Raw genomic sequence first — 57403 nt, 5'->3', positions numbered from 1 at the left:
TGCCCGCCGGCGCGGTCGTCAGGGGCGCCGAGGTCCTCGACGTGACCGCCGGACCGCCCGCGTCGGTCACCTTCGTCCGTGACGGGGAGCGGCACACGATCGCGGCAGACGTCGTCGTCGGAGCCGACGGCATCGGGTCGGCCGTACGTCGCCGGCTCTGGCCCGACCACCCGGGTCCGGCCCACACCGGCGTGACGGCCTGGCGCTCGGTGACCGCGGGCCGGTGGCCGCTCGACCTCGTTGGCGCCGTCACGTGGGGCCCGGGCACCGAGTTCGGCACGGTGCCGCTCGTGGACGGGCGGGTGTACTGGTTCGCGGCCGTCGCCGGCGCGCCCGTGGGGCACCGGTTCGCGGACGAGGCCGGTCACCTGCGCGCCCGCTTCGCCGGCTGGCACGCCCCGATCCCCGACCTGCTCGCCGCCACCGAGCCGGGCGCCGTGCTGCGCCACGACCTGCAGCACCTCGCGGTGCCGCTTCCCGGCTACGTCACCGGGGCTGTCGCTCTCCTCGGCGACGCCGCCCACGCCATGACCCCCAACCTCGGGCAGGGCGCGTCGCAGGCGCTGGAGGACGCCGTCGTGCTCGGGCGGGCGCTGGCCCGGTACGAGGGCGACGTCCCCGCCGCGCTCGCCGCGTACGACCGCACCCGGCGGCCGCGGTCGCAGGCGGTGGCTCGGGCCTCCCGCTGGAGCGGCCGGTTCGGGCCCGAGCTGCGCTCGGCGCCGCTCGTGGCGCTGCGCGACCTGCTCGTGCGGGCCACGCCCGCCACCGCCGCACTGTCGTCGCTGGCGCGGTTCGCCCATTGGGAGCCGGAGCTGGTCGAGGACTGACCGAGCGGGCTGCCCTGCCGGCTCGGTGACGCCCGTCGGGAGTCGTCGACGCCGACACGCCGAGCGACCTGGATCTCCCCTCGCGGTGACCAGTCGTGTCGGTCCCGCGACCTAGACTGACGGGCATGGCTGCTGGAGGATCTGACAACTTCACCCACCTCCACGTGCACACCGAGTACTCGATGCTCGACGGTGCCTCCAAGGTCGACGAGCTCCTGGGTGAGGCCGCCCGCATGGGCCAGCCCGCCCTGGCGATCACCGACCACGGCTACCTCTTCGGGGCCTACGACTTCTGGTCCACCGCCCAGAAGCACGGCGTCAAGCCGATCATCGGCCTCGAGGCCTACGTGACGCCGGGCACCTCGCGCTTCGACAAGTCCCGGGTGCGCTGGGGCGAGGAGCACCAGGCCAAGGACGACGTCTCGGCCCGCGGCTCCTACACCCACATGACGCTCCTGGCGAAGAACAACCGGGGGATGAACAACCTCTTCCGGCTGGGCTCCCGGGCCTCCATCGAGGGGCAGATGGGCAAGTGGCCGCGGATGGACCGCGAGCTCATCGAGACCCACGCCGAGGGCCTCATCGCCACCACCGGCTGCCCGTCGGGCGAGGTGCAGACCCGCATCCGCCTGGGCCAGTACGACGAGGCGCTGCGCGCCGCCCGCGAGCTGCAGGACATCTTCGGCCGCGAGAACTACTACGTCGAGCTCATGGACCACGGCCTGGACATCGAGCGCCGCGTGACGGGCGACCTCCTGCGCCTGGCCAAGGACATCGGCGCCCCGCTGCTCGCCACCAACGACTCCCACTACACGCGCCCGGACGACGCCAAGACCCACGAGGTCATGCTCGCGCTCCAGTCGGGCAGCAAGCTCACCGAGCCGAGCTACGACCAGGGCGGCAGCCGCTTCGCCTTCACCGGGGACACCTACTACCTGCGCCCCGCCGCCGAGATGCGGGAGGTCTTCCGCGACCTCCCGGAGGCCTGCGACAACACCCTGCTCGTCGCCGAGCAGTGCGACGTCACCTTCCGCACCACCGCCGACGGCGCGAACTACATGCCGCGCTTCCCCGTGCCCGCGGGGGAGGACGAGCACTCGTGGTTCGTCAAGGAGGTCGAGAAGGGCCTCAACTACCGCTACCCCGACGGCGTGCCCGCCCACGTCGAGAAGCAGGCGCGGTACGAGGTCGAGGTCATCACCCAGATGGGCTTCCCCGGCTACTTCCTCGTCGTCGCCGACTTCATCAACTGGGCCAAGTCCCAGGGCATCCGCGTGGGCCCGGGCCGTGGCTCCGGCGCCGGCTCGATGGTCGCCTACGCGCTGCGCATCACCGACCTCGACCCGCTCGTCCACGGGCTCATCTTCGAGCGGTTCCTCAACCCCGACCGCGTGTCGATGCCCGACTTCGACGTCGACTTCGACGAGCGCCGTCGTGGTGAGGTCATCCGCTACGTCACCGAGAAGTACGGCGACGACCGCGTGGCCCAGGTCGTCACCTACGGCACGATCAAGGCGAAGCAGGCCCTCAAGGACTCCGCGCGCGTCCTCGACTTCCCCTTCCAGATGGGGGAGAAGCTGACCAAGGCGATGCCGCCGTCGGTCATGGGCAAGGACATCACCCTCGCCGGCATCTTCGACCCCCGCGACAAGCGCTACGCCGAGGCCGAGGAGTTCCGCCAGCTGCACGCCGCGGACCCCGACGCCCAGGCCGTCGTCGAGACCGCCCAGGGCCTGGAGGGCATCAAGCGGCAGTGGGGCGTGCACGCCTGCGCCGTCATCATGTCCAGCGAGCCGCTCCAGGACGTCATCCCCGTCATGCTGCGCCCGCAGGACGGCGCGATCATCACGCAGTTCGACTACCCGCAGTGCGAGAACCTCGGCCTGCTCAAGATGGACTTCCTCGGGCTGCGCAACCTCACCGTCATCGACGACGCCCTGGAGAACATCACCCGCAACGGCAAGGAGGCGCCCGACCTCGAGCGCCTGCCGCTGGACGACCCCCTCACCTACGCCATGCTCGGCCGCGGTGACACCCTGGGAGTGTTCCAGCTCGACGGCGCCGGCATGCGCACCCTGCTGCGCCTCATGCGCCCCGACAACTTCGAGGACATCTCCGCCGTCGGCGCCCTCTACCGGCCCGGCCCGATGGGCGCGAACTCCCACACGAACTACGCGCTGCGCAAGACCGGCCAGCAGAAGATCGAGCCGATTCACCCCGAGCTCGAGGAGCCGCTGGCCGACATCCTCGGCACGACCTACGGCCTGATCGTCTACCAGGAGCAGGTCATGGCGATCGCGCAGAAGGTCGCCGGGTACACGCTCGGCCAGGCCGATCTGCTGCGCCGCGCAATGGGCAAGAAGAAGAAGGCCGAGCTGGACAAGCAGTTCGCCAGCTTCGAGGCCGGCATGCTCGAGCGCGGGTACTCCCCGGACGCGGTCAAGACCCTGTGGGACATCCTGCTGCCCTTCTCCGACTACGCCTTCAACAAGGCGCACTCGGCGGCGTACGGGATCATCTCCTACTGGACGGCGTACCTGAAGGCGAACTTCCCCACGGAGTTCATGGCCGCCCTCCTCACCTCCACCCAGGTGAACAAGGACCGCCTCGGCCTGTACCTCGGCGAGGCCCGGCACATGGGCATCAGCGTGCTCTCGCCGGACGTCAACACCTCGGTGGGCTCCTTCGCCGCCGTCGGGGAGGAGATCCGCTTCGGCCTGGCCGCGGTGCGCAACGTCGGCGCGAACGTCGTCGAGGCGATCATCTCCACCCGCGAGGAGAAGGGGGAGTTCACCTCCTTCACCGACTTCCTCGACAAGGTGCCCGCGGTCGTGTGCAACAAGCGCACCATCGAGTCGCTCATCAAGGCCGGGGCCTTCGACTCCCTGGGCCACACCCGCCGTTCCCTCCTCGCCCGCCACGAGGAGGCCATCGACATGGTCATCGACGTCAAGCGCAACGAGGCGGTCGGCCAGTTCGACCTCTTCGCCGGCCTCGGCGGCGACGGCGGTGCGGGCGGCGGCTTCACCATCGACATCCCCGACCTGCCCGAGTGGGACAAGCCGGAGAAGCTCACCTTCGAGCGGCAGATGCTCGGGCTGTACGTCTCGGACCACCCGCTCTTCGGGCTCGAGCACGTGTTGCAGCGGGCGGCGGACGTGTCCATCGCGACGCTCCTCACCGACGAGACCCGCTCCGACGGCTCCACGGTCACCATTGCTGGCCTCGTCACCTCCCTGCAGCGGAAGATGACGAAGAACGGCAACCCGTGGGCGATCGCGACGGTCGAGGACCTCGAGGGTGCCATCGAGGTGCTCTTCTTCCCGCAGACCTACTCGACGGTCTCGACGATGCTCGCCGAGGACTCGATCATCACGGTCAAGGGTCGCCTCAACCGGCGCGACGACATCCCGACGATCTACGCCTCGGAGATCACCCTCCCGGACGTCTCCCAGGCCACCGACGGGCCGGTCCAGCTCACGCTCGCCGCCAACCGGTGCACGGCCCCGCTCGTCGAGCGGCTCAAGGGCATCCTCACCGACCACCCGGGCAGCTCGGAGGTGCGGCTGCGGCTCACCAGCCCGGGGCGGTCGACGACGATGCGGCTGGAGGACTCCTTCCGCGTCGAGCCCTCGACGGCGCTCTTCGGGGACCTCAAGACCCTCCTCGGCCCCGGCTGCCTCGTCTAACGCACCCGCAACCCTCGCCCGCCCACAGTCGATCTACCGCCGACAGCACAGTTGTCGCCGACAGCCGACTTTTCCGACAGTGCACGCCCGCGAGCTCAGCGGTCGGAGTGGGACGTTGCCCCGCCCAGTCCGGTGAGCCGGACGCCGTCGACGAGCTCGACCAGCTCGGCAAGCCGGTGCGCCCGCGCGGACTCGGCGAGTGTGAACGGCTGCCCGGGCCGCGTCAGCACGACGGCGCCGCGCCAGCCGGCGTGGACCTTCAGCCGCGTGGCGTCTCCCGACAGGTGGGAGGTGGGGTCACCGGGCCCGCCGTCGACCACCTCGGCACCGAGCAGGTCGGCGAGGGCATCGGGCAGCTCATGCGGTGCCTCGGCGACGCGGATGGCCGTGCACAGCGCCTGGGTCGGGCTGTCGGTGAGGGCCAGCGCCGTCGTCGGCCACACCTGGACGGCCCGGCCACCACCGTCCTCGACGGCCTCGGTGAGGTCCCGCGCAGTGACCTCCTCGGGCACGTCGACGACGAACTCGTCGACCACGCCGTCGGTCCCGGGCTGGACCTGCACGCCGAGGATGTTGCCGTCGAGCATCCGCAGCTGCCGCGCGATCGCCTCGAGGGTGCCGGGGGTGTCCCGGACGGTGGTCCGCAGCCGCCACAGCGAGCCTGCGGCGTCGAGACGGCGCCGCTCCCGCAGGATCGGCCCGTGCAGCCAGCGCCGCAGCAGGCGGGCGACCGAGGGCTCGGCCACCCAGATCGCCAGGGTGGTGGCCGTGACCGTGAGGACGAGCACCTTGGCGAGCAGCGACAGGCCGCTCGCGACGACGGCCGCGTGCACCGCCAGCTCCAGCGGGAGCATGACGAGCACGTTCGCGGCAGTCAGGCGGGCGCGGGGCGGTGCGGGCAGCCGGCCGCACACCTCGCAGGCCAGCGCATCGGTCGGGTTCTCGTGTCCCATGCGACCAGCCTGGCCCCGCTGCGTTCCAGGCAGGTTTCACCCGGGAAACGAGCGTGTGACACCCGTCGCCAGGTCGTGGACGGCGCGCGCGACGCCGACCGGGTCGGTGAGGCACCCCAGGTGGCCCAGGGGCAGCGTCCGCACGGGCCAGCCCAGCTCCTCGGTGAGCTCCCGCTCGGGCGCGTAGGTGTCACCGAAGGCGAGGTAGGCGCCCCGGACGGTGTCGGTCCACCGCTCGGGGACGGTGACGGACCCGGCGAGGTAGGCCGACGGCACCCGCGGCGTGGCCGCGTGGACCTCGGCCCGCGTCCGAGCGTCGGGGAAGAGCGCCCGGACGTCCTCCTCCGGCCACCACTCGGTCCAGCGGGGGAGCCGGCCGTCGCGGGCGAGCGGGGCGAGCGCCTCACGCAGGGGCGCCGGGGCGACCGGGTGCTGCCCTCCGGCGGGCGGCGGCAGCACGGCGTCCATGAGGACGGCCCGCGTGACGCCGGCCGACCGCGTCAGCGAGGGGACGTACAGTCCCGCGTTCGAGTGGGCGACGACGACGTCCGACGGCCGGTGGCCAAGCGCGGCGACGTAGGCGGCAAGGACCCGTGCCGGGTCCTCGGCACCGCCCACGCCGACGACGGTGGCCGGGGAGCCGAGGCGCTCCAGCCCCTCGGCCAGCGGCCGCAGGACGGAGGCGGGCAGGAAGACGCTTCCGAGGAGCGCATCCGCACCACCGACCCGTCGTCGAGGGGGTCAGTCCCGGCGGCCGAGCAGCCGCCAGGCGGCGGGCAGCAGGCCCGCTGCAGCGGCGGCCTTGAGGACGTCACCGACGAGGAAGGGCGCCACACCCAGCACGAGGGCCTCACCCAGGCCCACGCCCAGGCTGACCATGAGCCACGGCACGCCACCCGCGTAGACCGCCAGGGTGGCGAGCGCGGCTGCCCCGGCCATCGACAGCGGGCTGCGGTCGGCGCGGCGGCGGGCCAGCGCACCGACGATCCCGGCGGCCAGCACGTAGCCGATGACGTAGCCGAAGGAGGCCGTGTGCCAGCCGGCCGTCTGCTCGGCGAACCACGGCACCCCGGCCACGCCGGCGCCGAGGAACAGCAGCATGCTGAGCACGCCGCGCACCGGCCCGAGCGAGGCTCCCACGAGGAGGACGGCGAAGGTGCCGAGCGACAGCGGCACCGGCGTGAAGGGCAGCGGCACGACCGCCTGGGACAGCACGCCGGTGAGGACCGCGCCGCCGGTGACGAGCGACGCGTCGCGGACGAGTCCGGCGGGCAGCGAGTCGGCGAGGACGGCAGCGGGGGTGGTCGTGGTCATGACATACCTCTCGTGGGGAACACCGGCCACGCTAACCAGTGGCGGGCCGGCTGCGGGCTGCGGACCCGCACAGATTCGGGACGGTCCGTCTGTAGCGGTCAGCCGACGACGGCGGTGAGCACCCCACCGGGCGTGCTCACCTCGACCCGGGCCCCCGGGGCGAGCTGCCGCCCGCGGCGGGTCTCGACGACGCCGTCGACGCTCACCTCGCCCTCGGCGATGAGCTCGCGGGCGTGCGCGCCCGACTCGGCCAGCGAGGCGAGCTTGAGGAACTGCCCCAGCCGGATCTCGCCGTCGACCGGCACGACGTTCTGCGCATCCATGGCACAGATCATGCCCTGTCGTGGGCTGGACGGCCCCCGTCGCGCGCCACGGCGCGGCATACGATCGGACACATGCTCAGGCGAATCGACCTCCGCGACACCGACCTCGCTCCCGCCGCCCTCGTCGACGTGCTCCCGCGCGCGACGCTCGACGTCGAGGCCGCCATGGCCCAGGTGCTCCCGATCCTCCAGGACGTCCGCGCCCGCGGCGGCGCCGCCCTGCGCGACCTCGCCGAGCGCTTCGACGGCGTGCGCCCCGAGCACCTGCGGGTGCCGGCCGAGGCGCTCGCCACCGCGCTGGAGGAGCTGGACCCGCAGGTGCGCGAGGCGCTGGAGATCTCCATCGCCCACAACCGCGCCGGTCACACCGCCCAGCTGCCCACCGAGCGCGACACCGAGATCCTGCCCGGCGGCCACGTCCGCCAGCGGTGGGTGCCGGTGAGCCGCGTGGGGCTCTACGTGCCCGGCGGCCTCGCCGTCTACCCCTCGTCCGTCGTCATGAACGTCGTCGCCGCGCAGGTCGCGGGCGTGCCCTCGCTCGCGGTCGCCAGCCCGCCCCAGCAGGCCTTCGGCGGCCTGCCGCACCCGACGATCCTCGCCGCGTGCGCGCTGCTCGGCGTCGAGGAGGTCTACGCCGTCGGTGGTGCGCAGGCTGTGGGCATGCTCGCCTACGGGGCCGCCGGCGAGGAGGGGACGGCGGACGCCGCGCAGCTGTGCGCGCCCGTCGACGTCGTCACCGGGCCGGGCAACATCTTCGTCGCCGCCGCCAAGCGCGCCGTCATGGGCCGGGTGGGCATCGACGCCGAGGCCGGCACCACCGAGATCGCCGTCCTCGCCGACGGCGGTGCGGACCCGCGTTTCGTCGCCGCGGACCTCATCTCCCAGGCCGAGCACGACCCCGCCGCCGCCTCCGTCCTCGTCACCGACAGCCCCGAGCTGGCCGACGCCGTCGACGCGGAGATCGAGCGACAGGCCGCCGCCACCACTCACGCCGAGCGGGTGCGCACCGCACTGTCCGGGCCGCAGTCGGGCACCGTGCTCGTCACGGACCTGGAGCAGGGGATCGCCGTGTGCGACGCCTACGGCGCCGAGCACCTGGAGATCCAGACGGCGAACGCGGCCGCCGTCGCCGAGCGGATCCGCAACGCGGGCGCGATCTTCGTCGGGCCCTACTCCCCGGTGCCGCTGGGGGACTACCTCGCCGGGTCCAACCACGTGCTACCCACCGGCGGGACCGCTCGCTTCGCCTCCGGTCTCAGCGTCATGGCCTTCCTCAAGCCCGTCCAGGTCATCGAGTACGACGACGCCGCGCTGCGGAAGGTCGCCGGCCCGCTGCGGGCGCTCGCGGTCTCCGAGGACCTGCCGGCCCACGCCGACGCCGTCGACGTCCGCCTGGGCTGAGACGCGGTCCCGGCGGCGCTAACTGTGCTGTCGGCGGTAACTGTGCTGTCGGCGCTAACTGTGCTGTCGGCGGTAACTGTGCTGTCGGCGGTAACTGTGCTGTCGGCGGTAAGTGTGCTGTCGGCGGTAACTGTGCTGTCGGCGGTTGTGCGCGCTCGGTGAAGGTTCGGGCGAGGGGCGGTGGCGCGCTTGCGCGGGGTGTGGGGCGGCGCGCACGCTGGAGCCTTGTCTTCCGGAGAGGAATCCCCCATGCGAACCAAGGTTGCCGTGGCGACCGCTGCCCTCCTGCTGGCCGTGACGGCCTGCGGCGGGGCCGACGACGACGCCGACTCGACCGCGGAGACGACCTCTCCGGCGGCCGAGGAGAGCCAGGAGGCGCCCACGCCTCCCGTCCCGGACCTCGAGGGCCTGCCCGACGTCGTCGCGGAGGTCAACGGCGTGGAGGTCACGCTGGAGGAGTTCACCCAGGTCTACGAGGGCCAGCTCCAGCAGGCCTTCATGCAGTCGCAGATGACGGGCGAGGAGGTGGACCAGGAGGCCCTCAAGCAGAGCACCGCCGAGGGCCTGGTCGACACCGAGCTGCTCCTCGCCGAGGCCGAGGCCCGCTCGATCGCGCCCAGCGCCGAGGAGGTCGACGCCGCCGCCGAGGAGGTGGCCGCCGCCAGTGGGCTCGGCTCCGCCGACGAGCTCTTCACCGCCCTCGAGGAGCAGGGCCTGGGCCGCGAGGAGGCGCTCGCGCAGCTCGAGGAGCAGACCGCCCTCGAGCAGCTCTTCGCCGCCGAGGCCGGGGACTTCACCCCCTCCGAGGAGGACGCCCGCCAGCTCTACGACGACGCCGTCGCCCAGGGCGGTGGCGAGGGCGAGCTGCCGGAGTTCGAGGAGGTCCGCCCCCAGCTGGAGGCGCAGCTCGCGCAGCAGCACGAGGGCGAGGCCGTCCAGGCCCTCCTCGAGGAGCTGCGCGCCGGCGCGGACATCACCTACCACCTGTGAGGCGTCAGCCCACCACGGCGGAGTAGAGCGACGCGAAGCGCTCGGCACGCTCGGCGTAGTAGCCGGCGCGCCCGGCCACCGGCTCCACGGTGGCCGCCGTGGTGGGCGCCGCCCGCTCCACCCCGGGCGCGACCGTCTCCAGCGCGAGCAGCGCGGTGCCGTGGAGCGTGGAGCGTTTGATCGTCACCGGGGTCACCGGCACCCCGGCGACGTCGGCGAGGAGCTGGAGCAGGTGCGGCAGTGACTGGCTCATCCGGCCGCTGGCGAGGATCTGCTCGGGGCGCGGGGCCACCCGGGTGAGCTCGTCGACCACGCGGCCGTAGCTCAGCGCCACGCCCTCGAGCATGCCGCGGGCGATCGACTCCGGGGTGGTGGCGGCCGAGAGACCGGCGAGCACGGCGCGCGCGTCGGCCGCCCACCCGGTGCTGCGCTCGCCGGTGAGGAAGGGCAGCGCCATCGGCGTGGCGGGGTCGGGATCGGCGGCGAGCACGTCGTCGAGGGGGACCTCCAGCCGCAGCGTGGCCTCCAGCCAGGCTGCGCCGCGCCCGACGTCGTTGAGGGCCCCGCCGAGCAGGGCGTGCTCCGCGTCCACCCGGTAGGCCCACAGCCCCGAGGGCAGCTCGGGCACCTCCGCGGGCACCCGCACCCGCACGGCGCCGCTCGTCGCGAAGGACGCGACGACCGTCCGGGGGTCGCTCGCCCCCGTCCCGAGGTTGGCGGCCAGACCGTCGGTGACGACGGGGAACCACGCGGCCCCGGCGAGGGCCGGCCAGCGCGTGGTGACGCCGGTGAGCGGCTGGTCGGGGTGGTGGATCGGGGAGAGGCTCGCGGCCGCGATACCGGCGACGGCGAGCATGCCCTCGTCCCACGTGCCGCGCAGCCGGTCGAGCAGGCCGGTCCACGCCGCCGTCGACGTGCCGACGGCGGTGGTCCCGGTGAGGCGCAGGACGATGAGCTCGCCCAGCGAGAGCCACCGCGCCACCTGCTCGAAGGTCTGCGGCTCGGTCTCCCGCAGCCAGCGCAGGCGGGCGGGCAGGTAGCTCGAGTGGAGCCGGGTCCCGGTCCGCTGCTGCACCTCGGCCTCGTCCAGCTCGGCGCGCAGCGCCGCGACCTGCGGCCCGCAGCGGGAGTCGGCGTAGGTGTAGCAGGGGGTGAGCGGCTCACCGGCGGCGTCGACGCCCACGAGCGAGGAGGCGAAGGTGTCGAGCGCGACGCCGGTGATCCTCCCGGCCAGCTCCGGGCGGGCGACCGCGTCGAGGACCTGCTCCACCTCGGCCACCACCTGGAGCGGGTCGATGACCGACGTGCCGTCGGTCGCGGTGGTGAAGGCGTGGCGCACCTTGTGCCGCAGCCCCGCGACCGGGAGGCCGCGGGCGTCGTAGACGCCGCCGCGGCTACCCGTCGAGCCGATGTCGACGGCCAGGACGAGCGGGTCGAGGGCGTCGCTGAGGTCGACGGTGAACTCGGGCATGACTTCCTCCGGTGGGGCGCGTCCTGGGATCGTACGGTCCGGCGCCGCTCAGCGCTGGGCCAGGACGAAGGGGTGCACGGCTGCCGCGCCGGCCTGCCGCAGCAGCCGGGCGGCGACCGTGAGGGTCCACCCGGAGTCGGTGTAGTCGTCGACGAGGAGCACCGAGCGGCCGGGCAGACCCGTGAGTGCCGCCTCGCCCAGCTCGAGCCGCAGCCGCTGGTGGACGCCCGCCAGCCGCGTGGCGGAGTTGACGTCGTGCCGCCCGGGCGGGCGGTTCGGGTCGGGGGAGACCGCTCCGACGAGCGGCACCTGGGCGAGGTGGGCGACGCCGCGCGCGAGGTGGTCGAGCAGCCGGGGCCGGGTGGCCGAGGAGACGACGATGACGCCCTCGACCTGCCCGCCCGCCTCGCGGACCGCGGCCAGCTGGTCGGTGAGGACGCGCTCGACGGCGCCGCGCAGCCCCACCGGCAGCTCGCCGTCGTGCCCGCCCCGGGCCTCCCGGCCCGCGGGCCGGTCCGGTGCGGGCTCGAGCATCTCGCGCAGCGCGGCGGACCAGCCCAGGCCGTCGAGCCGGGCGACCGCCCGGCCGGGTGCCGCCTGCTCCTCGGCCGGGATGCGTCCCTGGAGCGGGACTCCGACGGCCGACATGCCCGTGGGCCACTGCCGCCGGGCGGCGACGTCCACGCCCGGCCGGTCGAGGACGGCGCGGGCCTGCTCCAGACGCTGCTCGTCGACGGTCGCGTCGAGGGACAGGCCCCCGCACAGGTCGCAGCGCCCGCAGCGCCAGCCGGGCTCGAGCTCGGGGTCGGAGAGCTGGGCGCGGAGGTAGGCCATCCGGCACTGCCCGGCGCCCAGGCCGACGTAGTCGACCATGGCCTGCTGCTCCCGCTCGCGGGCGGCGTCCACCCGCGCGTAGCGCTCGGCGTCGTACTCCCAGGGGCGGCCGGTGGAGCGCCACCCGCCGCCCACCCGCTCGACCGCGCCGTCGACGTCGAGCACCTTGAGCATCGTCTCGAGGCGGGTGCGGCGGAGGTCGACGAGGGGCTCGAGGCGCACCGTGGACAGCGGCTCGTCACCGAGCGCGGCGAGCACCTCCCGCACCGAGTGCTCCGGCGGGAAGGCGAGGGAGCCGAAGTAGGCCCAGATGTCGCGGTCCTCCGGGCCGGGCAGGAGGACGACGTCGGCGCGGTCGACGCCGCGTCCCGCGCGGCCCACCTGTTGGTAGTAGGCGATGGGGGAGGAGGGCGCCCCGAGGTGGACGACGAAGGCGAGGTCGGGCTTGTCGAAGCCCATGCCGAGCGCGGAGGTCGCGACGAGCGCGCGGAGGCGGTTGGCGCGCAAGTCCTCCTCGAGCTGCTCGCGCCGGGCCGGCTCGGTGCGCCCGGTGTAGGAGTCCACCTCCAGCCCCGCGGCGCGCAGCTGTTCGGCGACCTGCTCGGCCTGCGCGACGGTGAGCGTGTAGACGATCCCCGAGCCCTCCCAGGCGGCCATCCGCTCGGCGAGCCAGGCCACCCGCTGCGCCTGGTCCGGGAGGCGCAGCACGCCCAGCCGCAGCGACTCCCGGTCGAGCGAGCCGCGCAGCACGAGGACGTCGCCGTCCTCGCCGGTGCCGAGCTGCTCGGCGACGTCGGCGCTCACCCGGTCGTTGGCGGTGGCGGTGGTCGCGAGCACCGGGACCCCGGCCGGGAGGTCCTCCAGCAGCGTGCGGATGCGGCGGTAGTCGGGGCGGAAGTCGTGGCCCCAGTCCGAGATGCAGTGCGCCTCGTCGACGACGACGAGACCGGCGCTGGCGGCGAGCTGCGGCAGCACCTCGCTGCGGAAGCCGGGGTTGTTGAGCCGCTCCGGGGAGCACAGGACGACGTCCACCTCACCGGCAGCGATGGCGGCGTGCACGGCGTCCCACTCGGTGACGTTCGCCGAGTTGACCGTGACCGCGCGGATGCCGGCGCGGGCGGCGGCGGCGATCTGGTCGCGCATGAGCGCGAGGAGGGGGGAGACGATGACGGTGGGCCCCGCGGGCGGACGCCCCTCGACACCGGCACGGAGGAGCGCGGTGGCGACGAAGTACACCGCCGACTTCCCCCAGCCGGTGCGCTGCACCACCAGGGCGCGCCGCCGGTGGACGACGAGCGCCTCGATCGCCCGCCACTGGTCGGCCCGCAGCCGGGCGTCCGGCCGGCCCACGAGCTCCTGGAGCGCGGCCTGCGCCCGCGCCTCTGTCGTCATCCCTGTGTCCATGTCGCCTCCTGCCCCTACGCTCCCACGGCCCACCGACCTCCCGTCTCGGGGCGAGAAGTCGGGCGATCCGGAGGAATCCGGCTCTTGTCGCTCGCGCGGGCAGGGCGCCGCGCCGGTGAGGTGTGTCACAGCACCGGCCAATTCGACAACCGGCCCACTGGGGCGCGAACGGCGCCACTGTGCGGAGTTCGCTCCTCCCTTGGCATGAATTACGCAACGCCACCGGGACAAAATTGGGTCAAGGGCTTGTAGGTAAGGCTTACCTAACAGTTAGATTGGCCCCACAGGCCGGCCCGGCGCCACCGGTCCCAGCCCACGAGTGAAGGACACCCATGAGCATCGCTTCCCCTCTTCGCCGCCCGGTGCGCGTCACCGGCGCAGCCGTCGTCGCCGTCCTGGCGCTCGCCGCCTGCGGGCAGGCCGACGCGACCGACACCGACGCAGGTGCCGAGGCCACCGCCACCGCCACGTCCGTCGAGGTCGAGGACAACAACGGCACGCAGACGATCACCACGCCGCCGCGGTCGGTCGTCGCGACCGACAACCGCACCTTCGAGACCCTCGCCGCGTGGGACGTCGAGCTGAGCGCCGCCGCCGTGGCCCTCATGCCCGACACCATCCCCTACGCGCAGGACGAGTCGATCATCGACCTCGGCAACCACCGCGAGCCCGACCTCGAGGCCGTCGTCGCCGCCGAGCCGGACCTCATCATCAACGGCCAGCGCTTCGCCGACTACCACGACGACTTCGTCTCCCTCGCGCCCGAGGCCGTCGTCCTCGAGCTCGACCCGCGCGACGGCGAGCTCTTCACCGACGAGCTCAAGCGCCAGACCACGGTGCTGGGCGAGATCTTCGGCAAGCAGGCCGAGGCCGAGGAGCTCAACGCCGACCTCGACGCCGCGATCGAGCGGGCCCGCGAGGCCTACGACTCCGCCGACACCGTCATGGCCGTCATCACCTCCGGCGGCGAGATCGGCTACTCCGCGCCGGGCACCGGCCGCACCCTCGGCCCGGTCTTCGACGTCCTCGACCTCACCCCGGCGCTCGAGGTCCCCGACGCCAGCGAGGACCACCAGGGCGACGACATCTCCGTCGAGGCCATCGCCGACTCCAACCCGGACTGGATCCTCGTCATGGACCGTGACGCGGCCGTCGCCGCGGACGAGCCGGAGTACGCCCCGGCCGCCGAGGTCCTCGAGGGCTCCGAGGCGCTCACCGGCGTCACCGCCGTGCAGGAGGACCAGCTCGTCTACATGCCCGCGGACACCTACACCAACGAGGGCATCCAGACCTACACCGAGTTCTTCAACACCCTGGCCGACGCCTTCGAGGCCGCACGCTGACACCGCCCGGTGGGGCCGGCGCGAGCCGGCCCCACCGTCGCACTTCTTCGAGGATGACGATGACAACCACCGACGCCGGGCCCCGGGCACGCTCCGCGGGCCGGCTCTTCGACTGGCGGCTCCTGGTCGGGGCCGCCGTCGTCGGCGTCCTCCTCCTCGCCTCCCTCTTCACCGGCGTCTACGACGTCGTCGGTGCCGAGGACGGCGGGGAGATGTTCGCCATCACCCGCGTCCCGCGGACCATCGCGCTCGTCCTCGCGGGCGCCGCGATGGCGATGTCGGGGCTGGTCATGCAGCTCCTCACGCAGAACCGCTTCGTCGAGCCGACGACGACGGGCACCACCGAGTGGGCCGGTCTCGGTCTCCTCGCGGTCACCATCCTCGTGCCCGGGGCGAGCATCGCGGCCCGGATGGGCGGAGCCATCGTCGCCTCCTTCGTCGGCACGATGCTCTTCTTCCTCTTCCTCAGCCGCGTCTCGCTGCGCTCCTCGCTCATCGTGCCGATCGTCGGGATCATGCTCGGCGCCGTCGTCGGCTCGGTGTCGACCTTCATCGCCCTGCAGACCGACATGCTCCAGAGCCTGGGCGTGTGGTTCGCCGGCAGCTTCACCTCGGTCCTCCGCGGCCAGTACGAGCCGCTGTGGATCGTCGCCGTCGTCGTGGTCGTCGTGTTCATCGCCGCCGACCGCTTCACCGTCGCTGGCCTGGGCAAGGAGATCGCGACCAACGTCGGCCTCGACTACAACAAGGTCGTCCTCCTCGGCACCGGCCTCATCGCCGTCGCCACCGGGGTGGTGACCGTCGTCGTCGGCAACCTGCCCTTCCTCGGGCTCATCGTCCCCAACATCGTCTCGCTCGTCCGCGGCGACGACCTGCGCAGCAACCTGCCGTGGGTCTGCCTGCTCGGCATCGGCATCGTCGCCGCCTGCGACCTCGTCGGCCGGACGATCATCATGCCCTTCGAGGTGCCCGTGTCCCTCATCCTCGGCGTCCTGGGCGCCGCCGTCTTCGTCCTGCTCATCCTCCGGCAGCGTCGTCGTGGTTAGCCTCCTGCCCGCGGCGCCGCGGACCACGACCCCCGCGCGGACCACGCCCCCGCTGCCGGCCGCCGCGCCGCGCCGCCGCGCCTCCGGGCCGCTGCCCACCGCCCGTGCCCGACGGCGGTACGCGGCCGTCGTCGTCACGCTCGCCGTCCTCGCGCTCACCCTCGCGGCCGGGCTGGTCATGTGGGACAACCCCATGCCCTTCGGCTCGGACGGCTTCTGGCGGATCGTCCAGCTGCGGCTGAAGAACGTCCTCGTCATGGCGATCGTCGCGTTCTGCCAGGCGATCGCCACCGTGAGCTTCCAGACGGTGACGAACAACCGGATCATCACGCCCTCGATCATGGGCTTCGAGTCCCTGTACGTCGCGGTGCAGACGGCGGCCGTCTACTTCCTCGGCGCCGCCGGCATCGTCGCGCTCACCGGGGTGCCGCAGTTCGTCCTCCAGGTGGTCCTCATGGTGGGGCTGGCTGTCGCGCTGTACGGCTGGCTGCTGTCGGGCAAGTACGGGAACCTCCACGTGATGCTCCTCATCGGGATCGTCATCGGCGGCGGGCTGGGCTCGGTCTCGACCTTCATGCAGCGGCTGCTCACCCCCAGCGAGTTCGACGTCCTCACCGCCCGCCTGTTCGGCTCGGTGACCAAGGCCGACGCCTCCTACCTGCCCGTCGCCGTCCCGCTCGTCCTCGTCGCCGGCGGCCTCCTCTGGGCGCGCGCCCGGCGGCTCAACGTGCTGGCCCTGGGCAAGGGCGCGACGACGTCGCTGGGCCTGAGCCACCGCGCCGAGCTCGTCAAGGTGCTGCTCCTCGTCGCCGTCCTCATGGCCGTCTCCACCGCCCTCGTCGGGCCGATGACCTTCTTCGGCTTCCTCGTCGCGACCCTCGCCTACCAGTTCGCCGACACCCACGACCACCGCCACGTCTTCCCGGTGGCCGTGCTCGTCGGCTTCGTCGTCCTGGCCGGCGCGTACTTCGTCATGAACCACGTCTTCTACGCCCAGGGCGTCGTCTCGATCATCATCGAGCTCGTCGGCGGCACCGTCTTCCTCGTCGTCATCCTGCGAAAGGGACGCCTGTGATCACCCTGAGCGACGTCCGCAAGGACTACAGCAGCGAGGTCGTCATCGGCCCCGTCGACCTCACGATCCCCGCCGGCGGCATCACCGCCCTCATCGGCCCCAACGGGGCGGGCAAGTCGACGCTCCTCACGATGATCGGGCGCCTGCTCGGCCTGGACGCCGGCACGATCGAGATCGCCGGCTACGACGTGACGAGCACGGCCTCCAAGGACCTCGCCAAGATCGTCTCGGTGCTGCGCCAGGAGAACCACTTCATCACCCGGCTCACCGTCCGCCAGCTCGTCGCCTTCGGCCGCTTCCCCTACTCCAAGGGCCGACTCACCGCGCTCGACGAGGAGCTCGTCAGCGAGGCCATCGACTTCCTCGAGCTCGGGGACCTCGAGGACCGCTACCTCGACCAGCTCTCCGGCGGACAGCGCCAGCGCGCCTACGTCGCCATGGTGCTGTGCCAGGACACCGAGTTCGTCCTCCTCGACGAGCCGCTCAACAACCTCGACATGCGCCACTCCGTGCAGATGATGAAGCACCTGCGCCGGGCCGCCGCCGAGCTGGGCCGCACGATCGTCGTCGTCCTCCACGACATCAACTTCGCCAGCCACTACGCGGACTACATCTGCGCGGTCAAGGACGGCAAGGTCGCCGAGTTCGGCACCTGCGAGTCGATCATGACCGAGCCGGTCCTCACCCGGGTCTTCGACACCCCCGTCCAGGTCATCGACGGGCCCAACGGGGCGCTGGCCGTCTACTACTGAGGACCTGGACGCGGCCCCCGGGCGCGCCGCCGGCGGTCATAGACTGGCGAACGTGCCTGAGACCTCCCTCCCGGTGCGGCCGGACCTCGCCGGCCTCCAGCCCTACGGCGCACCGCAGCTCGACGTGCCCGTCCTCCTCAACGTCAACGAGAACCCGCACCCGCCGTCGGCGGCCGTCGTCGCCGACCTCGCCGCCGCCGTCGCGGAGGCCGGGAGCGGCCTCAACCGCTACCCGGACCGGGACTTCCTCGGCCTGCGCGCGGACCTGGCCGAGTACCTCGCCGTCGAGTCCGGGGCCACCGGCCTGCGCGCCGAGCACCTGTGGGCCGCCAACGGCTCCAACGAGGTCATGCTCCACCTCCTCCAGGCCTTCGGCGGGCCGGGGCGCACGGCGCTGTCCTTCGCGCCGACCTACTCGATGTACCCCGAGTACGCGCGCGACACGATGACGGCGTGGGTCGCCGGACGCCGCGAGGAGGACTTCACCCTCGACCCCGCCCACGCCGTCGCCCAGCTGACCGAGCACCGGCCCGCCGTCGTCCTCCTCGCCAGCCCGAACAACCCGACCGGGACCGCGCTGCCGCTCGCGACGATCGAGGCGGTCGCCGAGGCGGCGCGCACCACCGGACCCGCGGGCCCCGACGGCGCACCGACGGCGAGCGTCGTCGTCGTCGACGAGGCCTACGCGGAGTTCCGCCGCGAGGGCACCCCGAGCGCGCTCAGCCTGCTCGACCGCTACCCGCACCTGGCCGTCAGTCGGACGATGTCCAAGGCCTTCGGGCTGGCCGGCGCGCGCGTGGGCTACCTCGCCGCCGCGCCGGAGCTCGTCGACGTGCTCCGCGTCGTGCGCCTGCCCTACCACCTGTCGGCCGTCACCCAGGCGGTCGCGCGGGCGGCGCTGCGCCACCGCGGGGAGCTCATGGCGCAGGTCGCCGAGCTGCGTGCCGAGCGGGACCGCACCGTCACCTGGCTGCGCGAGCAGGGCTTCACGGTCGCGGACTCGGACGCCAACTTCGTCCTCTTCGGCCACCTCGAGGACCGTGAGAGGGTGTGGCAGGGGCTGCTGGACCGGGGAGTTCTCATCCGGGTCGTCGGTCCGCCAGGATGGCTGCGGGTATCGATCGGTACCGCTGCGGAGATGGCCGCCTTCCGGGCGGCCCTACAGGAGGTGCTCGGGCTGTGACTGGGACGCGAACCGCGCGACTGGAGCGCACGACGTCGGAGTCGAGCGTCGTCGTCGAGCTCGACCTGGACGGCCACGGCCGCACCGACATCTCGACGACGGTGCCCTTCTACGACCACATGCTCACCGCGCTGGGCAAGCACTCGCTCATCGACCTCACCGTCCGGGCGACCGGTGACACCCACATCGACGCGCACCACACCGTCGAGGACGTCGCCATCACGCTGGGCGACGCGCTCAAGGTGGCGCTGGGGGACAAGCGCGGCATCGCCCGCTTCGGTGACGCGCTCGTGCCGCTGGACGAGGCCCTGGCCCAGGCCGTGGTCGACGTGTCCGGCCGGCCCTACCTCGTCCACAGCGGCGAGCCCGCGGGACAGGAGTACCACCTCATCGGCGGCCACTTCACCGGCTCCCTGACCCGGCACGTCTTCGAGTCGATCACCCACCACGCGGCCATCGCCATGCACGTGCGCGTGCTCGGGGGCCGCGACCCGCACCACATCGTCGAGGCCCAGTTCAAGGCCGTGGCGCGCGCCCTGCGCTTCGCCGTCGCGCCCGACCCGCGTGTCGAGGGGATCCCCTCGACCAAGGGGGCGCTGTGAGCGAGATCCCGTCGGTCGCCGTCGTCCTCACGCCCGTCGCCTCGGCGTCGGCGCTCGCGGGCCTGTGCGCGATGCAGGACGTCGACGTCCACGTCGTCCCCTCCCGCTCCGGCGCGGTCGCGGTCGTCGAGCTCGAGCCTGCCCCGGAGGCGCCGCCCGCGGACGACTGGGACATCAGCGAGCTCCTCGGCGCCCCCGGTGACGAGGTTCCCGCCGCGGCCGACGAGGTGGCCCGCACCCTGTCGCGGCTCACCAAGGCCGGGGTCGTGCTCATCACCTCCTCCCTCGCCCAGGACGCCGGCTTCGAGCGCGGCCTGTCCGGCCAGCTCACCGCCCGGCGCTACGCCGGCGGGGAGCGCGGGGAGGACGTCGCCGTCGGGCTCGTGCTCGCCGGCGCGGACGACGTCGTCGAGGACCTGGTCCTGGGCCGCGTCCGCGTGGCCGACGTCCCGGGTCACGCGCGCTCCGGGGACCTGCCGCGCTGGAAGGCGGCGCGGATGTTCGCCAAGGGCCTGCGCAAGCCGCGCCCCTGACCGGTCGCCCCGGCCGCGGTGATGTTCGCATCACTGCGCCCGAGGTGCCCGGGGGAGCGCGTAGACTCTTCCGGTGACCAGCCAGCCGAACGTCGTCGTCCTCGACCACGGCTCGGGCAACGTCCGCTCCGCCGTCCGGGCGCTCGAGCGGGCCGGCGCCCAGGTCGAGCTCACCTCCGACCCCGACGTCGTCGCCGACGCCGACGGCCTCGTCGTCCCCGGTGTCGGGGCCTTCGCCGCCGTCATGCGTCAGCTGCGCGAGGTCGGCGGCCCCCGCATGATCGAGCGCCGCCTCGCCGGCGGACGGCCCGTCCTGGGCATCTGCGTAGGCATGCAGGTGATGTTCGCGGCCGGCAAGGAGCACGGGGAGCACGCCTCCGGCCTGGACCAGTGGCCCGGCACCGTCGACCGCCTCGAGGCCCCGATCGTCCCGCACATGGGCTGGTCCCCGGTCAAGGCCCCCGAGGGCAGCACCCTGTTCCAGGGCCTGGAGGACGAGCGCTTCTACTTCGTCCACTCCTACGCCGTGCAGGAGGACCCGACGAGCGACTTCGAGTCCGGCTCCCCGCTGGAGCGGCCGCTCGTCACCTGGGCCGAGCACGGCACCCCCTTCGTCGCCGCCGTCGAGAACGGCGCGCTGTCGGCCACCCAGTTCCATCCCGAGAAGTCCGGCGAGGCCGGCGTCCAGCTGCTCCGCAACTGGCTGAGCACCCTGCGCTGACGCACCCGCGCGTCGCGCCGACCGAGGAGAATGTGCATGTCCCCCCGCCTTGAGCTGCTCCCTGCCGTCGACGTCGTCGACGGCCAGGCCGTCCGCCTCGTCCAGGGCGAGGCCGGCTCCGAGACCTCCTACGGCGACCCGGGGGAGGCGGCCCGCACCTGGGCCGAGCAGGGCGCGGAGTGGATCCACCTCGTCGACCTCGACGCCGCCTTCGGGCGCGGCTCCAACGCCGAGCTGCTCGCCGGGCTCGTCTCCGACCTCGACGTCGCCGTCGAGCTCTCCGGCGGCATCCGCGACGACGAGAGCCTCGCCCGGGCCCTGGACACCGGCGCCCGCCGCGTCAACCTCGGCACCGCCGCGCTCGAGAACCCCGAGTGGACCTCCAAGGTCATCGCCCGCCACGGCGACCGCATCGCCGTCGGCCTCGACGTGCGCGGCACGACCCTCGCCGCGCGCGGCTGGACCCGCGAGGGCGGGGACCTGTGGGACGTGCTCGCGCGCCTGGACGCCGACGGCTGCGCCCGCTACGTCGTCACCGACGTCAAGAAGGACGGCATGCTCAGCGGCCCGAACCTCGAGCTACTGCGTGAGGTGTGCGAGCGCACCGAGGCGCCGGTCGTGGCCTCCGGCGGCGTCTCCTCCCTCGAGGACATCGCGGCGCTGCGCACCCTCGTGGACGCCGGCGTCGAGGGCGCGATCGTCGGCAAGGCCCTGTACGCGGGCGCCTTCACGCTGCCCGAGGCCCTGGACGTCGCGGGGCGTCCGTGAGCCCGCTGCCTCCCGAGATGATGCCCGGCGGGAAGACGGACTCCGCCGGCCAGCCCTGGTCTGGCCGCACCCTCAAGCCCAACCCCTTCTCCGGTGACGACGGCACCGCCCCGGCCGAGCTCGTCGCGGCGCTCGCGGTCGAGGACGAGGCCGAGCGCGCCGTCGCCGTCGCCGACGTCCTGCGCACGGCGCGGGTCATCGTGCCCGTCGTCGCGCACGCTCACCCCGGCGTCACCGAGGACGGCACGGTGGCCGCCCACACGAAGCACGGCTCGGGCGACGCCCAGGCCGACGCCTGCGCCTCGGCGGCCATGGTCTCCGTGCGCACCCCCGACGGCCGGGCCGCCCTGCCCGTCTTCAGCTCCGTCGAGCGGATGCAGGCCTGGGACCCCACCGCCCGCCCCGTCCCCGTCGAGGGCGTGCGTGCCGCGCTCGCCTCGGTCTCCGACGCCGACTCCATGCTCGTGCTCGACGCCGCCGGCCCGGTGACCGTGCTCCTCGGCCGTCCCGCCGTCTGGGCGATCGTCCACAACGAGCGCTGGCTGCCCTCGTGGCAGGACCCCGAGCTCACCCAGGTCGCGGTGAACGCGCTGCGCGGGATCACCGAGCTCACCGCCGTCCGCCTCGAGCGGGGGGAGCGCAGCGAGCTGCGGGCCCTCCTCGCCCTGGCCCCGGGCCTGAGCCGCGAGCAGATGATGGATGCCGTCACCCGGGCCCAGGAGGCACTGAGCGCCGACCTCGTCTTCACCGACCGGGTCGACTCCCTCGAGCTCTACCCGATGGCCGTCACCGGCTGACCGCTCAGCCGTCCGCCGCGTCCCGGCACGAGGTGATCGGCTCGAAGGCCTCCTCGGACAGGAGGTCGTGCAGGGTGCTCACCGGGACGAGGTAGCTGTTGCCCCACGCGTCCATCGCGTAGACGACACCGACGACCTGACCGTCGCTGTTGAGCACCGCGCTGCCCGAGGAGCCGTGGTCCACCCGCGCCGTCGACCGGCCCACCATGCCGAGGTCCGAGCCGAGCGTGTCGAGCTCGTAGCCGAGGAGGGAACCGGCCGCCGTCGTCAGCTTCCCGCCGCGGGGGTAGCCGACGACGGTGATCTCCTCACCGACGGCGGCATCCACCTCCGCCAGACCGGGGACGGCGGTGAGCGGCTCCGCGGTGCGCACGAGCGCGAGGTCGGCGACGTCGGCGACGCCGGCGGAGACCGCGTCGATCTCCCGCCCGTCGTAGGTGGTGACCTGGAGGCGGTCGGCGTCGGCGACGACGTGCCGGTTGGTGATGACGGTGCGCTCGTCGAGGGCGAAGCCCGAGCCGGTGGTCAGCTCCCCGCAGCCGACGTTGCGGATCCGCACCGCCATCCGCTCGGCCGCGTCCACGCCGTTGGCGGACAGCGCGCCGGGGTCGGCGAGGTGGGGCGCCTCGACGTCGGGGACGAAGTCGGTAGGCAGCGGGCCGGGCATCGTCGGCACCGCCCCGCAGCCGGCGAGGACGGCGAGGGTGGCGGCGGCGAGCGCGACGCGGCGGGCGGGCCTCACTGGTCCTCCAACCTCTCCTGCAGGCCGGCGTGCGCCTCGTCCGCCTGCGCGCACACGCCGTCGACCTGCTCGCGCAGCGCGGCGACGTCGACCTCGGGCTCGTCCGGCTGGTCGGGGGAGGCCGACGGCGACGGCGAGGGGGTGGGGCGCGCCGCGGCCTCCAGGTGGGCGATGAGGTTCTCCTGGCCGGTGATGCACTGGTCCATCGCCCCGGCGACGGCGGCGGCACTCGCCGAGAGCTGGGCCTGGTACTCGAGCACCTGTCGCTGCACCTCGCGGTCGTCACCGGACTGGGCGACGGCGTCGGCGAGCTCGTGGATCTGGCCCTGCGCCGCCTCGAGCTGGCTCTCCACCAGGGCGAGCGTGCTGCGGGACTCCTCGAGCTCCGCGCGAACCTGCCCGAGCTCGCCACCCAGCTCGCGCGCGGTGTCCTCCAGGGACTCGGCCCGCTCCTGCCACGAGCGGGCGACGACGAGGAGGTAGCCCGCGGCGGCCAGCGCCAGGACGAGTGCGGCGGCGAGGGCAACGACGCCCCAGCGCCGCCGCCGTCCGTGATGCTGCCCACCGCCGCCCGTCGCCCGGCCTGCGGTGACCGGGAACTCGCCGGGTACGCTCGGGGAGGGGGCGGTCTCGGGGCCCTCGTCCCTGTGCGTCCGGCTGCTCATACGTGATAGTCTCTCAGACTGACCGACCGGGACGGACGTTCCGGTGTGCAAGCGGAGATTCTCCCACCTCGTCTCGACCGTCTCGCAAGAGCGACAGAGTCCGGGTCAGGTCGCTGAGGAGCCAGCTCCTCGGTACGGGTGACACCGTGCAGCGACCCCTGTGAGGCCTCCGTGCGCACCTGCGGACGGAGGCCTTCTTCGTGCGCAGACAGCGACGAGCAGGAGGAGCAGCACATCAGCGAGCCCCGTATCAACGACCGCATCCGTGTGCCGGAGGTCCGTCTTGTCGGACCCGGCGGCGAGCAGGTGGGCGTTGTCCGTGTGGAGGACGCCCTGCGTCTGGCCCAGGAGGCCGATCTCGACCTCGTGGAGGTCGCCCCCGATGCGCGCCCGCCCGTGGCCAAGCTCATGGACTACGGCAAGTTCAAGTACGAGTCGGCCCAGAAGGCGCGCGACGCCCGTCGCAACCAGGTCAACACCGCGCTCAAGGAGATCCGGTTCCGCCTCAAGATCGACCCGCACGACTACGCGACCAAGAAGGGTCACGTCGTGCGGTTCCTCGAGGGCGGCGACAAGGTCAAGGTCATGATCATGTTCCGCGGCCGCGAGCAGTCGCGCCCGGAGATGGGGATGCGGCTGCTGCAGCGTCTCGCGGAGGAGGTCAGCGACCTCGGCTCCGTGGAGAGCGCACCGCGTCTTGACGGCCGAAACATGACGATGGTCATCGGCCCGCACAAGAAGAAGCAGGGCGGCAGGAGTGATCAGCGCCGCGCCCGCGACAAGCGGGAGGCCGACCGCGCCGCTCAGGAGCAGACCACCACGGAGGACACCGCCCAGGTGCCCGACGAGGAGCAGCAGGAGGCGTAGCAGCCGCTACGCAACGCCAGGAGCCGGCGGTCAGCCGGCAGACACGGTCGTGCGCCCGCGCACGGCCCGAATGAGGAAGACGATGCCGAAGAACAAGACGCACTCCGGTGCCAAGAAGCGTTTCCGCACCACCGGTAGCGGCAAGCTCATGCGCGAGCAGGCGAACCGCCGGCACCTCTTCGAGGGCAAGCCGTCGAAGCGGACCCGCCGTCTGGCCATGGACAAGGCGGTCTCGCCGGCGGACGCCCCCAAGATCAAGAAGCTGCTCGGCAAGTAAGCCGCCCTACCTAAGGAGAACGACGTGGCACGCGTCAAGCGGGCGGTCAACGCCCACAAGAAGCGCCGGACTACCCTCGAGCGCGCCAGCGGTTACCGCGGCCAGCGCTCGCGTCTGTACCGCAAGGCCAAGGAGCAGGTCACTCACTCCCTGACCTACAACTACCGCGACCGGAAGGCCCGCAAGGGTGACTTCCGCCGCCTGTGGATCCAGCGCATCAACGCTGCGGTCCGCGCGGAGGGCATGACCTACAACCGCTTCATCCAGGGCCTCAAGGCCGCGGGTGTCGAGGTCGACCGTCGCATGCTCGCCGAGCTCGCGGTGAACGACGCACCGGCATTCGCCAAGCTCGTCGAGGTGGCCAAGGCCAACCTGCCCGAGGACGTCAACGCGCCCGCCGCCTGACGTTCCTCATGACCGAACGCCCGGACCTGCTGACCAACCCCCGATCCGATCGGGTGCGGATGGTCAAGCGGCTGTCCGGGCGTTCGGCGCGTCTGCGCCACGGCCAGTTCCTCGTCGAGGGGCCGCAGGGCGTGCGCGAGGCGGTGCTCCACGCGCCCGACCGCGTGCGTGACCTCTACCTCTCGACCGACGCCGCCGAGCGCTACCCGGAGATCCTCGCCGCCGCCCGGTCCGCGGTGCGGCACACCCACCTGGCGACGGCGGAGGTGCTCGCCGCGATGAGCGGGGACGCCCAGGGCGTGCTCGCCGTCGTCCACGCCGAGCCAGCCGTCCTGCCGGCCGCGGCCCCGCGCCTGGTCGCCGTGCTGCCGTGGGCGGCCGACCCGGGCAACCTCGGCACGATCGTGCGCGCCGCCGACGCCGCGGGGGCCGACGCCGTCGTGCTCGGTCCGGGCAGCGTGGAACCGCACAACCCGAAGGTCGTGCGCTCGACCGCCGGCTCCCTGTTCCACCTGCCCGTCGTGCTGGTGGAGGACCTGGCCGGGACGGTCGCCTCGCTGCGGGAGCAGGGGGTGCAGGTCCTCGCCGCCGCCGCCGACGGCGAGTGGGACCTCGACCAGCTCGCCGACCACGCCCTCCTCGCCACCCTCCCTCCCCGCGCCGACAGTACAGTTACCGCCGACAGCACACTTACCGCCGACAGCACAGTTAGCGCCGACAGCACAGTTACCGCCGACAGCACAGTTATCGCCGTGCCCGACCTGCGCCGGCCGACGGCGTGGCTCTTCGGCAACGAGGCCCACGGCCTGCGCGACGAGGAACGGGACCTGGCCGACGCCGTCGTCGCTGTCCCGATCCACGGCCTGGCCGAGTCCCTCAACGTCGCCACTGCGGCGACCCTCTGCCTCTACGCCTCGGCCCGCGCCCAGCGCCGCTGAGGCGCCCCGGCCCGGCGCCCGTGGGACGATGCCGAGATGCGCCTCTTCGCCGCGCTGCGCCCTCCGGCCGAGGTCCTCGACCACCTCGAGCAGGCGCTGCACACCGTCTCACCGCCCTGGCTCGGCGCCGGTCCGCCGCCGCTGCGGTGGGTCGCGCCGGAGCAGCGGCACGTGACGCTCGCCTTCTACGGCGAGGTTCCCGACGGCGCGCTGGAGGATCTCGCGGGTACGCTCACCGCCGTCGCTGGTGAGTACGACCCGCTCCGGCTGCAGCTCGCCGGCGCCGGAATCTTCTCCCGCGCGACCCTGTGGGTCGGGGTCCGTGCCCTCGACGACGAGGCGGCGCTCGTCCGCCTCATGGCCGACTGCGGTGCCGCGGCCGAGGGCGTCTCCCATCACGAGCCGCGCGACCGCAACCGGGCCCACCTCACCGTCGCCCGGCTCAGTGCTCGCCAGCACCGCGAGGACGCGGACCGGCGACGGCGGTCCCGGCGCGGTGAGCCCCCGCGGGCGCCGTCGGTCGACCTTCCCGCGCTCGCCCACGCGCTGTCCGTCTACCGCGGGCCCGAGTGGGAGGCCGGGGAGATCGAGCTCGTCCGGTCCCAGCTCGGTGCGGGCCGGGGTGGTGGTCCTCAGCACGAGGTCGTCGCCACGCTCCGGCTCGGGCGGTAACTGTGCTCTCGGCGGCAACTGTGCTGTCGGCGGTAACTGTGCTCTCGGCGGTAACTGTGCTGTCGGCGGTAACTGTGCTGTCGGCGGTAAGTGTGCTGTCGGCGGGAAGTGGGCGTGTGGGAGGATTGGGCCATGCGCGGTGGTCGTCGATTTAGTGGGCCCGTTCGGGTCCTGCGCTGACACGCGCGCGCAGCCCGAGCGGGCAGCACGACTACAGTCCTGTGCTGGATGCCGACAGGCACGACGACGCTCGGAAGGTTCGCATGACCACCCCACCCCTGTCCCCGCTCGACGCCGACGGCGTCGCAGCAGCCGTCGAGGAGGCGCTGGCCGCCGTCGCGGCGGCGAGCACGCTGGAGGAGCTCAAGGCCGCGCGCCTGGCCCACACCGGTGACCACGCCGCGCTCACCCTCGCCAACCGCGAGATCGGCCGGCTGGAGCCGAAGGACAAGGCCACCGCCGGCAAGCTCCTCGGCCAGGCCCGCGGCCGCCTGCAGAAGGCGATCGCCGCCCGGCAGGCCGAGCTCGAGGTCGTGGAGGAGGAGCGCCGGCTGCGCGAGGAGCGCGTCGACGTCACCCTTCCGGTCGAGCGGCGCCCGCGAGGGGCCCGCCACCCGCTGGAGATCCTCCATGAGGAGATCGGCGACTTCTTCACCGCCATGGGCTGGGACATCGCCGAGGGCCCCGAGGTCGAGCACGAGTGGCTGAACTTCGACGCCCTCAACCACGGCCCGGACCACCCCGCGCGGCAGATGGCCGACACCTTCTACGTCCAGGGCACGTCCGAGCAGGACACCCCCGGTCTCGTGCTGCGCACCCACACCTCCCCGGTGCAGGCGCGCACCATGCTCAGCCGCGAGCTGCCCATCTACATCGCCTGCCCGGGCAAGACCTTCCGCAACGACGCCCTGGACGCCACCCACACCCCGGTCTTCCACCAGGTCGAGGGTCTGGCCGTGGACAAGGGCCTGACGATGGCCCACCTCAAGGGCACGCTGGACCACTTCGCCCGCGCGATGTTCGGCCCCGAGGCCCGCACCCGCCTACGCCCGAGCTTCTTCCCCTTCACGGAGCCCAGCGCCGAGATGGACCTGTGGTTCCCGCAGAAGAAGGGCGGCCCCGGCTGGATCGAGTGGGGCGGCTGCGGGATGGTCAACCCCCAGGTGCTCATCGCCGCCGGCATCGACCCGGACGTCTACACCGGCTTCGCCTTCGGCCTGGGGACCGAGCGCACGCTCATGTTCCGTCACGGCATCGCTGACATGCACGACATCGTCGAGGGCGACGTCCGTTTCTCCCTCCAGTTCGGCACCACCGGAAAGGGGCACTGACATGCCGTACGTCCCGCTGACCTGGCTCGCCGACCACGTCGCCGTGCCCGAGGGCACCACCGCCGCCGACCTCGCCGCCGATCTCGTGCGCGTGGGGCTGGAGGAGGAGGAGATCATCCCGCCCGCCGTCACCGGCCCGCTGGTCGTCGGCCGCGTGCTCTCGATCGAGACCGAGGAGCACAAGAACGGCAAGGCGATCAACTACTGCCGCGTCGACGTCGGCCCCGAGCACAACGACGCCCCCGGCGAGGGGAAGGAGCCCGCGGACGTCCCCTCCCGGGGCATCGTCTGCGGCGCCCACAACTTCACCGTCGGAGACGACGTCGTCGTCGCGCTGCCCGGCACCACGCTGCCCGGCGACTTCCACATCGCCGCCCGCAAGACCTACGGGCACACCTCCGACGGCATGATCTGCTCCGCGCGCGAGCTCGGCCTCGGTGAGGACCACGACGGCATCATCGTGCTGGGCCAGTTCCTCCCCGACGTCCCGACGCCGGAGCCCGGCACCGACGCGATCGCGCTCCTCGGCCTGGGCGCGGAGATTCTCGAGATCAACGTGACCCCCGACCGCGGCTACTGCTTCGCCATGCGCGGCGTCGCCCGCGAGTACTCCCACGCGACCGGGGCGGCCTTCACCGACCCCGGCCTGCCAGAGAACCTGCCCGCCGGCCCGCCACCGGCCGCCACCGAGGACGGCTTCGCCGTCGAGGTCGACGACGCCGCGCCCCTGAGCGGGACCGTCGGCTGCGACCGCTTCGTCACCCGCATCGTCCGCGGCATCGACCCGTCGGCGCCCTCGCCGTCGTGGCTCACCGAGCGTCTCGTCCAGGCGGGCATGCGCCCGATCTCGCTGGCCGTCGACGTGACGAACTACGTCATGCTCGACCTCGGCCAGCCGCTGCACGCCTACGACCTCGCCACCGTGAGCGCGCCGATCGTCGTGCGCCGCGCCGCCGCGGGGGAGGAGCTCACCACCCTCGACGACGTGCGCCGCACCCTGCACCCCGAGGACCTCCTCATCACCGACTCGCCCGACGGCGCCCGCGGCAGCCGGGTCCTCGGCCTCGCCGGCGTCATGGGCGGGGCGGAGACCGAGGTGGGCACGAGCACCACCGACGTCCTCATCGAGGCCGCGCACTTCCACCCCGTCTCCGTCGCCCGCACCGCCCGCCGGCACAAGCTGCCCAGCGAGGCCGCCAAGCGCTTCGAGCGCGGCGTCGACCCGCAGCTGCAGGCCGTGGCCGCCCAGCGCGCCGTCGACCTCCTCGTCGAGTACGGCGGCGGCACGGCGGACCCGGCGGTCAGCGACCTCGACACCACCTCGCGTCCCGCGCCCGTGCGGATGCGGCTGGACGAGCCGCGCCGCCTCACCGGCGTCGACTACCCGGCCGAGCAGGTCGTCGAGCTCCTCACCCGGATCGGTGCGAGCGTCAGCGAGCCCGACGCCGACGGCGTCCTCACCGTGACCCCGCCGAGCTGGCGGCCCGACCTCGTGGGCCCGGCCCACCTCGTCGAGGAGGTCGCCCGCCTCGCGGGCTACGACGCGATCCCCTCGCTGCTGCCCGCCGCCCCGGCCGGCCGCGGTCTCACCCCGGGCCAGCGGCACCGCCGCGACGTCGCCCGCGCCCTGGCCGACTACGGGCTCGTCGAGGTGCTGTCCTACCCGTTCATCGGGGACAGCCACGACCGCCAGCAGCTCCCGGCGGACGACGAGCGCCGCCTGACCCTGCGCCTGGCCAACCCGATGGCCGAGGACGCGCCGGCGATGCGCACCACCCTGCTCGACACGCTCCTCGACACCGCGCGCCGCAACGTCAGCCGCGGCCTCGAGGACACCCGCGTCTTCGAGCTCGGGCTCGTCACCCGCCCCGGCGGGGTCGGCGTCGCGTCCTCCCCGGGCGTGGACCGCCGCCCCTCGGAGGAGGAGATCGCGGCCCTGCACGACGCCGTCCCGCACCAGCCGCGGCACGTCGCCGGCGTCCTCACCGGCAAGGTCGTCCCCGACGGCGTGCGCGGCCCGGGCCGCAGCGCCGACTGGGCCGACGCCGTCGACGCCGTCCACGCGGTGGCCGGCGCGGTCGGGGTGAGCGTCGAGCTCGCCGCCGCCGAACGCGCCCCCTGGCACCCCGGCCAGTGCGCCGCGGTGTCCGCCGGTGGGCAGGTTGTCGGTTACGCCGGCCAGCTGCACCCGCGCGTCGTCGCCGCCTTCGACCTGCCCCCGGGTGCGGTCGCCTTCGAGCTCGACCTCGACGCCCTCACCGCGGCCGCCGGTGACCAGCCGGTCCAGCCCACGCCGGTGTCCACCTACCCGCCGGGCAAGGAGGACATCGCGCTCGTCGTCGACGACGCCGTGCCCGCCGCCCAGGTGCTCGACGTCGTCCGCGAGGGCGCCGGAGAGCTCGGTGAGGAGGTGCGCCTCTTCGACGTCTACACTGGCGAGCAGCTCGGTGAGGGGAAGAAGTCGCTGGCCTTCGCGCTGCGGCTGCGCGCCGCGGACCGCACGCTGACGGCGGAGGAGACCGCCGCGGTGCGCGAGCGGATCGTCGCGCTCGCCACCGAGCGGGTCGGGGCGGTGCTCCGTGGCTGAGGTCGCCGCCGCCCAGACGGCGCTCGTCACCGGGGCCTCCCGCGGCATCGGCCGTGAGCTCGCGATCGGCCTGGCCCGCGCGGGCCTGGACGTCGCCCTCCTCGCCCGCGACGAGCGGCTGCTGGAGTCGACGGCGGAGGAGGTTCGGGCGGCCGGGCGCCGCGCCGTCGTCCTCGCCGTCGACGTCACCGACGCCGCCGCCGTCCAGGAGGCGGTGCGCCGTGCGGGGGAGGAGCTCGGGTCGGTCGACCTGCTCGTCAACAACGCCGGGGTCATCGACGCCGAGGTGCCGCTGTGGGAGGCCGACCCGGAGCGGTGGTGGTCGGTCGTCGAGACCAATGTGCGCGGGCCCTTCCTCCTGGCCCACGCCGTCATGCCGGGGATGCTCGCCCGCGGCGGCGGCCGGGTCATCGACGTGAACTCCGGCTCCGGCACCCGCGACTTCGCCGAGGCCACCGCCTACACCGTGTCCAAGACGGCGCTGTTCCGCATCGGCGGGGCGCTGCACGAGGCCGGCTTCGAGCGGGGCCTGCGGGCCTTCGAGCTCGCGCCGGGGGTCGTGCGCACCGACATGACCGGCTCGATGCGCCTGCACGAGGGCCGCACCGAGTGGACCGACCCGGCCGACGTCGTCGCGCTCGTCGTCGCGATCGCCCGCGGAGAGCTGGACGCGCTGTCGGGCTGCTACGTCCGGGCCGGCACGGATACCCCGGAGTCGCTGCGCGAGCTCGTCGCGCGTGGCCTGTCCGGCGACGAGCGCCGCCTGCGCATCGTCTAGCAGCTCCGGGACGAACGTGAGGGGTTCGGGTCCGTGACGGACCCGAACCCCTCACGTTGCGTGTGCTCAGCGCGGCGTCGCGTCACCGTCCGCGGCGTGCCGCCCGTGCGTGCCGTCCTCGTCCGGGTGGGGACGGTCGGCCGCCTCGCGGGTGAGGTCGCGCTCCCCGTGGAGGTCGGGGTCGAGGGCGTCGGCGTCGGCGCGCTCACGCTCGACCTGCTGACGCACCTCCTCGGCGGCCTCGGTGCGCCGGCGTGCCTCCTGCTCGAGGCGGTCCGCCTCGACCCGGGCGCGCTGGGCCTCGGCCTGCTGCTGGAGGGCAGCGGCCTCCCGCTCCCGCGCCGTGATGTCCTGCTCCTCGGCGTGCGCCCGCAGGTCACGGGCGTGCTCACGGTTCTCCCGCTCGCGGCGGGCGCGCTCCTCCTGCTCGCGCTGCTTGCGCTTCTTGGAGGCCGAGAGCACGAGGGCGATGACGACCGCCAGCACGACGACTCCGATGACGATCCAGACCCAGGGTTCCATCTTGCGCTCCTGTTCGTAGAGGGTCCGCCCATCGAACTGGACTCCGGGCCGGTGCGCCTCCCGAGAGCCGGGGTAGGGCATGCCCCACCCCGAGGACGCCGGGTGGCCCCGCTGACCGGCGCGGCCGCGCCGGGAAGGCTGGAGCCATGACCACCACACCCCAGTCCACCGCCCCGGCCCACCCCGGCCGCCCCCTAGGATCGACCGGTGCCCCCGGCCGGCCGCACCGAGAAGAGGCAGAGATGACGGCGAGCTCCAGCCCGCGACGCTCCCTCTACCGCCGCGCCGCCCGCGAGAGCGGCTACCTCCTGCTCTCGCTGCCGATCGCCATCGTCGGCTTCGTCCTCTTCGTCGCGACGGTCTCCGCCGGACCGCCGCTGCTCGTCGCCTTCCTCCTCGGCCTCGTCGTCCTGGCCGCGGGCCTGGCGGGTGCCCAGGCCCTCGGCGACGTCGAGCGGCGCCGGCTCGCCGAGATCGGCTACCCGCTGCCCCCGGTGCGCCGCTTCGTCCGCCCGGACGGGCGCCTCCAGTGGGTGCTGGCCCGTCTCCGGCACGGCCAGGGGTGGCTCGACCTCCTCTTCCAGCTCCTCAACTTCCCCATCGCGCTGCTGAGCTTCGTCGTGACGATCACGTGGTGGGTGACCGGGGTCGGCTGCGTCCTCTACCCGCTGTGGGCGTGGGCGCTGCCGGACACCGGGAACGACCTCGCCGACGTCCTCGGCCTCAGCGTCCCCGTGGAGTACACGCTGTACGTCGTCGGTGGGGTGCTCCTGCTGCTCGCCGCCCCGTGGGTCGTGCGCGGCCTGGTCCAGCTGCACCACGCCTGGGCCCGGGTCACCCTCGCCGGCACCAGCCACACCGCCCTCGAGGAGCGGGTCACCGCGCTCACCGAGAGCCGGGCCGCCGTCGTCGGCGCGGAGGCCGAGACGCTGCGCCGCATCGAGCGCGACCTCCACGACGGCCCGCAGCAGCGCCTCGTGCGCCTGTCGATGGACCTCGAGGCCGCCCAGCGCCGCCTCGCCGACGGCGACAGCGAGGCCACCCGCGCCCTGCTCAGTGAGAGCCTCGAGCACGTCCAGGGCAGCCTCGCCGAGCTGCGCACCCTCTCGCGGGGCATCGCGCCGCCGATCCTCGTCGACCGCGGGCTCGCCGCCGCCATCGTCTCCGCCGCCGGGCAGAGCCCCCTGCCCGTCGAGACCGACATAGCCCTCGCCCCCGGCGAGCGGCTCGCCCCGGCCCGTGAGTCCGCCGCCTACTTCGTCGTCACCGAGGCGTTGACCAACGCGGCCAAGCACTCCGCCGCCACCCGCGTCGTCGTGCGGATCGGCACGGACGACGACGGCGTGCTGCGCGTCGTCGTCGCCGACGACGGCGTGGGCGGGGCGCACCCGGGCAAGGGGCACGGGCTGGCCGGGCTGCGCGACCGGCTCGCCGGCGTCGACGGCGAGCTTCACGTCGAGAGCGAGGACGGACGCGGGACCGTCGTGAGCGCGGTGATCCCGTAGCATCCGGCGCGTGCGTGTCGTGCTGGCCGAGGACTCGGTCCTGCTGCGTGAGGGCCTCGTCCGGCTCCTGGAGGAGGCGGGCTGCGAGGTCGTCGCGGCGGTCGGCGACGGCGAGGAGCTGGTCCGGGCGGCGCGCGAGCACCGCCCGGACGTCGCCGTCGTCGACGTGCGGATGCCGCCGTCGTTCACCGACGAGGGGCTGCGTGCGGCGCTCGCGGTCCGCGAGGAGCTGCCCGCCACGGCCGTGCTCGTCCTGTCGCAGTACGTCGAGGAGTCCTACGCCGGGGACCTGCTCGCCACGGGCGGGGGAGTGGGCTACCTCCTCAAGGACCGGGTGTCGGCGCTCGCGGAGCTGTCCGCGGCGCTGGAGCGGCTCGTCGCGGGCGGCACGGTGCTCGACCCGACCGTCGTGTCCCAGCTCTTCGCCGCCCGCCGCGCCCGACCGCTGGACCGGCTCACCCCGCGGGAGCGGGAGGTCCTTGCGCTCATGGCCGAGGGGCGGACCAACCCGGCGATCGCCCGCGAGCTCGTCGTCACGCCCAAGGCCGTGGAGAAGCACGTCTCGGCGATCTTCGACAAGCTCGACCTGCCGCCCTCGACCGACGACCACCGCCGCGTGCTCGCGGTGCTCCAGTGGCTGCGGGCGGAGGTACCTCGGTGAGGTTGTCACGGCTCGCTGGCAGGTGCCCCTAATGACCGCAAGAAAGTTCGGTTGCCGTCCGCACAAGTAGGAGTCTATTGCCGCTCGGCGAAATGGCTGCCCGGTACCAATATGAGGTCGCTCCTTTGAGCGGCGTTCAGATTGAGGAGGTGTGGCATCTCGGAATATATCAACTGAAGGAGCCTAAGGACCCAGCGGAGCGCATCGTCTCGGGCCTCTAAAACATCATTCTGACTTGCCTTTGATTGTTTCCCGTGCACTAAATCTGAGCGCATCCTGTACACGCGTTTCATGGATGTAAGCAGCTTGGCTGAATCATCTTCAGTGGACAGCAACTTGCACGAGGGTAGAACCGTGCGCATCTGCGTTTCCGGCGCGCCGCTGAAAATGCTCTCCCATGCAACCACTGCATCTACCAGGGCGTCGAGAGGATCGGACCTTGAAGCCAAGGCGCTGACGACGCGCCTGCGGCTCACTTCCAACGCGGCGGGTGTCTGAGAGATGAGCTGGTGCCAACGCTCAACGTCCCCGAAATCGGCGCTCGAGGTCGAACGCAACTGGCTCTGCCACTGCGACACGCCTCCCGTGTGAGGCGAATGCTCGCTTGGAGTTAGCGGACTGGCGACATTGAAGGCGGAAGCCGTCCATGCGGGCGGCGGGAAGATCGTGGCCGACAGTACTACAGCTTGCGCCACTGCGTCCCAGCGTTCTTGTAGTGTTGGCTGCGCTCTCTTGTCGGTGCCGTCGAAGGTAAATGCCTCGTCGGGAAGATTGCTTGGATCGCTGCTGTCTGGAAAGAACTTCGCTTGAGTGAAGTCATGTGTGACCCATACGAGACCTAGTTGCCCAAGTGTGGTCGTGAATAGATGGTGGTCAAGTTCGGTGGTCTGTCGGACGTAGCCGTCCCCTACTCTGATCCGATCCGGAGGAGAGGCGGCTCCGCGTCCGCCCTGCGATGCGGTCTCCAGTCGGCTCCCGACCGCACCGACGGCAGCGGGGACCTCCGTCCGTTCGCCACTTGTTAGGTCGAGGAAAGACTCGATGGCGGCCGGCGCATGTTCCCGCATGGCAGCTGCCGTCGGTACTTGACCGTGAATCAATGAATGAGAGACGCATGCCTGAAGTAGGCCTCTGGGGATGCTGGCTTCTTGAAGGCTTCGACCGCTCTGAGGGGTAGTGACGAGGCAGCCGCGCATGCCCCGTTCGCCCGGTGATGCTGCGAGGGCTTCGTAGAGAGGTGTTGCACGTTCTTCTGCCAGTAGCAGTTCGAGCAACGTCACGCTTTCTGGATCACCGGCTATACTCATGCTCCAGACCCCGCGATATGGGTTAGGGTTATTGATTAGTGCGACGATGTCTTCTTCGTACCTATTGATCAGACGTTGAAGATGCTGGGTGATCGCACTTGCTGACGGGTCGATGCCCTTGTCGACAGAATAGAGGTTCCCGCCACAATATTGACGCATGTGACGCAACATCGAGTCCCCGGCATTAGGTGCATAGCAGAAAATGTCCGACCTGCCGCGAAGAAGGTTAGGCTGGTCCGGATCGGGGACCATGCTGCCTCTCAGGAGGTGCTGGAGCACCTCGTGCCTAGCGGGGGACCAGCCTAGAGTCTTCAGCGGTTCGTCCGGGCCTGCGCCTAACGCGAAGCGTACGGCCCGACTGCCATACTCACGGCACACTAGCCCGAGCGCGAATGTCGGAACTTGCTCTCTCATGGAGCCAGTCTTGCGCAGATTTACCGGCCTGTCTCATTAATGACGACGCCCTTCGTATTCCGTTTGTGGCGAATCGTCTGTGTTGGCGCTTCGGTGAGGGGCGCGAGCCGCCGACCGAATGGAACTTGCGGCTCCTCGACGACCAACTGCATGGGGTTGGTTCCGCGAGGTGGTCCTCTACCTGTGGAGCCCGGCCAAAGTCCCTCGCGGACCGCAGGCAGGACGGCGACTGCGGAGGCGCGCGCATTCGGGTCGTCGCCGTTGACAAGTTCGACTTGCCGTCGTTCGCGGACGACCACCGCCGGGTGCTCGCGGTGCTCCAGTGGCTGCGGGCCCGATAAGGCCAGGACGTGACCGCATCGGGGCGTAGCGTCGGCCCATGGTGAGCGACCACGACATCGCGCGGTGGCGGCTGCGCACCCAGTACCTCACGGCCCCGGCGCCCGGTGCCGCGGCAGTGGTCGAGGGGCTGCTCGCCGTCCAGGCGGAGAACCGCCAGCAGGCGGGGTGGGCGGTGGCGTGCCGGACGGTCGACCCCCGGGCTGCCGAGCTCGACAGGCTGCTGGCCGAGGGCGCCGTCGTCCGCACCCACGTCCTGCGGCCGACGTGGCACTTCGTCACCGCGGACGACGTCGGATGGCTCCTCGAGCTCACCGCGCCGCGGGTGCGTCCCGTGGTCCTCCGGCAGCTCACCGAGCTGCACGGCTGGAGCTCCGCCGGGCTCGACCTCGCGGCCACCACGGTGTGCGAGGAGCTGGCGCAGCGCCCCGACCAGGACCGCGGGCAGCTCGCCGCTGCTCTCGCCGAGCGCGGGCTCGTCGCGTCCGGCCAGGTCATGATGCTGCTCCTGGGTCTCCTCGAGCTCGACCGGCTCGTGTGCAGCGGCCGGGAGCGCGACGGCGCCCACACCTACGCCCTCCTCGCCGAGCGGGTGGGGGAGCGACGGCGCCGAGGCCGCGACGAGGCGCTCGCCGAGCTCGCCCGGCGCTACGTCGTCGGCCACGGACCGGCCACCGAGCGCGACCTCGCCTACTGGGCCACCCTCACCCTCACCGACGCGCGCCGCGGTCTCGAGCACGCCCGTGAGCAGCTGGACACCTTCGCGCACGACGGCCGGACGTACTGGCACGCGCCGGGCGAGCCTCCGACCGGGCCGCAGGAGCCCGCCGGCCACCTGCTCCAGCTGGTCGACGAGACCTACCGGGGCTACCAGGACAGCCGCATGGTGCTCGACGTCGCGGGCGTCGTCCCGCGCGGGCGGGAGACGGCGATCGGCATCGCGCTCGTCGACGCCCAGCTCGTCGGCAGCATGCGGCGCACGGTCGGCACCCGCGTCCGCTTCGACGTCGTGCCCTACCGGCCGCTCACGGCGAGCGACGAGGCGGCCCTCGAGGACGCGGCCGCGCGCTACGGCGCGTTCCTCGGCCGGGAGCACGAGCTGCGGGTGCATCGGTAGAACCGGACGAAAGTCCCTCGATCCAGCCCGCCGGGCGGAGCAGGGTGGAGGCATGCGCATCCTCGTCGTCGCCGCATCCAAGCACTCCTCGACCGCCGAGGTCGCCGACGCGATCGGCGCCCAGCTCGAGTCCCTCGGCCACGCCGTGCGGAGGGAACCGCTCGAGAGCGCCGAGATCGGTGACGCCGAGGTCGTGGTCCTCGGCTCCGCCGTCTACATGTCGCGGTGGATGGCCCCGGCCCGCGAGTTCGCCGAGCGCAACGCCGCGGCGCTCGCGGCCGCGCCCACGTGGGTCTTCTCCGTGGGACTGGCCGGTGCCGAGGCCGACGACCCGCTCCGCATCGAGGCGAAGGTGCTCGAGGGCGTCGACCCCGTAGGCGCCACCGTCTTCAACGGCCGCATCGACTCCTCGGTGCTCTCCCTGCGCGAGCGCTCGGTCACCCGCCTCACCAAGGCGCCCGAGGGCGACCTGCGCGACTGGGACGCCATCCGGGCCTGGGCCCGCAGCATCGACGCCGACCTCCGCGAGCACCTGGGCGCCGGCGCCCGCTGAGGCAGGCGCCCGCCCCTCACAGCGTCACCCACCCGCGTGTGCGAACTTCCTAACGCACGGTTCACCGCCCGCGCCGCCTGACGAAACACGGCCTCCCTAGCGTCTGCCCGGTACCGACCGGAACGACGAGGGGGAGCCGCGATGTCCGCACCCACGAAGCCACCCGCTGGCGAGCGGTCAGCGCCGCGCGACACGCCCGCCCGCCCCGCGGCGCCCGCCGCCCGCCGCTCCGGGCGGTGGATCGACCACTGGGACCCCGAGGACCCGACCTTCTGGCGCGACGGCGGACGCCGGGTCGCCTTCCGCAACCTGTGGATCTCGATCCTCGCCGAGTTCCTCGGCTTCGCCGTCTGGGCGCTGTGGTCGATCGTCGTGCCCCAGCTCCCGGCCGCGGGCTTCGCGCTGACCGTCGACCAGCAGTTCTGGCTCGTCGCCGTGCCGAGCCTCGTCGGCGCCACGCTGCGCATCCCCTACACCTTCGCCGTGCCGCTGTTCGGCGGCCGCAACTGGACGGTCGTCTCCGCGCTCCTCCTCCTGCTGCCAACAGTGGCCCTCGCCGTCGTCGTCCAGCGGCCCGACACCGGCTTCGGCGTCCTCCTGGCCGTCGCGGCGCTCGCGGGCCTCGGCGGCGGCAACTTCGCCTCCTCGATGGCCAACATCTCCTTCTTCTTCCCCGAGCGGGAGAAGGGCAAGGCGCTGGGCCTCAACGCGGCGGGCGGGAACCTCGGGACGGCCGCGGTCCAGCTCGCGGTGCCCGTGGTCATCACCGTCGGTGCGGGCGTCTCGCTGGAGCGAGCGGGCCTCATGATGGTGCCCCTCGTCCTCCTCGCCGCGGTCCTCGCCTGGCGCGGCATGGACAACCTCACGACGGCGCGGGCCGACCCCCGGTCCTTCGCAGCGGCCGCGCGCTGCCGGCACACGTGGATCGTCTCCTTCCTCTACATCGGCACCTTCGGCTCGTTCATCGGCTACGCCGGGGCGTTCCCGATGCTCCTGGGCAGCCAGTTCCCCGGGGCAGGCGTCTCCGTCGCCTTCCTCGGCGCGCTCGTCGGCTCGGTGAGCCGTCCGCTCGGCGGCGTGGTCGCCGACCGTGTCGGTGGCACCCGGGTGACGATCGCCGCCTACGTCACGATGGCGGCCGGGGCCGTCGGGGCGATCCAGGCGCTCGAGCGGGACAGCTTCGGGCTCTTCCTCGGCTCCTTCCTCGTCCTGTTCGTCGCCACCGGGATCGGCAACGGCTCGACCTACCGGATGATCCCCGCGATCTTCCGGGCCGCGGCCGACGGCGACGACGCCGCGGCCCGGGCCCGCGCCCAGCGGGCGGCCGCCGGCTGCATCGGCATCGCCGGGGCAGTGGGTGCCTTCGGCGGCTTCCTCATCCCCCGCGGCTTCGCCGCCTCGACCGGCCTTGCCGGCTCGCTCGTACCGGCGCTGTGGACCTTCGTCGCCGTCTACGCCGTCATGGCGCTCGTCGCGTGGTCCGTCTACGGCCGCAGGGGCGCGGCCCTCGCCTCCGCGCGCATCTGAGGGGACGCCCATGACGACGACGACCGCCACGCCGGCCACGCCCACTGCGCCGGCCTCCGCCGCAGCGACCCACTGCCCGTACTGCGCGCTCCAGTGCGCCATGACGCTCACGGCCGAGCCCGGCCGCCCCGTGGACGTCACGCCGCGGCAGTTCCCCACCAACCGGGGCGGACTGTGCCAGAAGGGCTGGACGAGCGCGGCGGTGCTCCGCGCCCCCGACCGCCTGACGACGCCCCTGCTGCGGGGCGCCGACGGCGAGCTCCACCCGGCGAGCTGGGACGAGGCCCTCGACGTCGTCGCCCGCTCGGTGGCGAGCATCCAGGAGACCCACGGCCGCGACGCGGTGGCCGTCTTCGGCGGCGGCGGCCTCACCAACGAGAAGGCCTACACGCTGGGCAAGTTCGCCCGGACCGTGCTGCGCACCGCGAACATCGACTACAACGGCCGGTTCTGCATGGCCTCTGCTGCTGCCGGGGCGAACCGGGCGTTCGGCGTCGACCGCGGGCTGCCCTTCCCGCTCAGCGACCTCGCCGGCGCCGACGCCGTCCTCCTGCTCGGCTCCAACCTCGCCGAGACCATGCCGCCGTCGGTGCAGCACCTCGCCGGTGTGCGCTCGCGCGGCGGGCTCGTCGTCGTCGACCCGCGGCGCGGCGCCACGGCGGCGCTCACGGGTGAGCCGGGAGCCGAGGACGCCGGCGTGCACCTGCAGCCGGTCCCCGGCACGGACCTCGTCGTGCTCCTCGCGCTGCTGCACGTCGTCATCGCCGAGGGGCTCCTCGACATGGAGTTCGTGACGGCGCGCACCACCGGCTTCGGTGACGTGCGGCGCTCCGTGGCCGCGTGGTGGCCCGAGCGGGCGGAGACGGTGTGCGGCGTGCCCGCCGGCCGCCTGCGCCAGGTCGCGCGGCTCCTCGCCGCGGCGTCGCCCGCCCGGGGCGGCGCGGGCGCCTACGTGCTCACCGGCCGCGGCGTCGAGCAGTCGACGCAGGGCACGGCGACCGTGACCGCCGCGATCAACCTGGCCCTCGCGCTCGGCCTCCCCGGGCGCGAGGGGTCGGGCTACGGCGCGATCACCGGCCAGGGCAACGGGCAGGGTGGGCGTGAGCACGGCCAGAAAGCCGACCAGCTCCCCGGCTACCGGAGGATCGACGATCCCGCCGCGCGCGCCCACGTCGCCGCGGTCTGGGGCGTCGACCCCGCCTCGATCCCGGGCCCCGGCCGCCCCGCCGTCGAGCTCCTGCGCTCCCTCGGCGCGCACGAGGCCGGACGGACCTACGCGGAGGACGGCCGCCCGCGGGCGCTGCTCGTCCACGGCTCGAACGTCGTCGTCAGTGCGCCAGACGCGGGCCGGGTGGAGGCGAACCTGCGGGCGCTCGACCTGCTCGTCGTGTGCGACATCGTGCCCTCCGAGACCGCCCTGCTCGCCGACGTCGTCCTGCCGGTCACCCAGTGGGCCGAGGAGGAGGGGACCATGACCTCGCTCGAAGGGCGCGTCATCCGGCGGCGCCAGGTGACGCAGCCGCCGCCGGGGGAGGCGCGCTCTGAGCTGTGGGTCCTCGCCGAGCTCGCCCGCCGCCTCGGCTCCCCCGTCGCGTTCCCCACCGAGCCTGCCGCCGTGTTCGACGAGCTCGCGCGCGCGTCCGCGGGTGGCCCCGCCGACTACTCCGGCCTCAGCCACGCCCGGCTCGACGCGGACGAGGCAGCCGGCGGCCCGGGCCTCTTCTGGCCCGTCCCCGCGACCGACGACGCGCCCTATCCCGGCACGCCGCGCCTCTTCCTCGACCGGTTCCCGACGCCGGACGGGCGCGCGCGCATGGTCGCCGTCGACCACGTCGGCCCGAGCGACGACGTCCGCGCCGATGCCCCGGTGTACCTCGTCACCGGCCGCGTGCTGCAGCACTACCAGTCGGGCGCGCAGACCCGTCGGGTGCCCGAGCTCGACCGTGCGGTGGCCGCGCCGTTCGTCGAGCTGCACCCGGTGCTCGGCGTCCGCCTCGGGATCGCCGACGGGGATCGGGTGCGGCTGACCTCGCGCCGCGGCCACGTCGAGGCCGCGGCCCGCTGGACCGACCGCATCCGCCCCGACACGGTGTTCATGCCCTTCCACTGGGGCGGTGCCGGCAGCGTCAACCGGGTGACGACCGACGCGACCGACCCGGTCTCCGGCATGCCCGAGTTCAAGGTGTGCGCGGTGGACGTGCGCAGCGCGGAGGTGGTCGCATGAGGCGCGTCGTTGTCGTCGGCAACGGCATGGTCGGCTCCCGGTTCGCGAGCGACCTCGTCGCGCGGCTGAGCGACGACGAGGCGGGCGCAGCCGAGATCACCGTGCTCGGCGCCGAGGAGTACGAGCCCTACAACCGAGTCCTGCTCAGCGAGGTCGTCGCCGGGAAGGTCGAGCTCGCGGCGATCGGTCTGCCCGGCGCGGACGACGAGCGCGTGGCGGTGCGCCGCGGCACCGAGGCCATCGCCATCGACCGCTCCTCGCGGCGGGTCATCACCGCCGACGGCGCCTACCCCTACGACGCGGTCGTCCTCGCGACCGGCGCCGCGGCCCGCGTCCCCGACATCCGCGGCATCACCGACAGGGCGGGGGGCTTCCCGCGGGGCGTGCACGCCCTGCGCACGCTCGACGACGCACGCGGGATCGTCGCCGCCGCGGCCAACGCTCGGCACGCCGTCGTCATCGGCGCGGGTGTGCTCGGCCTCGAGGTGGCGTGCGGGCTGGCGCACCGCGGTGTCCCCGTAAGCGTCGTGCACGGCGGGGCGAGCCCGATGGACCGCCAGCTCGACACCGACGCCGGGCGCGTCGTCGAGGCGAGCCTGGCCCGCCTCGGGGTGCGCACGTGGACGAGGGCGCGCACCGAGCGGGTCCGCGTCGACCAGCACGGGCGGGCCTGCGGTGTCGAGGTCCACACGCCCGACGACCCGACGGCCGGGACCCGCGTCGTGGACGTCGGGGCCGACCTCGTCGTGCTCGCGTGCGGCACCGTCCCCGAGACAGGACTGGCGCGGGCCGCGAGGCTGAGGGTCGACCGGGGCGTGGTCGTGGGCGAGGACCTCGCCAGCCCGGACGACCCGCGCGTCTTCGCGATCGGCGACTGCGCACAGCCGCCCGAGGGCGGCACCGGCCTCATCGCGCAGGGGTGGGACCAGTCGCGGCGTCTCGCCGAGGCGCTCGCAGCGGTAGCCCGGCCGGACGAGGGCGCGACCGCGGGCCGCCTTTCCGGTCGCCCCGCGTCGGCGGGCGACGCGGACCGGCCCAGCATGGCGCTGCGGCTGGCGACGAGCGCCGTCGTGCGTCCGCACGACCCGCAACCTGGAGGGGCCGCGGGGAACCCACGCGTCACGGGCACCGACGTCGTCCGCGTCAAGGCGGCCGGCCTGGAGATCGTGACGATGGGGGCGTCGGGCCGGGAACCGGGCCACCGCTCGCTGACGCTGAGCGACCCGGCGTCCGGGCGATACGTCCGGGTCGTGGTCGCCGACGGGTTCCTCGTCGGGGCGACGTGCGTCGGTGCACCGGACGTGGGCGCCGACCTCACCGCGACGTACACCCGCCGCGTCCCCGTCCCGGCGGACCCGGCCCACCTGCTGCTGCGGCCGGTGGCACCCGCCCCGGTCCAGGCGGCGACCCCGACCCACATGCCCGACCGGACCACCGTGTGCCACTGCAACGGCGTGACCAAGGGCGACCTCGTCGCGTGCTGGCACGACGGGGCGCGGAGCGCCGACGAGCTCGCCCGGGGGACCCGCGCCACGACCGGGTGCGGCGGGTGCAGGGACGTGGTCTGCGGCATCGCGGACTGGCTGGCGGCAGCGGACCCGAGCGAGGACGTGATGCCCGGCAGCCCCGCCCTCTCACCGAGCCCGCAACGCTCGTGAAACAGCATTTACCTGCCCGCAACAAGCGCGGAACGGCCGGGAAACCACGGCTCCGTAGCGTCGTGAGTACCGTCCCGGACCCACACCCGAACCGGACGGGGCGAGGCTGACTCGCCCCACCACATGTCAGGAGATCGCCGTGACCGGACCCCAGACCGCTCCCGCCGGGCGCGACACCCGGCACCTCGTCGTCGTCGGCGGCGGCATGGTCGCCCAGCGGCTCGTCGAGGCGGTGCGCGACCGCGACCACGCCGGGACCTGGCGCATCACGGTGTTCGCCGAGGAGCCCCGCGCGCCGTACGACCGCGTCGCGCTCACGAGCTACTTCTCGGCCCGCAACCCCGAGGAACTGACGCTGGGCGACCCGGCGCTGTGGGACGACGAGCTCGTCACGCTTCACCACGACTGCGCCGTCACCGCGATCGACCGGGAGGCGCGCACGGTCACCGACCGCTTCGGCCGCGTCCACGGCTACGACGAGCTCGTGCTCGCCACCGGCTCCTCAGCCGCCAGGCCGCCGGTCCGTGGCACCGACCTGCCCGGCGTCTTCGTCTACCGCACCATCGATGACCTCGCCGCCCTCAGCTCCTGGGTCGAGCGGAAGCGGGTCACCACCAAGGCCGGGTGGGAGCGCCCCGTGCGAGGCGCCGTCATCGGCGGCGGGCTCCTCGGGCTCGAGGCGGCGGGAGCGCTCAAGGCGCTCGGTGCGCAGGCCACGGTGATCCAGTTCGGCACGCACCTCATGGACGCGCAGATCGACCTCGGCGGTGGGCAGGCGCTCAAGCGGCTCATCAACGACATGGGCATCGCCGTCCGCTGCGAGACCGCGACCAGCGCGATGGTGGCCTCCCGGCGCACCGGGGACGTCGGGCGGCTCGACTTCGCCGACGGCGGGCGCCTGGACGTCGACGTCGTCGTCCTCGCCACGGGCGTGCGGCCGCGTGACGAGCTCGTCCGCGCCAGCGGCCTGCCGGTGGGGGAGCGGGGCGGCGCCGTCGTCGACCTCGCGTGCCGGACCGAGGACGAGCACGTGTGGGCGGTCGGGGAGGTCGCGTGCATCGAGGGCCGGTGCATCGGTCTCGTCGCCCCCGGCTACGCCATGGCGGAGGTCGTCGCCGACCGCCTTCTTGGCGGGGAGGCGACGTTCCCCGGCGCCGACACCGCGACGAAGCTCAAGCTGCAGGGGGTCGACGTCGCGAGCTTCGGTGACGTCTTCGCGCGCACCGAGGGGGCGATGGAGCTCGTCCACGCCGACCCCGTCGCCGGCATCTACAAGAAGCTCGTCCTGTCCGACGACGCGCGCACCCTGCTCGGGGGCGTGTTCGTCGGCGACGCGAGCGCCTACGCGACGCTGCGCCCCATGCTCGGCGCGGAGCTGCCCGGTGACCCGGGCCTGTTCCTCCTGCCGCAGGGTGCCGGGACCGCCCCGGCACTCGAGCTGCCCGACGACGCGACCGTCTGCTCGTGCAACAACGTCAGCGCCGGCACGATCCGCGGCGCCGTCACCGAGCACGGCTGCACCGACGTCGCGGGCGTCAAGGCGTGCACGAGGGCCGGCACCTCCTGCGGCTCCTGCCTCCCGCTCGTCAAGAAGATCACGACGACGGAGCTCGAGCGGGCCGGCATCGAGGTCTCCACCGCGCTGTGCGAGCACTTCGAGCTCTCCCGCGCCCAGCTCTTCGACGCCGTCCGGGTCGCCGACCTCCACACCTTCAGCGAGATCATCGGGCGCTTCGGCGACGGCGGACGCGGCTGCGACATCTGCAAGCCCGTCGTCGCCTCGATCCTCGCCTCGCTCGGCAACGGCCACATCCTCGACGGCGAGCAGGCGGCGCTGCAGGACACCAACGACCACGTGCTGGCGAACATCCAGAAGGACGGCACCTACTCGGTCGTCCCGCGGATCCCCGGCGGGGAGATCACCCCGGACGGGCTGCTCGTCATCGGCCAGGTGGCCAAGGACTTCGGCTTGTACACGAAGATCACCGGCGGTCAGCGGATCGACATGTTCGGCGCTCGTATCGAGCAGCTCCCCGAGATCTGGCGCCGGCTGGTCGACCACGGCTTCGAGTCCGGCCACGCCTACGGCAAGTCGCTGCGCACGGTGAAGTCCTGCGTCGGGTCCACGTGGTGCCGCTTCGGCGTCCAGGACTCCGTGGGCATGGCGGTCGAGCTCGAGCTGCGCTACCGCGGCCTGCGCTCGCCGCACAAGCTCAAGCTCGGGGTGTCGGGCTGCGCGCGCGAGTGCGCCGAGGCACGCGGCAAGGACGTCGGCGTCATCGCGACCGACAAGGGCTGGAACGTGTACGTCGGCGGCAACGGCGGCTTCACCCCGCGGCACGCGCAGCTCCTCGCGGAGGACCTCACCTCCGAGGAGCTCCTTCGGACTATCGACCGGTTCCTCATGTACTACATCCGCACCGCCGACCGCCTGCAGCGCACCGCCGCCTGGGTCGCGGACTACGAGGGCGGCCTCGAGGCCATCCGCGAGGTGATCGTCGAGGACTCCCTCGGGATCGGCGCCGACCTCGACGCCGCCATGGCCCGGCACGTCGACGCCTACGAGGACGAGTGGAAGGCGGTGCTCGAGGACCCCGACAAGCTGCGCCGCTTCGGCTCGTTCGTCAACGCGCCCTCCGAGCCCGACCCCGACCTCGCCTACGTCGTCGAACGCGGCCAGATCCGCCCGGCGACGCCCGCCGACACCGCCACCGTCATCGCCGGCCCGACCCTGGAGGTACACAGATGAGCGCCCTGTCCCACGCCCAGCCCCTCGTCGACACCGCCTGGGAGCGGGTGTGCCGGCTCGAGGACCTGCTCGTCGAGCGCGGCGCAGCCGCCCTCGTCGGCGGCACGCAGGTCGCCCTGTTCCGGCTGCCCGACGACACGGTCCACGCGGTCCAGCAGCGCGACCCCTACTGCGGCGCCAACGTCATGTCCCGCGGGATCGTCGGGACGCGCGGCGGGGTCCCGACCGTCGCGAGCCCCATGTACAAGCAGGTGTTCGAGCTGTCCACCGGCCGCTGCCTCGACCCGGCCGGGCGCACACCGCTCGACGGCGACGGCGACCTGGTGACGTGGCCCGTCCTCGTGCGCGACGGCGTCGTCCACGTCGCGGCTCCCGAGCCGCCCGCGCGGGAGGTGGCGCGATGACGACGCTCCTCGGCATCGAGCTGGCGGGCCGGACGGTGCTCGTCGCCGGCGGTGGGCCTGTCGCCGCGCGGCGGGTGCGCGCCATGCTCGAGGACGGCGCGCTCGTCCGCCTCGTCGCGCCCCGGGTGTGCGCCGAGCTGGCGCAGCTCCTCCTCGACGACGGCGTCACCTGGCTCGCCCGCGAGGTCGCCGAGACCGACCTCGACGACGCGTGGCTGGTCCTGGCGGCCTCCGACGACGCGGCCGTCAACGAGGCGCTCGCCGGGTGGGCGGCGTCCCGCCGCACGTGGTGCGTCACCGCCACGCCCGGCGGCACGGCCCGCACCGCCGCGACCACGCGGACCGGCGATGTCATCGTCGGGGTCGTCACCGACTCGCGGTCGCCGGCGGGGGACGCGCCGGGCGCCGACCCGCGCCGTGTCGTGCACGACACCGTCGCCGAGCTGCTCCGCGGCGGCGGCATCGACGGACGACGACGGCGTCACCCCGGTCCCGGCTCCGTCGTCCTCGTCGGGGGAGGCCCGGGCGCCGTCGACCTGCTCACCGTGCGTGGCCGGCGAGCCCTCGCCGAGGCCGACGTCGTCGTCGTCGACCGCCTCGGCCCGGTCGAGGTGCTCGACGAGCTCGCCCCCGACGTCGAGGTCGTCTACGTCGGCAAGACGCCCGGGCACCACCCGGTCCCGCAGGAGGAGATCAACGCGATCCTCGTCGCCCAGGCGCGGCGCGGGCGGCGGGTCGTGCGGCTCAAGGGTGGGGACTCCTTCGTCTTCGGGCGCGGCGGGGAGGAGGTCGCCGCGTGCCAAGCGGCCGGGATCCCCGTCGAGGTCGTCCCCGGGGTCTCGAGCGCGCTCAGCGTGCCGGCGCTCGCCGGCATCCCGCTCACCCATCGCGGCACGGCCACCGCCTTCCACGTCGTCAGCGGCCACGACGGGCTCGACGAGGGTGCCCTCGTCTCCGTGCGAGACCGGGCGACGACGCTCGTCATCCTCATGGGTGTGGCCCAGCTGCCTCGTCTCACCGCCCAGCTCCAGGGCGCCGGCGCCGACCCCGACCTGCCGGTCGCCGTCGTCGAGAACGGCTCGACGCCGCGGCAGCGGGTCACCCGGACCGTGCTGCGCGACCTCGCGCGGCGCGCCGCCGAGGTCGGGGTCCGGTCACCGGCCGTCATCGTCGTCGGGGAGGTTGCCGCCGAGCAGCGGCTGTCACGGGAGGCCGAGCAGCGGCTGTCCCGGGAGCTGATCGCGTGAGCGTCGCGCCGCCCGCGCCCCTCGCCGCGGAGCACGCGCTGCGGCAGGTCATGGCCGGCTGCACCGTCCTCGTCACGGCCGACCGGCGCAAGGAGGAGCTGGCGGCCGCGCTCGCCCGCCGCGGCGCCGAGGTCCGGCACGCCCCGGCCCTGAGCATGATTCCCCACGTCGACGACGACCGGCTCCTCGCCGCCACGCGGGAGCTCATCGCCCGCCCGCCCGACACCGTGGTCGTGACGACGGGGATCGGCTTCCGGGCCTGGGTCGAGGCCGCGGACGCCCACGGGATCGCGGATGCGTTGGTCCAGGTCCTGGCGGGGGCACGGATTGTCGCCCGCGGTCCCAAGGCCAGGGGAGCGATCCAGGCGGCCGGCCTCACGGCGGACTGGGTGGCGGAGTCGGAGAGCTCTGCCGAGATCGCCGACCTTCTCCTCGGGGAGGGCGTACGGGGCCTGCGGATCGCGGTCCAGCACCACGGGGCCGGCGCCGACGGGCTCGACGCCGCGCTGACCGAGGCCGGGGCCGAGGTCGCCGCCCTCGTCGTGTACCGCTGGGGCCCTCCGCCGGACCCCGATGCGCTGCACACCTCGGTGCTGTCCGCGGCGGCCGGCGAGATCGACGCCGTCGTCTTCACGTCCGCGCCCGGCGCCGAGGCGTGGCTCAGCGCCGCCGAGGCCCACGGTGTCGGTGACGCGGTCCTCGCCCGCTTCCGCGACGGCGCGATGGTCGCTGCAGCAGTCGGTCCGGTGACCGCGCGGCCGCTGGAGCGGCGCGGCGTCACGCCGCTGCAGCCCGACCGGGGACGCCTCGGCGCCCTCGTCCGCAGCCTCGTCGCCCACTACGAGCACGCCGAGACCGTGGCGCTCGCGACCGTCGCGGGGCCGCTACAGATCCGCTCGCGCGTCGCCGTGCTCGACGGCGTCGTCCTCCCGCTCTCGCCGAGCTCTCTCGAGGTGCTCCGGCTCCTCGCCTCGCGGCACGGTGAGGTCGTCACTCGCGACGAGCTGCTCGCTGCTCTGCCCGGGGAGTCCAGCGACCCCCACGCCGCGGAGGTCGCCGTCGCCCGCCTGCGGGAGGCGGCCGGACGGCGCGACCTCGTGCGGACCGTCGTCAAGCGCGGCTACCGACTGGAGCTCACATGACCACCCACATCGCGGCCGCGCCTGCACCCGAGCGCTCACGGCCGGGAAGCGCCCCCGTGCTCATCGGGTGCTCGCACGGCACCAACGACCCCACCGGCCGGCAGGTCGTCCGCAGCATCCTCGACGACGTCCGCGCGGCGCGTCCCGGGTTGGACGTGCGGGAGGCCTTCGTGGACGTGCAGCAGCCCGAGGTGGCGGACGTCGTGACCTCGGTGGTGACGTCGGACAGGGGCTCGGGGGGTGCGGTGGTCGTGCCGCTGCTGCTCTCGGGCGGGTACCACGTCGAGGTGGACATCGCCGCGGCGGTCGCGGACCGTGACGGACCTGCCAGCCGGGCGGTGGCCACCCCGGCGCTTGGGCCTGACCATCGCCTCGTCGACCTCCTCGCGCACCGACTCGAGGAGGCCGGGGTGCGACCGCACGACGCCGTTGTGGTCGCCGCCGCCGGGTCGAGCCGCAGCGGCGCCGCCCGCGACGTCGAGAAGGTCGCCGCCGGGCTCCGCAAGCGGCACCCGGGGCCGGTCACTGTGGGTTACGGCGCCAAGGCACAACCCTCGGTGCCCGACGCCGTCACCGCAGCGCGTGCCGCCCTCGCCGGCGCGGCGCGCCCGGAGCAGCGGGACGGGGACGCGGCCGCGCCCCGGGTCGTGGTCGCCGCGTACCTGCTCGCGCCGGGGTACTTCTACGACCGTGTGCTGGAGGCCGGCGCCAACGTCGTCACGGCACCCCTGGGCGCGGACCCCCGGCTCACCTCAATCGTGCTCGACCGCTACGACGCCGCAGCCGCCGCCCTCGCTGCGGGAAAGTGAGCGCACCGCGTCGGCTACTCAAGTTGTCGGGCAACTGAGCGATCCAGTACAACGCGGGCCGTTGCCGGCCGCTACTGCGCGCACCGAACGCATGGGTGCCGTGATCGCCGTGCCGACCGCGTGCCCGCTTGTTCGAGGCCAACACGAGCGTTCGGACAGCTGCGCTGACCGATCGCTGGACGAGTTTCAAGGGACCGTCCCACGAGCACGAGCACGAGCACGAGCACGAGCACGAGCACGAGCACGAGCACGAGCACGAGCACGAGCACGAGCACGAGCACGAGCACGAGCGTGGGCTGGGGCAGGTCTTTAGCGGGCGTGGCCGTTGAGGCTTCCTCAACGGCCGGCGCGGTCGCTCCTGCGGCAGTCTCTGCCAAAGAGACGCGCGTCGAGGTCTCAGAACTTCGCGGCCCTTTGTAAAGTAAGCCAAACCGGACAACCATCGAACCCTCTCCGACGCCGCAGGCGCGTCCGCTGCAACGCATCGGATCAGCGCGAATGGCGAACCGGAACTGCGACAGGAAGCAGGGCCGCGGCTATGAGCGTGTGGACGTCGAGATCGGCTTCACCGAGGTCCACACTGACGACCACAGAGTAGGGCAGATCTTTGCCATACAACTCCCGTGCGTCTTCCCACCAGCCGAGCACGGGATAGACGGCAAGGAGTCGGCTGCCGGCGATGTCGGCGGCAGGCACAGATGTGTGGTCGTGCTGAAGCGTGCCGCGAGAACGCACGTCAGCTGGGATCCTCCACGGATAGGAGCCGGATCCAGGAGTGATCCCTTGATCGTGAACGACGCGGTTGATGCGAGCGCGAAATCCGTCGGCCGTTTCAGTCGGGCCTTGGAGGTCCCATCGGAGGCGTCCTCCCGCATACGCCCGTCGCGTCAGGTTGTCGGTCGGCTCCGCGAAGTACGAGAGAGTCACGGCGAGTTCGACATCGGATTCGCCGATCGCGTGCAGTTCATCTTCGGGAAATGGGATCTCGATGAAGTCGGCCCGTCGGTCGGGCTTCGTACCTGTGCGCTGACTTGGCTTCAGGGCGCCTTCGTAAATCATGACAGGTCGATTCGACGCACTCGCCATTGCGTGCTCGACCTTCGGAACGCCATACCCGAACGAGCGCAATAGATCGCGCTGATCGGGGAACTGGGCGACGGCGGCGTCGGGCCATCTAGCGGTGTGCACAAGCAAGGCTCGCCACGTCGCGGGCGAGAGGGAAGGGTGCGCTGACGCGATCTGGGCAAGGGCGTTCGATGCAGCCGCCGCAGCAGGACTCGTCTTGTAAGTCCTCCGCAGAAGGTTTCCCGACCCTCCACCGGTTGACCGGAGCGTCAGAATGCTAAGACCTTGGGCATCGGGGTTCTCCAGACCGCCGCCAGGGGCGGTATTGCCAGCCTCCATCACGATGTCTGGCTTGATCGGACTGTTCGCGACGGCGGCTGTGCGGCTATGAGGGGCTCATCCGAATCCAGGGTGTAGTCGAGGTCTGAATCCGCCGACCTCGAGGAGTGATCGGGCGATGTAGTTCGTGAGATTGCGGAAGCCGAGGGCGGACCCGCGTAGGTGCTCGAGGCGTCCGTTCATGGCTTCGGTGGGGCCGTTGGACGTGCCGGGGCGATCGAAGTAGGCCAGGACGTCGGCGGCGCGACGCTTGAGCGTGCGGCCGAGGGTGCGGAGCTCGGTCATGGGCGCCGGGACACCGCCGCTCAGGGAGTCGATCAGGCGGGTCATCAGGTCACGTGCTTTGGCCCGGTCGGGCTCGCGGTAGGCGGAGATCATGCGCTGGTAGACGGCCCAGGTGACCTCTACTTGGACGTGGTCCTCACCGGTGAACAGCGCCTCGATCCGCGTGGTCTGCTTCTGGGTGAGCAGGTCGGCGCCGGTGTGCAGGGTGCGGCGGGCGGCGTAGAGCGGGTCGCCTTTGCGGCCGCGGTGGCCATGGATGTCTTGCTGGACGCGGCGGCGGCACTGGTCCAGAGCGTCCCCGGCCAGGCGGACGACGTGGAAGGGGTCCATGACCGCGACGGCTTCAGGTAGCTCTTCGACGGTCGCCGTCTTGAACCCGGTGAAGCCGTCCATCGCGACGACTTCGACGCCGTCGCGCCAGGCCTGCGGGCGGTCGGCGAGCCAAGTCTTGAACGCCTGCTTGGAGCGGCCCTCAACCATGTCGAGCAGCCGGGAGGGGCCGGTCCCGTCGCGGATGCCGGTGAGGTCGATGATGACGGTGACGTACTTGTCCCCGCGGCGGGTGTGGCGCCACACGTGTTCGTCGACACCGATAGCCCTCACGCCGTCGAACCGGGTCGGGTCCTCGATCAGGACTCGGCGCCCTTCGGCCAGCACCGCGGCGTTGGCGGTGTCCCACGAGACCGCCAACGCCTCGGCGATGCGGGCCACGCTCAGGTGCTGGCACACGATGCCCTCCAGCGCCCACCGCAGAGCCCGGCGCGAGAGCTTGGCTCGCGGCTCGGCCGCCGCACCGGTGTCTTGGCGCCAGACATGTCCGCACCCGGTGCACCGGTAGCGGCGCACGGTGAGCAGCAGCGTCGTGGGCCGCCAACCCAGCGGCTCGTGCGCGAGCTCACGGGTGACGGTGTCACGCGCGACGCCCTCGCAGCCGCAGCGCCGGCACCACTCATCGGGCTCCACGACTCGGCATGCCAGGACCGCGCGATCCGGCTCGAGCCGCTGCCCGATGACTTCGAGGCCGAGCTCGTCCAGGCGTGCGAACGTGGTCAGGTCAGGGCGAGCGAAGGTAGCGTCAGACACGTCGAGGTCTTCCCGATGGGTTGGCGTAGGAACCCCCATCATCGGAAGACCTCGACCCCTACCCGGCCCCCGACACGCCACTTCGCGCTGGGCGCCCGGCCGACACCGCCTCTACACCCTCATTCCGGAAGAGCCCTATGAGGACTCAGCTGACCGGCCGCCGCCAAGGGCGTCGGGTACCCCATCGCGGCGTCTTCCGCTGTCAGGGTTTCAAGCGCGGTGTACCCGCCGACGGTAAGGACATTCCATGCCTGGCCGGGCTGCTGGAGGTGCGGCGGCCCGAGGTTGACGTACGGATAGTCAGCAGGGTCGGTCATGGTGTCGGCGTTACCACTGGCGACGACCAGAAGCCGTCCGCGACCACCGTTCCAGGCGAGCACGTCGGCCGCGACCGACCACGAGGTGCGATCGGTCTTCCCAACGGCCGGGATGTCCGCGCCGATGCTGATGTTGTGCACGACCGGACGGTCACCTGAAAGGCTCTCGGCGACGTCCACAGATTCGGCGGTCCGCTCGGCCCATAGGACCCCCCGCTCGGGGTCCCCTCCAGCATCAGCCGCCGTTTCGAGGAGCCGCATCGCGACGAGCCATGCGTCAGCGTGGAGGATTCCGCCCGAGATGCCGTCGGCGAGCGCCGAGTATGCAACGACACCTGCCATTTGAGTTCCGTGGCCATCAGTGTCGGCTGAGCCGAGAACGCCGGGCACGACACTGCCTGCGCCCACGAGAATAGGGCTGATATAGGGATGGGTTGAGTCGATACCGCTGTCGTGGACCGCGACGACGATCGCGCCCTCCGGCGGGGGATCCACCTCCGCCAACTCGCCTGCGGCGTCCTGCGCTTCGGCGAGGACGATCGGAAAGACGGTCGGCGCAAGGTGCACCTCGGCTGCGTCTGGGAGGAGCGCCGGCAGCGCCTTCAGCGCGGCCCCGCTCGCTTGCAGAACGTGCACGTCTCGTTCTGGCCCTCTAAAGACAGGAACCGCAGCGGCGCGATTCTCTGTCAAGGACGCGAAGGCCATGACCGCCGCATCGATCGACCGCTGCTCCTCGGAGCTAAGTCGCGCACCGCCGCGGGTCCAGATTTCAACCCAGACTAGGTCGTCGTCAGGGACGTCGTTGCGGATCTCGCCGAGACTTAGGTCAGCAATCGATGCCAAGGTCACTTCGTCGATGCGCGCGATGGGGTCTCGAAAGCGCGGATTGCCTTTCGCGGTGTCCTCCGCGGCGTAGGCGAGCACCTTTTTCCGCAACCCGCCAAGGTTGTCGGTGACCCTAAATGTCACGCGTCCGTCGTCGCTGACCAGCAGTTCGCTGCCGGAACTCGAGCTGACCAACTTACGCGACACCATCGGGTCTCCGAGCCCTGGCCCTACCGCAGTCACGATGGCTGAGGTCTCGGTGTCTGGCCGCTCGTGGCGAACTTCCGCGATCTGCTGGGTGACGGCGTCGATCTGGGCGAGAACTATGGCCGCTTGCTGACGCCGATCGCGATGAGGCACCTCGGGAGAGCGAGCGGACCGTCGTGTGACGAACTGCTCACGTTTTGCTTGGCGTAAGGCAAGCAGAGGTAGGTCGCTGACGATCACCCCCCGATTCTGTCTGCCGAACTGGGCGACCCGGGGCTGACACGCCCACTGTCCTCGGACGCATCCCTCGCGCGACGCAGCAGGTCGTCCAGTTGGAGTTCAAGCGCGCCCGCAATCGCAGCGACGACTGTGAATCCCGGATCGGTGACTGCAGCCTGCTCAATCTTTGCGAGCGTGTGTCGGGAGACCCCGCTCAAGTCCGCCAGTCGCGTCCGAGTCAAGCCCGCGTCCTCGCGGGCCTCTCTCAGTCTGGCCACAACTGAACGCGCCAGATCCTCGCGCGAACGCGCCTCGCGAGTCGGCCTACCGCGTCGATGCATCCGACCAGTCTAGTGGTAAAATAATATCCATCATGCGAGGGGACGTAGAGTACCCTGGAGGAGGTGAACCATGGCGAACGCCGAGTACTTGACCGAGTTGGTCCGCGCGCACTACAGCGGTGACGACCGACGGTTCTCTAACCTCCTCAACCAAGTGATCGCCGCCGAGTCGCGCGCTGGTCACGGACGCCTCGCGGAGCGCCTGCGGGAATTGCGTATCGAAGGCACGCGGCCCGACACGTCGGCGCGAGCCACTCCGTTGGCGCGGGCGCCGCGCAACCTTGAGCAGATCCTCTCTGTCGGCTACAGCGACACGGAGCTCGCGGACTTGGTACTGACTCCGCCGACGCGCGACTCCCTCGAGCGATACGTCGTGGAACAGCGGCAAGCACAGGCGCTCGCCGACCACGGACTCAAGCCACGCCGTCGACTTCTGCTTCATGGTCCGCCGGGCTGCGGCAAGACGATGACGGCAGCGGCGCTAGCTGGCGAACTCAGGTTGCCGCTGATCCGCGTCCGTCTGGAGGTCGTTTTCAGTAAGTACCTTGGTGAGACAGGTGGCACCTTAGGAGACATATTCGCTGAGGCGGCCCGCCTCCGCGGCGTGTATCTCTTCGACGAGTTCGACGCTCTCGGGCGAACTCGCCTTGACGACAGCGAAGTCGGGGAGGTCAAGCGAGTCGTCACCACCTTCCTTCAACTTCTTGACGCTGACAACAGTGACAGTGTGTTGATCGCCGCGACGAACACCGGCCATGAACTTGATGCTGCGCTCTTCCGCCGGTTCGATGATGTGCTCGAACTGCCCGCGCCGACGGACGCGCAGCGTCGAGAACTGCTTAGCCGCCTGCTGCGCCGGTGGCGAATGAAGCCGACGGAGGCCCAGGTGGCCGACGCTTCCGGTCTCACCTTCGCCGACATCAAGGCTGCGCTCGATGATGCCCATAAGGACGCCATCCTGAGTGGTCAGGCCAAGCCAACACGCGAGTCGATCTCCAAGAGACTCGTCGAGCGCCAAGCGCGCGTCCCCACGCGAGCCAGCTTGGCGTAACGCGGGCTCGTTCGATCGCTCTCCGCAAGAGCAAGTGGGCGCGCTCGGGCCGCGCACACACAGGCTCGTCGCGCTTGAAGGTACGGAGCCGCTCTCGGCTCTAGCCACCGGCGCGTCGGTGCCCGGGGAGCTAGTTGCGTCATTCACTCTTGTGTATAGTTATGCGGGTGACTGTATCTGTAGCCGTGGCCGGGGCCAGTGGGTACGCGGGAGGCGAGGTCCTGCGCCTGCTCCTCGCGCACCCCGAGGTCGAGATCGGCGCGCTCACCGCCAACGCCAGTGCCGGCGACCTCCTCGGGCAGCACCAGCCCCACCTCCTGCCGCTCGCCGACCGTCTCATCGAGCCCACAGACCCCACGCGCCTGGCCGGGCACGACGTCGTCGTCCTCGCCCTCCCGCACGGCGCGTCCGGTGAGCTGACCGACGCGCTCGCCGCCCTCGACGGCCCCACCCCGCTGCTCCTCGACTGCGGCGCCGACCACCGCCTCGAGCACGTCGCCGACTGGGACCAGTTCTACGGCGGCACCTTCGCCGGCGCCTGGCCCTACGGCATGCCCGAGCTGCGCCACGCGGGGGAGAGCGGCACCGCCGCCGCCCAGCGCCAGATCCTGCGCGAGGCCCGCACCGTGGCCGTGCCCGGCTGCAACGTCACCGCCGTCACCCTCGCCCTCCAGCCGGGCGTCAGCGCCGGCGTCGTCGACCCGAGCGACGTCGTCGCCGTCCTCGCCAACGGCTACTCCGGGGCGGGCAAGTCGCTCAAGCCGCACCTGCTCGCTTCCGAGGGGATGGGCACCGCGACGCCCTACGCCGTCGGCGGCACCCACCGCCACGTGCCCGAGATCGAGCAGAACCTGCGCCGCGCCGGCGCCGCCGACGTGCGCCTCTCCTTCACCCCCACCCTCGTGCCCATGGCCCGCGGCATCCTCGCCACCGTCACCGCCCCGCTCACGCCGGGCACGACGACGGCGCAGGTCCGGTCCGCGTGGGAGGACGCCTACGCGGGGGAGACCTTCGTCCGCCTCCTGCCCGAGGGCCAGTGGCCCACCACGGCGGCCACCCTCGGTGCCAACACCGCCCACGTCCAGGTGACCGTCGACGAGCGCGCCGGCCGCGTCGTCGCCGTCTGCGCGATCGACAACCTCGTCAAGGGCACCGCCGGTGCCGCCGTCCAGTCCATGAACCTCGCGCTCGGGCTGCCCGAGCAGCTCGGCCTCACCACCGTGGGAGTCGCCCCGTGAGCGTCACCGTCCCCCAGGGCTTCCGGGCCGCCGGCGTCGCCGCCGGCCTCAAGAGCTCCGGCGGCAAGGACGTCGCGCTCGTCGTCAACGACGGCCCCGCCGCCGTCGCCGCCGCCGTCTTCACGACCAACCGCGTCGTCGCCGCCCCGGTCGTATGGTCGCGCACCGCCGTCGGGGACGGGATCGCCCGCGCCGTCGTCCTCAACTCCGGCGGCGCCAACGCGTGCACCGGCCCCGAGGGCTTCGCCGACACCCACGCCACGGCCGAGCACGTCGCCGAGCGGCTCGGCGTCTCCAGCGGGGACGTCCTCGTCTGCTCCACCGGTCTCATCGGCGAGCGGCTCGACATGCCCGCCCTCACCGCCGGGATCGACGCCGCCGCGGCGGCGCTCTCCGCGGACGGCGGCACCGACGCCGCCGAGGCGATCATGACGACCGACACCATCGCCAAGACCGTCGACGTCGCCGGCGAGGGCTGGTCGGTGGGCGGCATGGTCAAGGGCGCGGGCATGCTCGCCCCGGCGCTCGCGACCATGCTCTGCGTCCTCACCACCGACGCCGAGCTCGACGCTGCCCAGGCCGACGCCATGCTCCGCGAGGCCACTCGGCTGAGCTTCGACCGCGTCGACTCCGACGGCGCGATGTCGACGAACGACACCGTCATCCTCCTCGCCTCCGGCGCCAGCGGCGTCCGCCCCGAGCCGGCCGCCTTCCAGGAGGCGCTCACCAGCGCCGCCCAGCAGCTGGCGCGCCAGCTCATCGCCGACGCCGAGGGCGCGAGCCACGACGTCGCGGTCACCGTGACCGGTGCGACGGACGAGACGGCGGCGCTCGCCGTCGCCCGCGCCGTCACCCGCTCCAACCTCTTCAAGGCCGCGATGTTCGGCAACGACCCGAACTGGGGCCGCATCATCGCCGCCGCCGGCACCGTCCCCGAGGACGTCGCCCCCTACGACCCGCTGCT

General features: G+C 72.8%; 50 protein-coding genes and 1 pseudogene (2 of these 51 running past the window's edge). 37 read left to right on the top strand and 14 right to left on the bottom strand.

Annotation, left to right across the window (positions count from 1 at the left end; genetic code table 11):
* On the top strand, positions 1 to 830 hold the 3' portion of the coding sequence (locus tag AA0005_RS12575; protein ID WP_413450513.1) for an FAD-dependent monooxygenase. It extends 352 nt beyond the left edge of the window; 830 of the gene's 1182 nt are visible here — the last part of the coding sequence; the start codon falls outside the window, past its left edge; it ends in the stop codon at positions 828 to 830.
* Between the two features lie 125 nt (positions 831 to 955).
* Entirely contained in the window at positions 956 to 4519 is a 3564-nt protein-coding gene (gene dnaE / locus AA0005_RS12570) for a DNA polymerase III subunit alpha (RefSeq protein ID WP_413450512.1), read from the top strand.
* A 95-nt stretch (positions 4520 to 4614) separates the two neighbouring features.
* Here dnaE and AA0005_RS12565 read toward each other — a convergent pair whose 3' ends face one another.
* The 4 genes from AA0005_RS12565 to AA0005_RS12550 form a co-directional block, all read right to left on the bottom strand.
* Positions 4615 to 5472, bottom strand: a complete 858-nt coding sequence (locus AA0005_RS12565; RefSeq protein WP_413450511.1) for an amino acid-binding protein — start codon at positions 5470 to 5472, stop codon at positions 4615 to 4617.
* 36 nt (positions 5473 to 5508) lie between these two features.
* Positions 5509 to 6090 carry a hypothetical protein gene (locus AA0005_RS12560; protein WP_413450510.1) on the bottom strand — a complete coding sequence of 194 codons (582 nt, stop codon included), beginning with the start codon at positions 6088 to 6090 and terminating at the stop codon, positions 5509 to 5511.
* Positions 6091 to 6213: 123 nt separating this feature from the next.
* Positions 6214 to 6786: a biotin transporter BioY gene (locus tag AA0005_RS12555; RefSeq protein ID WP_413450509.1), complete on the bottom strand. Its 573-nt coding sequence runs from the start codon at positions 6784 to 6786 to the stop codon at positions 6214 to 6216.
* Positions 6787 to 6884: 98 nt separating this feature from the next.
* Entirely contained in the window at positions 6885 to 7109 is a 225-nt protein-coding gene (locus AA0005_RS12550) for an RNA-binding S4 domain-containing protein (protein WP_413450508.1), read from the bottom strand.
* 72 nt (positions 7110 to 7181) lie between these two features.
* On the opposite strand from AA0005_RS12550, the gene hisD reads away from it, so the two are divergent.
* Positions 7182 to 8510, top strand: coding sequence for a histidinol dehydrogenase (gene hisD, locus AA0005_RS12545; protein ID WP_413450507.1), 1329 nt, complete (start codon positions 7182 to 7184; stop codon positions 8508 to 8510).
* 249 nt (positions 8511 to 8759) lie between these two features.
* A complete protein-coding gene (locus tag AA0005_RS12540) occupies positions 8760 to 9500 on the top strand; it encodes a SurA N-terminal domain-containing protein (protein WP_413450506.1) in 741 nt (246 codons plus the stop codon).
* A gap of 4 nt (positions 9501 to 9504) precedes the next feature.
* On the opposite strand, the gene AA0005_RS12535 is transcribed toward AA0005_RS12540, so the two are convergent.
* The gene (locus AA0005_RS12535; protein ID WP_413450505.1) at positions 9505 to 10971 is read right to left on the bottom strand and encodes a gluconokinase; all 1467 of its coding nucleotides are present in this window, start codon (positions 10969 to 10971) and stop codon (positions 9505 to 9507) included.
* A 48-nt stretch (positions 10972 to 11019) separates the two neighbouring features.
* Positions 11020 to 13197, bottom strand: a complete 2178-nt coding sequence (locus tag AA0005_RS12530; protein ID WP_413450504.1) for a RecQ family ATP-dependent DNA helicase — start codon at positions 13195 to 13197, stop codon at positions 11020 to 11022.
* A 344-nt stretch (positions 13198 to 13541) separates the two neighbouring features.
* Between AA0005_RS12530 and AA0005_RS12525 the strand changes: the two genes are divergently transcribed.
* The 10 genes from AA0005_RS12525 (at position 13542) to AA0005_RS12480 (ending at position 22029) form a co-directional block, all read left to right on the top strand.
* Positions 13542 to 14552 (top strand): siderophore ABC transporter substrate-binding protein, encoded by a 1011-nt coding sequence (locus AA0005_RS12525; protein WP_413450503.1) that lies wholly within the window; start codon positions 13542 to 13544, stop codon positions 14550 to 14552.
* Positions 14553 to 14611: 59 nt separating this feature from the next.
* Complete coding sequence (locus AA0005_RS12520) at positions 14612 to 15598, top strand: ABC transporter permease (RefSeq protein WP_413450502.1); 987 nt, start codon at positions 14612 to 14614, stop codon at positions 15596 to 15598.
* Positions 15591 to 16673 (top strand): iron chelate uptake ABC transporter family permease subunit, encoded by a 1083-nt coding sequence (locus AA0005_RS12515; RefSeq protein ID WP_413450501.1) that lies wholly within the window; start codon positions 15591 to 15593, stop codon positions 16671 to 16673. Before AA0005_RS12520 ends, AA0005_RS12515 begins: the two co-directional genes overlap by 8 nt.
* Positions 16670 to 17425 carry an ABC transporter ATP-binding protein gene (locus AA0005_RS12510; protein WP_413450500.1) on the top strand — a complete coding sequence of 252 codons (756 nt, stop codon included), beginning with the start codon at positions 16670 to 16672 and terminating at the stop codon, positions 17423 to 17425. The genes AA0005_RS12515 and AA0005_RS12510 overlap by 4 nt, the downstream gene beginning before the upstream one ends.
* Positions 17426 to 17477: 52 nt before the next feature.
* The gene (locus AA0005_RS12505) at positions 17478 to 18608 is read left to right on the top strand and encodes a histidinol-phosphate transaminase (RefSeq protein ID WP_413450499.1); all 1131 of its coding nucleotides are present in this window, start codon (positions 17478 to 17480) and stop codon (positions 18606 to 18608) included.
* Positions 18605 to 19210 carry an imidazoleglycerol-phosphate dehydratase HisB gene (hisB, locus tag AA0005_RS12500; protein WP_413450498.1) on the top strand — a complete coding sequence of 202 codons (606 nt, stop codon included), beginning with the start codon at positions 18605 to 18607 and terminating at the stop codon, positions 19208 to 19210. Before AA0005_RS12505 ends, hisB begins: the two co-directional genes overlap by 4 nt.
* On the top strand, positions 19207 to 19743 hold the full coding sequence (locus AA0005_RS12495) for a hypothetical protein (RefSeq protein WP_413450497.1): 537 nt from the start codon (positions 19207 to 19209) through the stop codon (positions 19741 to 19743). Before hisB ends, AA0005_RS12495 begins: the two co-directional genes overlap by 4 nt.
* A gap of 73 nt (positions 19744 to 19816) precedes the next feature.
* Positions 19817 to 20464 carry an imidazole glycerol phosphate synthase subunit HisH gene (hisH, locus tag AA0005_RS12490; RefSeq protein WP_413450496.1) on the top strand — a complete coding sequence of 216 codons (648 nt, stop codon included), beginning with the start codon at positions 19817 to 19819 and terminating at the stop codon, positions 20462 to 20464.
* A gap of 36 nt (positions 20465 to 20500) precedes the next feature.
* Complete coding sequence (priA, locus tag AA0005_RS12485) at positions 20501 to 21232, top strand: bifunctional 1-(5-phosphoribosyl)-5-((5-phosphoribosylamino)methylideneamino)imidazole-4-carboxamide isomerase/phosphoribosylanthranilate isomerase PriA (protein ID WP_413450495.1); 732 nt, start codon at positions 20501 to 20503, stop codon at positions 21230 to 21232.
* Positions 21229 to 22029 (top strand): SseB family protein, encoded by an 801-nt coding sequence (locus AA0005_RS12480; protein WP_413450494.1) that lies wholly within the window; start codon positions 21229 to 21231, stop codon positions 22027 to 22029. Before priA ends, AA0005_RS12480 begins: the two co-directional genes overlap by 4 nt.
* Positions 22030 to 22033: 4 nt before the next feature.
* Here AA0005_RS12480 and AA0005_RS12475 read toward each other — a convergent pair whose 3' ends face one another.
* Entirely contained in the window at positions 22034 to 22771 is a 738-nt protein-coding gene (locus AA0005_RS12475) for a S1 family peptidase (RefSeq protein ID WP_413450493.1), read from the bottom strand.
* Positions 22768 to 23436, bottom strand: a complete 669-nt coding sequence (locus AA0005_RS12470) for a hypothetical protein (RefSeq protein WP_413450492.1) — start codon at positions 23434 to 23436, stop codon at positions 22768 to 22770. The genes AA0005_RS12475 and AA0005_RS12470 overlap by 4 nt, the downstream gene beginning before the upstream one ends.
* Before the next feature lie 171 nt (positions 23437 to 23607).
* On the opposite strand from AA0005_RS12470, the gene infC reads away from it, so the two are divergent.
* The 8 genes from infC (at position 23608) to AA0005_RS12430 (ending at position 31291) form a co-directional block, all read left to right on the top strand.
* Complete coding sequence (gene infC, locus AA0005_RS12465; protein WP_413450491.1) at positions 23608 to 24303, top strand: translation initiation factor IF-3; 696 nt, start codon at positions 23608 to 23610, stop codon at positions 24301 to 24303.
* Between the two features lie 82 nt (positions 24304 to 24385).
* Positions 24386 to 24580: a 50S ribosomal protein L35 gene (rpmI, locus tag AA0005_RS12460; RefSeq protein ID WP_110852242.1), complete on the top strand. Its 195-nt coding sequence runs from the start codon at positions 24386 to 24388 to the stop codon at positions 24578 to 24580.
* Positions 24581 to 24604: 24 nt separating this feature from the next.
* The gene (gene rplT / locus AA0005_RS12455) at positions 24605 to 24985 is read left to right on the top strand and encodes a 50S ribosomal protein L20 (protein ID WP_413450490.1); all 381 of its coding nucleotides are present in this window, start codon (positions 24605 to 24607) and stop codon (positions 24983 to 24985) included.
* Between the two features lie 8 nt (positions 24986 to 24993).
* Positions 24994 to 25923 carry a TrmH family RNA methyltransferase gene (locus AA0005_RS12450; protein WP_413450489.1) on the top strand — a complete coding sequence of 310 codons (930 nt, stop codon included), beginning with the start codon at positions 24994 to 24996 and terminating at the stop codon, positions 25921 to 25923.
* Positions 25924 to 25959: 36 nt separating this feature from the next.
* Positions 25960 to 26595, top strand: coding sequence for an RNA 2',3'-cyclic phosphodiesterase (gene thpR / locus AA0005_RS12445; RefSeq protein ID WP_413450488.1), 636 nt, complete (start codon positions 25960 to 25962; stop codon positions 26593 to 26595).
* Positions 26596 to 26858: 263 nt separating this feature from the next.
* Positions 26859 to 27926 (top strand): phenylalanine--tRNA ligase subunit alpha, encoded by a 1068-nt coding sequence (gene pheS, locus AA0005_RS12440; protein WP_413450487.1) that lies wholly within the window; start codon positions 26859 to 26861, stop codon positions 27924 to 27926.
* A gap of 1 nt (position 27927) precedes the next feature.
* Positions 27928 to 30513 (top strand): phenylalanine--tRNA ligase subunit beta, encoded by a 2586-nt coding sequence (gene pheT / locus AA0005_RS12435; protein ID WP_413450486.1) that lies wholly within the window; start codon positions 27928 to 27930, stop codon positions 30511 to 30513.
* Positions 30506 to 31291: an SDR family NAD(P)-dependent oxidoreductase gene (locus tag AA0005_RS12430; protein WP_413450485.1), complete on the top strand. Its 786-nt coding sequence runs from the start codon at positions 30506 to 30508 to the stop codon at positions 31289 to 31291. Before pheT ends, AA0005_RS12430 begins: the two co-directional genes overlap by 8 nt.
* Before the next feature lie 66 nt (positions 31292 to 31357).
* On the opposite strand, the gene AA0005_RS12425 is transcribed toward AA0005_RS12430, so the two are convergent.
* Positions 31358 to 31813, bottom strand: coding sequence for a hypothetical protein (locus tag AA0005_RS12425; RefSeq protein WP_413450484.1), 456 nt, complete (start codon positions 31811 to 31813; stop codon positions 31358 to 31360).
* Positions 31814 to 32055: 242 nt separating this feature from the next.
* On the opposite strand from AA0005_RS12425, the gene AA0005_RS12420 reads away from it, so the two are divergent.
* The gene (locus AA0005_RS12420) at positions 32056 to 33318 is read left to right on the top strand and encodes a sensor histidine kinase (protein WP_413450483.1); all 1263 of its coding nucleotides are present in this window, start codon (positions 32056 to 32058) and stop codon (positions 33316 to 33318) included.
* A gap of 10 nt (positions 33319 to 33328) precedes the next feature.
* Positions 33329 to 33979: a response regulator gene (locus AA0005_RS12415; protein ID WP_413450482.1), complete on the top strand. Its 651-nt coding sequence runs from the start codon at positions 33329 to 33331 to the stop codon at positions 33977 to 33979.
* A 74-nt stretch (positions 33980 to 34053) separates the two neighbouring features.
* Here the strand turns inward: AA0005_RS12415 and AA0005_RS12410 are convergent, their stop codons facing one another.
* The gene (locus tag AA0005_RS12410; protein WP_413450481.1) at positions 34054 to 35538 is read right to left on the bottom strand and encodes a hypothetical protein; all 1485 of its coding nucleotides are present in this window, start codon (positions 35536 to 35538) and stop codon (positions 34054 to 34056) included.
* A gap of 541 nt (positions 35539 to 36079) precedes the next feature.
* Here AA0005_RS12410 and AA0005_RS12405 point away from each other — a divergent pair.
* The 10 genes from AA0005_RS12405 to AA0005_RS12360 all read left to right on the top strand — a co-directional run bounded on the left by AA0005_RS12405 (position 36080) and on the right by AA0005_RS12360 (position 49469).
* Positions 36080 to 37156 (top strand): DNA glycosylase AlkZ-like family protein, encoded by a 1077-nt coding sequence (locus AA0005_RS12405; protein WP_413450480.1) that lies wholly within the window; start codon positions 36080 to 36082, stop codon positions 37154 to 37156.
* A 52-nt stretch (positions 37157 to 37208) separates the two neighbouring features.
* Positions 37209 to 37709 carry a flavodoxin domain-containing protein gene (locus AA0005_RS12400; protein WP_413450479.1) on the top strand — a complete coding sequence of 167 codons (501 nt, stop codon included), beginning with the start codon at positions 37209 to 37211 and terminating at the stop codon, positions 37707 to 37709.
* Positions 37710 to 37850: 141 nt separating this feature from the next.
* Positions 37851 to 39236: an MFS transporter gene (locus AA0005_RS12395; RefSeq protein WP_413450478.1), complete on the top strand. Its 1386-nt coding sequence runs from the start codon at positions 37851 to 37853 to the stop codon at positions 39234 to 39236.
* Positions 39237 to 39246: 10 nt separating this feature from the next.
* The gene (locus tag AA0005_RS12390; RefSeq protein ID WP_413450477.1) at positions 39247 to 41460 is read left to right on the top strand and encodes a molybdopterin oxidoreductase family protein; all 2214 of its coding nucleotides are present in this window, start codon (positions 39247 to 39249) and stop codon (positions 41458 to 41460) included.
* Positions 41457 to 43118, top strand: coding sequence for an FAD-dependent oxidoreductase (locus AA0005_RS12385; protein ID WP_413450476.1), 1662 nt, complete (start codon positions 41457 to 41459; stop codon positions 43116 to 43118). Before AA0005_RS12390 ends, AA0005_RS12385 begins: the two co-directional genes overlap by 4 nt.
* A gap of 139 nt (positions 43119 to 43257) precedes the next feature.
* Positions 43258 to 45867: a nitrite reductase large subunit NirB gene (nirB, locus tag AA0005_RS12380; RefSeq protein WP_413450475.1), complete on the top strand. Its 2610-nt coding sequence runs from the start codon at positions 43258 to 43260 to the stop codon at positions 45865 to 45867.
* A complete protein-coding gene (nirD, locus tag AA0005_RS12375) occupies positions 45864 to 46271 on the top strand; it encodes a nitrite reductase small subunit NirD (protein ID WP_413450474.1) in 408 nt (135 codons plus the stop codon). Before nirB ends, nirD begins: the two co-directional genes overlap by 4 nt.
* Positions 46268 to 47518 carry a uroporphyrinogen-III C-methyltransferase gene (gene cobA, locus AA0005_RS12370; protein ID WP_413450473.1) on the top strand — a complete coding sequence of 417 codons (1251 nt, stop codon included), beginning with the start codon at positions 46268 to 46270 and terminating at the stop codon, positions 47516 to 47518. Before nirD ends, cobA begins: the two co-directional genes overlap by 4 nt.
* Before the next feature lie 50 nt (positions 47519 to 47568).
* Positions 47569 to 48660 (top strand): uroporphyrinogen-III synthase, encoded by a 1092-nt coding sequence (locus tag AA0005_RS12365; RefSeq protein ID WP_413453095.1) that lies wholly within the window; start codon positions 47569 to 47571, stop codon positions 48658 to 48660.
* Positions 48657 to 49469 (top strand): sirohydrochlorin chelatase, encoded by an 813-nt coding sequence (locus AA0005_RS12360; protein WP_413450472.1) that lies wholly within the window; start codon positions 48657 to 48659, stop codon positions 49467 to 49469. The genes AA0005_RS12365 and AA0005_RS12360 overlap by 4 nt, the downstream gene beginning before the upstream one ends.
* Positions 49470 to 49958: 489 nt before the next feature.
* On the opposite strand, the pseudogene AA0005_RS12355 reads toward AA0005_RS12360, so the two are convergent.
* From AA0005_RS12355 to AA0005_RS12340, 4 genes and pseudogenes are all read right to left on the bottom strand, one after another.
* Positions 49959 to 50915, bottom strand: a pseudogene (locus AA0005_RS12355) (S8 family serine peptidase); the annotation flags it as partial.
* A 15-nt stretch (positions 50916 to 50930) separates the two neighbouring features.
* Positions 50931 to 52241, bottom strand: a complete 1311-nt coding sequence (locus AA0005_RS12350) for an ISL3 family transposase (protein ID WP_110854004.1) — start codon at positions 52239 to 52241, stop codon at positions 50931 to 50933.
* A gap of 119 nt (positions 52242 to 52360) precedes the next feature.
* Positions 52361 to 53830, bottom strand: coding sequence for a S8 family serine peptidase (locus AA0005_RS12345; RefSeq protein WP_413450471.1), 1470 nt, complete (start codon positions 53828 to 53830; stop codon positions 52361 to 52363).
* Complete coding sequence (locus AA0005_RS12340) at positions 53827 to 54150, bottom strand: helix-turn-helix transcriptional regulator (protein WP_413450470.1); 324 nt, start codon at positions 54148 to 54150, stop codon at positions 53827 to 53829. The genes AA0005_RS12345 and AA0005_RS12340 overlap by 4 nt, the downstream gene beginning before the upstream one ends.
* A gap of 70 nt (positions 54151 to 54220) precedes the next feature.
* On the opposite strand from AA0005_RS12340, the gene AA0005_RS12335 reads away from it, so the two are divergent.
* The 3 genes from AA0005_RS12335 to argJ form a co-directional block, all read left to right on the top strand.
* Positions 54221 to 55201, top strand: a complete 981-nt coding sequence (locus AA0005_RS12335) for an AAA family ATPase (RefSeq protein WP_413450469.1) — start codon at positions 54221 to 54223, stop codon at positions 55199 to 55201.
* A 161-nt stretch (positions 55202 to 55362) separates the two neighbouring features.
* Positions 55363 to 56439, top strand: coding sequence for an N-acetyl-gamma-glutamyl-phosphate reductase (gene argC / locus AA0005_RS12330; protein ID WP_413450468.1), 1077 nt, complete (start codon positions 55363 to 55365; stop codon positions 56437 to 56439).
* Positions 56436 to 57403: the 5' portion of a bifunctional glutamate N-acetyltransferase/amino-acid acetyltransferase ArgJ gene (gene argJ / locus AA0005_RS12325; RefSeq protein ID WP_413450467.1), read on the top strand. Its footprint extends 199 nt past the window's final position; the window shows 968 of its 1167 coding nt (coding positions 1-968); its start codon is at positions 56436 to 56438; the stop codon falls past the right edge of the window. Before argC ends, argJ begins: the two co-directional genes overlap by 4 nt.

Origin of the sequence: Georgenia phoenicis, from assembly GCF_047302425.1 — a bacterium.
Classification (GTDB): domain Bacteria; phylum Actinomycetota; class Actinomycetes; order Actinomycetales; family Actinomycetaceae; genus Oceanitalea.
The sequence above is the reverse complement of the archived record's forward strand: the minus strand, read 5'-3'. Positions and strand labels throughout refer to the sequence as shown.

What these genes read in the sequence shown, in the direction of transcription:
- cobA (WP_413450473.1), top strand. Translation starts at nt 46,268, where the DNA reads ATGACGACGCTCCTCGGCATCGAGCTGGCGGGCCGGACGGTGCTCGTC.
- AA0005_RS12425 (WP_413450484.1), bottom strand. Translation starts at nt 31,813, where the DNA reads ATGGAACCCTGGGTCTGGATCGTCATCGGAGTCGTCGTGCTGGCGGTC.
- AA0005_RS12400 (WP_413450479.1), top strand. Translation starts at nt 37,209, where the DNA reads ATGCGCATCCTCGTCGTCGCCGCATCCAAGCACTCCTCGACCGCCGAG.
- AA0005_RS12385 (WP_413450476.1), top strand. Translation starts at nt 41,457, where the DNA reads ATGAGGCGCGTCGTTGTCGTCGGCAACGGCATGGTCGGCTCCCGGTTC.
- pheT (WP_413450486.1), top strand. Translation starts at nt 27,928, where the DNA reads ATGCCGTACGTCCCGCTGACCTGGCTCGCCGACCACGTCGCCGTGCCC.
- AA0005_RS12550 (WP_413450508.1), bottom strand. Translation starts at nt 7,109, where the DNA reads ATGGATGCGCAGAACGTCGTGCCGGTCGACGGCGAGATCCGGCTGGGG.
- AA0005_RS12395 (WP_413450478.1), top strand. Translation starts at nt 37,851, where the DNA reads ATGTCCGCACCCACGAAGCCACCCGCTGGCGAGCGGTCAGCGCCGCGC.
- hisD (WP_413450507.1), top strand. Translation starts at nt 7,182, where the DNA reads ATGCTCAGGCGAATCGACCTCCGCGACACCGACCTCGCTCCCGCCGCC.
- AA0005_RS12340 (WP_413450470.1), bottom strand. Translation starts at nt 54,150, where the DNA reads ATGCATCGACGCGGTAGGCCGACTCGCGAGGCGCGTTCGCGCGAGGAT.
- AA0005_RS12360 (WP_413450472.1), top strand. Translation starts at nt 48,657, where the DNA reads ATGACCACCCACATCGCGGCCGCGCCTGCACCCGAGCGCTCACGGCCG.
- AA0005_RS12405 (WP_413450480.1), top strand. Translation starts at nt 36,080, where the DNA reads ATGGTGAGCGACCACGACATCGCGCGGTGGCGGCTGCGCACCCAGTAC.
- nirD (WP_413450474.1), top strand. Translation starts at nt 45,864, where the DNA reads ATGAGCGCCCTGTCCCACGCCCAGCCCCTCGTCGACACCGCCTGGGAG.
- priA (WP_413450495.1), top strand. Translation starts at nt 20,501, where the DNA reads ATGTCCCCCCGCCTTGAGCTGCTCCCTGCCGTCGACGTCGTCGACGGC.
- argC (WP_413450468.1), top strand. Translation starts at nt 55,363, where the DNA reads ATGCGGGTGACTGTATCTGTAGCCGTGGCCGGGGCCAGTGGGTACGCG.
- dnaE (WP_413450512.1), top strand. Translation starts at nt 956, where the DNA reads ATGGCTGCTGGAGGATCTGACAACTTCACCCACCTCCACGTGCACACC.
- AA0005_RS12525 (WP_413450503.1), top strand. Translation starts at nt 13,542, where the DNA reads ATGAGCATCGCTTCCCCTCTTCGCCGCCCGGTGCGCGTCACCGGCGCA.
- AA0005_RS12470 (WP_413450492.1), bottom strand. Translation starts at nt 23,436, where the DNA reads ATGAGCAGCCGGACGCACAGGGACGAGGGCCCCGAGACCGCCCCCTCC.
- AA0005_RS12365 (WP_413453095.1), top strand. Translation starts at nt 47,569, where the DNA reads ATGGCCGGCTGCACCGTCCTCGTCACGGCCGACCGGCGCAAGGAGGAG.
- AA0005_RS12540 (WP_413450506.1), top strand. Translation starts at nt 8,760, where the DNA reads ATGCGAACCAAGGTTGCCGTGGCGACCGCTGCCCTCCTGCTGGCCGTG.
- AA0005_RS12410 (WP_413450481.1), bottom strand. Translation starts at nt 35,538, where the DNA reads ATGGTCCCCGATCCGGACCAGCCTAACCTTCTTCGCGGCAGGTCGGAC.
- AA0005_RS12335 (WP_413450469.1), top strand. Translation starts at nt 54,221, where the DNA reads ATGGCGAACGCCGAGTACTTGACCGAGTTGGTCCGCGCGCACTACAGC.
- AA0005_RS12555 (WP_413450509.1), bottom strand. Translation starts at nt 6,786, where the DNA reads ATGACCACGACCACCCCCGCTGCCGTCCTCGCCGACTCGCTGCCCGCC.
- AA0005_RS12530 (WP_413450504.1), bottom strand. Translation starts at nt 13,197, where the DNA reads ATGACGACAGAGGCGCGGGCGCAGGCCGCGCTCCAGGAGCTCGTGGGC.
- thpR (WP_413450488.1), top strand. Translation starts at nt 25,960, where the DNA reads ATGCGCCTCTTCGCCGCGCTGCGCCCTCCGGCCGAGGTCCTCGACCAC.
- AA0005_RS12390 (WP_413450477.1), top strand. Translation starts at nt 39,247, where the DNA reads ATGACGACGACGACCGCCACGCCGGCCACGCCCACTGCGCCGGCCTCC.
- AA0005_RS12565 (WP_413450511.1), bottom strand. Translation starts at nt 5,472, where the DNA reads ATGGGACACGAGAACCCGACCGATGCGCTGGCCTGCGAGGTGTGCGGC.
- AA0005_RS12535 (WP_413450505.1), bottom strand. Translation starts at nt 10,971, where the DNA reads ATGCCCGAGTTCACCGTCGACCTCAGCGACGCCCTCGACCCGCTCGTC.
- pheS (WP_413450487.1), top strand. Translation starts at nt 26,859, where the DNA reads ATGACCACCCCACCCCTGTCCCCGCTCGACGCCGACGGCGTCGCAGCA.
- AA0005_RS12450 (WP_413450489.1), top strand. Translation starts at nt 24,994, where the DNA reads ATGACCGAACGCCCGGACCTGCTGACCAACCCCCGATCCGATCGGGTG.
- AA0005_RS12420 (WP_413450483.1), top strand. Translation starts at nt 32,056, where the DNA reads ATGACGGCGAGCTCCAGCCCGCGACGCTCCCTCTACCGCCGCGCCGCC.
- rpmI (WP_110852242.1), top strand. Translation starts at nt 24,386, where the DNA reads ATGCCGAAGAACAAGACGCACTCCGGTGCCAAGAAGCGTTTCCGCACC.
- AA0005_RS12520 (WP_413450502.1), top strand. Translation starts at nt 14,612, where the DNA reads ATGACAACCACCGACGCCGGGCCCCGGGCACGCTCCGCGGGCCGGCTC.